This is a genomic window from Kitasatospora sp. GP30 (assembly GCF_029892145.1).
Taxonomy (GTDB): domain Bacteria; phylum Actinomycetota; class Actinomycetes; order Streptomycetales; family Streptomycetaceae; genus Kitasatospora; species Kitasatospora acidiphila.
This window is the reverse complement of the sequence record NZ_JARZAH010000052.1, coordinates 1-51,712: the sequence shown is the minus strand read 5'-3', so window position 1 is coordinate 51,712 and position 51,712 is coordinate 1. Positions and strand designations below refer to the sequence as shown.

Below are 51,712 nucleotides of genomic sequence, written 5' to 3'. Positions count from 1 at the left end.
AAAACCCCCGCCCCCCCGCTCCCCCCCCCCCGGGCACCCACAACCCCGCCGGCCCCGCCTCCCCCCGCGCGGCGCGCCCCGGGCCGGGGCCCCCGCGGCGCAGTTCAGGACGGCCGAACAGCCAAGGACCAACCGTATTCGGGCCTGGTGACCCGTTCGTCAACGGCGCCCCCACTCGGCCGTCGTGGTCACCTCCGTGAAGCGCGGGAACAGCCGCTCCACGAGCACCCGGTGCACCTCGGGGTCCGGGTCCATGCAGCCGTCGGCCGGCACGGTCAGGCGGAAGTCCAAGTCGGCCGCCTGCTGCAGGGTCGCGCCCACCGCCCCGCCGGTGGCGATACCGGTCAGCACCAGGTGGTCGATCCCACCGGACCGGAGCACCACGTCGAGGTCGCTGCCCATGAAGGCGCTCGCCCGCTTCTTGTTGACCACGATGTCGTCCGGCCGTGCCCCGAGCGCGGGATGGAGCCGCGTGCTCGGATGGCCCTCGGTGAACGCACCCGTGCGCGGCATCACGGCGAGTACCTTGTTCTGCCGGCTCACCTCCGGATAGTCGGCGCGGAACGCGGTCATCACGAAGATCACCGCGACCCCGGCGGCCCGGGCCGCGCCGATCACCTCGCGCAGCCGCGGCACATAGGCGGGGTCCTTGACGAAGTAGTCCACGATCCCTTGCTGAACATCCATCACGAGCAGCGCGGAGCGCGACATCCAGGTCTCCTCTGCCTCAGGTGTCCGATCGAGCCCGACTCTGATGATCCGTCAGTCCGGCGGCCGGGGCAGCTGACGCGGCCGAGGCGGTCAGGGCGGTCAAGGTCGCGCCGAGTGGCAGCGAGAGCTTGACGGCGGCCAGCTCGTCACCGCGGGTGGCCCCCTGGTTCACGATCGCGACGGGCTTGCCGGCGCGCGCCGCCCGCCGGACGAAGCGCAGACCCGACATAACCGTCAGCGAGGAGCCGAGCACCAGCAGCGACCGCGCCGCGTCCACGAGTCGATAGCACAGCTCGACCCTCGCCTTGGGCACGCTCTCGCCGAAGAAGACCACATCGGGCTTGAGCACCCCGCCGCACTTGCGGCAGGACGCGACCCGGAAGTCCGCCACCAGCTCCGGCAGCAACTCGGCGTCGCCGTCCGGGTTGACGGCGGCATCCGCGGCCCGGAAACCCGCGTTCAGGGCGTCCAGCCGCCGGTCGAGTTCCGCCCGGGTACTGGTGTGCCGGCAGTCGAGGCAGACCACCCGGTCGAGCCCGCCGTGCAACTCGACGGCATCGCGGGTGCCGGCCGCGTGGTGCAGGCCGTCCACGTTCTGCGTGATCACCGCCGCCACCCGCCCCGACCGCCGCAGCTCCTCGACGGCCCGGTGCCCGGCATTCGGCTCGGCGCGGGCGATCGCCTGCCAGCCCGCGTGGCTGCGCGCCCAGTACCGGCGCCGCGCCTCCGCGCTCCCCGTGAACTCCTGGTAGGTCATCGGAGTGCCCCGGCGCCGACTGCCGGTGACACCCCGGTAGTCGGGGATCCCCGACTCGGTGGACAGCCCCGCACCGCTCAGCACCACCACACCCCGCCCGGCCAGCAGGCGGGCGATCGCCGCCACACCGGCGTCCTGCGGCACCTGCGCGTGGCGCGCGTGGTCGTCGTACGCGTGGTCGTCGTACGCGTGATCGTCGAGCGTCCCTGGCACAGCCATACTCGCCAGGGTACGGCTCGGGCCGGATGGCCGGACCGCCGCCGATCCGCCGGCGCCGACTCACCCGTCCCGTTGTGGGACCGGGAGCGGGATGGTGCGCTGGAGGCGATCCATGTGCGTCGATCACGTGAGCCGTGGGAACGGCGCCGAACGGGAGAGCCCGCCGATGTCACCCGAGCAGTCCAGTCACCCCCGCCTCGCGGGGGTGGCCCAGGTGGCACAGGCAGCAGGCCGCAAGGAGGGCGGGGTGCCGCCACCGACGACCGCCACCGCCCGCAAGGGCGGGCCCGGGCGCACCGTCCTGGTCACCGTGCTGGTCGCGATCCCGCTGGTCAAGATCGCCTGGACGGTGGGGAGCGGCGATGCGACCCGCGAGGTGGTCAGCGCCACCGGCCTGCCTGCTCCCGCGTTCGGTTGAACCGGCCTACCGTGCCCTGCCGTTCGGCTGAACCGAACCTCCCGGCCGCGCCGCGCTATTCCTCGCCGTCGTCCACCAGCCCGAACGCCTCGGGGAACGCCGCAAGGTAGCGCCGGCGCTCGCCGGGATCGGCCTCGGTCGCGATCCGGGAGACCACACCGGCCAGCCGCTCGCGCTGGTCCGGCGTCAAGTGGTCGAAGACGAACGCGATCCAGTCCAGTGTCTTGGCCGCGGCCCGAGGTTCGCCGTCCGCGTCGATGGAGCACTCCAGCAGCCAGGCGAGCTCGATGACGATCTCCGTCAGCGGCTTCACCAGCGGGTCGGTAGCAGTCACGGCAGAAGAATGTAGCCGACACCGGTCCGTCCCACTACTGGGCAGTAGGACGGACCGGCGTGCTGTCGGATATCGGCCGCATCAACCGTGCAGATAGACGATGCCGGTCTCGTTCAACCGCCACAGTTGGTTGGCGGCACCCGTGTTGGGCTGCAACTCGATCACGGGATTGCCCGCGCTGTCGGTCGAGCTGCCGATGGTGGCGACCAGGCCGGAGTTCTGCGCGGAGGCCACCGTGTACCAGCCGTTGCCCGTGGGCTGGAAGAGCCAGCGCTGGTTGGCGCCGCCGTTGCAGGACCACTGCTCCAGCTCGACGCCGGCGGCGGCCGTGCCACCCTTGGCGTCCAGGCACATGCCGCGGTTGCCGGAGAAGTCGACCTCATAGGCGCCGCCGGAGCGGGCCTCGGTGACGAAGGCCTGGTTGAGGCCGCCGTCGGCCGGATAGGTGACCAGCGGTCGGCCGTTGGTGGAGTCGCCGTCGGTACCGCCGCCCGAGAAGTCCATGACCTTGCCGTCGACGGCGCTGGTCAGCTGGAACTGGCCGCCGTCGTCCACGCTGTCGGTCCAGGCGGCACCGGGAGTGAGCGGCCGGATCGAGGTGGAGTCCTGCTGGTTGAGCGTGCAGTACGCCTCGGGCTGCGCCGGCTGGTCGTAGAACTGGGTCAGGCAGGCGGCCTCGCCCTGGTAGCCGGCGACCCGCAGGTGGTAGGACTGCCGGATCTCGTCCATGCAGATCAGCCCGCCGAGCAGCACCTTCATGTCGCAGCCGTTGCGGGTCAGCTCGCTGACGTCGATCACATCGCCGTTGGTGTACTCGTACGGCGAGGTGGTCCACTCCGCGCACACCTCGTGGCCGTAGGAGACCCGCCGCTGGTCGAGATAGCGCACTCCCGGCACCCGCTCGGCCGCCGAACGCAGTGCGTCGGAGAAGAGCGGCACCACCAGGTTGTGCCCCCAGGAGAGGTCCTCGGTGTACCCCGGGCAGCCGTTGGCGATCTTGCCGAGGTAGTTGTCGGCCGCCGACCGGATGTCGCCGGTGATCGGCGTGAAGTACGACTGGTAGACCAACTGGTAGTCGCCGTCGGCGTATCCGGCCGCGCGCATGGTGTCGCGCACGTCCTGCAGGGCCGCCACGATCTTGGGCTGTACGGCGGCGGCCCGGCGCTGGATCTCCGCGGTGCCGATGGTGTCGCGGCAGCCCTGGGGCTGGTTGACCGGGAAGTACTGGTTGAGGCAGGACTCCATGATGCCGGTGAAGTCGAAGTCGTCGTTGGCGCCGATGGTGACCACCACCATCTTCACGTCGTTCGACTTCGCGATCTGCGCCAACTGGGAGTCCTGCTTGGGCTCCCCGTAGTCGCCGCTGCCGCCGCCGGTGACGGCCGCATACGCCGGCAGGGAGACCAGGTCACCGGTCTGCGCCCCCGAGCAGGCGATGTCGAAGGCGGTCGCCCCGGCGATGGCGGTATCGAAGATCTCCGCCTTGGGGTTGCGGTGGCAGTAGTCGGTCGGCCCGTCGGTGCCGGCGAAGTAGCCGTCGTTGGTGTCGGTGCCGGCTCCCTCCCCGGAGATGGCGCTGTCGCCGAGCGAGACGATCGCGGCCGGGCCGCTGTGCGGCGCGGCGGCGGCCGCAGGTCGGGCGGTGCCCGCCTGCGCCGCCGGCGCGGCGGCCAGGCCCGCGGTCGCCAGCGCCACCGCCCCGGCGAGTGCGAGGAACGGTTTGTACCTGCTCCGGTTGGTCATTGAGCCTCCCAACGCTCCTGGACCGAAAGAACCGTGCGGAGCCACGCAAAATGTGACGCATACTCACGTTTGCTGGCTCATCCCATGGTTCCGGACCGGCAGGTAACCGACAAGGAGCATGCACGGGCTTTCCGTCGCCGCCGTGCACGCTCCACGCCACCGCGCATGCTCCAATGTCGGCGGCGCCTCAGGCGCCGGCCGCGTCCGACCGGCTCGGATCCGCCTGGCGCAGCGTGCCGGTGGCGTAGGCGTACGACAGCTGGACGAGCTGCCAGATGAGCTCCAACTCGGCGCGGTCGCGCGGGCCGTAGATCAGGATGGAGTTCTGCTCGGGGTGGCGGACACCCCAAGCGGCCTTTTCCACCTCGTCCTTGAACGACTCGGGGAGGGTGAGGTGGAGGCTGCCGTCGTGGTGCGGGTGGATGTGGGCCCACTCACGGCCGCGCTGGAAGGCCTCGTTGGGGCCGGTGCCGATGCCGTCCGGGATGAACAGGGAACGGGCATGCGGGACGGAGGTCAGGGTGGGCGCCATGAAGACGAACGGCAGGGCGCGCATCCGCTGCCACAGCTCCTCCTGCAGCATCACCGGGGCGATCTGCGAGCGCTGGCTGTGCGGAGCCGGGCCGAAGACCTCCGGAACCGATCCAGGGCGGGTGGGCAGGTCGAGCATGGGGGGAGTCCTTTACTGAGTTCACCGAGTCTGCTGAGTTCACTGAGCCAAGAGAGAGAGCTGATGGAGCGTCAAACAATCGAGTTCCGAACATGGTTCTGGGGCGGCCGGTGCGGCCGCCCCAGAACCATAGCGCGGGGGTGTTACCGGTCGAGCCGGTGGCGAATGGCGTTCACCAGTTCGGCGATACCGGCCTCACGGAGCACGCTGTAGTGGTCACCGTTCAGCGTGACGATGGTCGGCGCGGTGGCCGAGAAGCCCGAACTGCCCTCGATGAACGAGTAGTCGTCACCGGAGGCCTTGAAGATGGTCACCGGTGCGTCGAGTTGGCGCTCCGCCAACTCGCGGAAGCTGTACTCGAACTCGTAGGTCTCCTGCACGATCCGGGTGATCCGGCGGATCATCGGCTCGCCCAGCGCGGGCAGCAGGCCGTGGATGAACGCCACGAAGCTGTCCTCGTCGTGCGCCACCTCCAGGCAGCGCTGCAGGTCCGGTCCGCTGATGGAGCCGCCGAACACGGAGTAGAGGATCGTGACGTACGCCGGGTTGCGGTAGGAGGACTCGCGGCCCCACTTCTCGCCCTCGGCCTGACGGACCTTCGGGTTCCCGGGGCAGATCAGCAGCAGGTTGTCGATCCGCTCGCCGAGCTGCTCGAGCTGCCAGGCCGCCTCGAACGCCACCCGGGCGCCGAAGGAGTAGCCCCACAGCATGTACGGGCCCTCCGGCTGGATCCGCCGGATCTCCGCGATGTCGGCGGCCGCCATCTCGCGGATCGTCGAGTAGGGCACCTCGCCGGCGTTGATGCCGTGCGCCTGGACGCCGTAGAACGGCCGACCGAGGTCGATCTCACGGCCGAGCATGCGCAGGTTCATCGGGTAGCCGCCCAGGCCCGGCCAGGTGAAGACCGGGCTCTCGGTGCCGCCGTTGTGCAGCAGCACCAGGCGGGAGGCCGGCACATCGGCGTCGTTGCTCTCGATCCGGGCGGCGAGGTCGGCCAACTTCGGTGCCTCGAACACCACCTGGAGCGGCAGCTTGATGCCGAGCTCGCGGTTGATCCGGTTGATCAGCGACACGGCGATCAGCGAGTTGCCGCCGGAGGCGAAGAACTCGTCCTCCACCGAGACGCTCTCGTACTTCAGCGCCTTGCCCCAGGCCTCCGCCAGCCAGCGCTCGGTCGGGGTGGACGGGGCGACGTAGTCGGTGCCGGTGTTCGCCGACCGCACCTGCTCGGAGGCGGCCAGCGCCTTGCCGTCGACCTTGCCGTTGGCGGTCAGCGGCAGCGAGTCGAGGATCAGCACCCGGTTGGGCAGCATGTAGTCCGGCAGCAGCTGCGCGAGCTCGTCCCGGATCATCTCCGCCGGACCCCGCATGTGCACCGAGTCCTCGTACATGCCCTCGCTGCTGATCTGCTCCTCGCTGACCTTGCCGCCGAGGAAGAAGTACGACGCCCCGGTGGCGATCCCGCGGGAGACCAGGATGTCGTCGATCCGGCGCGCGGCCGGCAGCGGGTGACCGGACTTCGAGCTGTAGCCGGAGGACATGAAGCCGAAGCCCAGGCCGTTGCGCTGCAGTTGGTGCAGCTTCTTGCCGAGCAGGATGTACTCCAGCCACTCCTGCTCGGCCCGGCTGACCGCGCTGATGCCGAAGCTGGAGCGGTCGTAGACGCCCTGGTTGATGGCGATCACGTGCTTGGGCTGGACCACGTCGGGTGAGATGGGCTCCAACTCGCCGTCCTTGTACCGGTACTGTCCGGCCGACAGGCCCTCGACGCGTCCCGGGTGGGCCTGCAGGTAGAGCTCGGTCGAGTCCAGCCTCGGCAGCCCGTCGTTGGCGTAGATCTCGAAGGTGCCGAGGTAGTAGTCCTCCTCGTGCACGTGCAGGCTGCTCTTGACCGCCGGGTGGAACGAGGACGGCCGGATGTTGAGGCCGTACTCGGGCAGGATCTCCTCGAAGACGCCCAGCATGTGGCCGGTCTCGAACTCCAGGACCTCCTGGATGTTGTTCTTGTAGACCGGCTCGATCGCCCGCTTCTTGCCGACGAAGTGGGCCTCCAGGTAGACACCGGCACCGGCCGTGGCCGGGCCGATCCGCACCAGGGTGTGGTCGATCGGGTGGTAGTAGTACACCCCGCCCTCAAGACCCGCGATGCCGCCGGTCTCCAGGTACATCTGGGTGGCGTACAGCGCACCCGGCGAGGCGTACGAGTACTTCGGCAGCAGCCGCTCGTCGCTCTGGAAGCTGCCGAACCAGCGGAGGATCTCGCCGAGCTGGTCGTTGGTCAGCTCGTCCAGGCCGCGCGACAGGGCGGGCACCGGCTTGGGCGCCAGGAGCGCCAGCAGGTCGTCCCGGGTGACCTGGCCGCCGTCGTAGAAGCGGTAGGTCTTGCGGGCGAAGGTCTCGCGCCGCTGCCGCTCGCTCTCCTGCTTGCCCGGCAGCTCGACCACCGGCAGGTCGGCGAGCTCCGCGTCGTCCCGCACACCCGCGTTGGACAGCTGGGCCTTCACCTGGAGCTTGCTGGACTTGGACTGGTGGTGGCTGTTGGCGGAGTTCCCCTGGTCCATCAGAGCTGCTTCCTTGGGATTCAGCTCGATGCAGGCCACCAGGTTCTGGAAGCCGGTGCGCGGGTCGTCGGTGACGATGGCCGCGGCCCGCTTCACCCAGGTGTGCTCCTCGATCGCCAGGGAGATCTCGTCCAGCTCCACGCGGTAGCCGCGCAGCTTGATCTGGTTGTCCACCCGGCCGAAGAACTGGATGGTGCCGTCCGGGTTCCACTGGGCGAGGTCGCCGGTGCGGTACAGCCGCTCGGTCGGCACGAACGGCGAGGGCACGAAGCGTTCCTTGGTCTGGTCCTCGCGGTGCAGGTACCCGCGCGCCAGCTGGACACCGCCGATGTACAGCTCGCCGGTCTCCTCGATGCCCACCGGAGCCCGGTTCTCGTCGAGGATGTAGCACTGGGTGTTGTCGACCGGGACACCGATCGAAATGGTGCCCGGCCCCTGCTCGATCGTGTCCGGGTCGACCAGGTAGGCGGTCGCGTTGATGGTGCACTCGGTCGGCCCGTACAGGTTGACCAGCGACACCCACGGCAGCTCGTCCGCGAGGGAGCGAGCCAGGGCGCGGGAGAGCGCCTCACCGCCGGAGAACACCCGGCGCAGCGTGACGCAGAGGTGGAACTCCTCGGTGTCCAGCAGCGCCTGGAGCAGGGTCGGCACGCACTGCAGCGTGGTGACCTCGTGCTTGACGATCGTGGAGATCAGCGCCTCGGGATCGCGGAAGATACCGGGCGCACCCATCACGACCCGGCCGCCCATCGCGGGGGCCAGGATCTCCCACTGCGCCGCGTCGAAGCTCATCGGCGTCTTCTGCAGGATCGTGGTGCCCTGCCCCAGGTGTCCGCAGTCCTGCAGCCAGCGCATCTGGGACATGATGCTGCGGTGCTCGATCATCACGCCCTTGGGCCGGCCGGTGCTGCCCGAGGTGTAGATGACGTAGGCCAGCGACTCCGGCCGCACCGGCTCCTGGCTGACCTCGGCGCAACCGCCGTCGGCGCAGGTGTGCGAGTCGGCCAGGGTCACCACGCGGGTGCCCTGCGGAGCGAGTTCGGTCAGCTTGTCGACCAGGTGGTCCTGGGTGACGACGACCCGGGTGCGGCTGTCCTCCAGCATGTAGCGCAGCCGGTCGTCCGGATACTCCGGGGAGAGCGGCAGATAGGCGGCGCCCGCGAGCATGATGCCCCAGGCGCCGACCATCAGGTCCAGGGACGGTTCGACATACAGACCCACGCAGTCGTCCGCGCCGACACCCTGCCGGTGAAGGTGGCAGGCCAGCCGGTTGCCGGCCTGCTTGAGCTCCTGGAAGGTCAGGCCCTGGTCGTCGAAGCTGACCGCGATGGCGTCGGGCTGTATATCCGCCTGCTCCATGAGCAGGTCGGGCAGACATCTGCCCAGCTTGGTGTCCTGAATCCGCGCGCTGAACTGAGCGGTGTTCAAGGTGTCTCCTCCCCTAACTGAGACATGATCATGAAAAATGGGCGACGGGACGGTTGGCTGGCGCCGAGGCGTTCCGCCTCCTTGGCAGAGCCGGGCGGGGCTGCACCGGCGAGGTGGTTCCTGAGCGGGCTGGCGGACGGCCGCGCGCCTGACGGGACCTGGCGGGCTGCCAGGGTGATCAGGACCGGTACGGCCGGCTGCCGCATCCTGCGGGCCGTCCGGACCGCGCGTCCTACAACACGGCGACGAGTTATCCGAACTGGAGGAATTCGACGCATGGCCGAGGCACGTACTGAGCCAGGTACTAAGGCAAGTTACTGCGGACTGGCCGGCGCACACCGATTATGCATCCCTGACGAATTGTCAACTAATCAGCAACTCGGCGGCAGTTCCCGACGCCGCCCCATCGCGGGAATTCCCCGCCATGCGGCACGGTCGCCCGACGGCCGCCCCCAGCGACCCCTCAGAGTGCCCACTGCCCGTACGCGTCAAGGAACTTGGCGCACGTCTCCGGAGTGATCGCACTGCTGACATCATCCCCCGTCCCAGATTTTTGCGGGCCGCATCAGGGCGAAGCGCATTGTCTTCACCCCGTGATGTTGCCGGTACCAGCCCCATGGGCAGCGGCTCCGCCCACCCGTTGATACACCTCGTTTGACTGCCCATCTTTTAGACTGTCAATGGCCGTGTCAATCAGTTCGGAAAGGTCGCGCCCCAGAGGGGTAAGTCGGCTCAGGGTGCGTCAAGTTCCGGCCCGCGCTGCGCGACGAGGCCGGCTCCTGGCGGCGGCTCGCCCAGGGCGCGCGATGCCGCCTCAGCGTCTCTGAAGGATCACGGCGATGCGCTGACAAGCCCCCTGAACGCGCTGCCGCCCGCGTCCGCCCACCACCGGTTCCGGCCGGACGACCTGAAAGGCTGTCACCACGGTGGTTGCGGCGGGCGGTGAGTCGCGCACCCACTGCGACAGTGTCCGAACCCACCGGAGAACCACGTGCAACTGATCGACATGCTGGCCGGCCTGCCCCACACGGTCCTGCAGGGGGACCTCGGAGCCGACATCACCGAGGGCATCACCACCGACTCGCGCCAGGTACGCCCTGGCCAACTGTTCATCGCGCTACCCGGCCGTCGGGTCGACGGCCACCGCTTCGTCGGCCAGGCCACCGCGAACGGAGCGGCCGCCGTGCTGGTCGACCGCACGGACGCGACCCCGCCACCCGGGGTCTGCGTCGTGCACGTCCCCGACAGCTGGGAGGCCGCCGCGGCCGTGGCCGCCCGCTACTTCGGCGACCCGGGCAGCGAGCTCGACGTCGTCGCGGTCACCGGAACCAACGGCAAGACCTCCGTTGCGTTCACCACCGAGGCCCTGCTGCGGCGTGCCACGGGGGCTTCCGTCGGGGTGATCGGCACCGGTGGGCACCGGATCGGTGACGAGCCGGTCGGCATCGCCACCACCACCCCCACCACCCCGCAGGCCGTCGACCTCCAGCACCTGCTGCGGGAGATGCGCGGGCGCGGGGCCGGCACGGTCGTCATGGAGGCCTCCTCCATGGCCCTGGCCCAGCACCGGGTGGCCCACACGCACATCGACGTCGGAGTGTTCACCAACCTCACCCCCGACCACCTCGACGACCACGGAAGCATGGCGCGCTACAAGGACGCCAAGCTCCGGCTCTTCCGCGGCATGGCCCGCCGCGCGGTGGTCAACACGGACGACCCCGTGGGGCGCGAGATCGCCGTCATGATGTCCGGCGCCGTCACCACCTACGCGCTCGACGACCCGTCTGCGGACTTCCGTGCCACGGACGTGGCCGTCACCGCCGAGGGAACCGCGTTCACCCTCCACCACGCGGACCTCGTCCGCCGAGTGACGCTGCCCGTCCCCGGCCGGTTCGTCGTCGCCAACGCCCTGGCGGCCATGGCGACCTGCGTCGCGCTCGGGTACGACGGCGCGACCCTCGCCCGCGCCCTGGACGGCCTGCCGGCGGCACCCGGACGATTCCAGGCGCTGCGGCTCCGCAACGGCGCCACCGCCGTCGTCGACTACGCACACTCTCCCGACGCCCTGGAGAACGTCCTGTCGACGATCCGAGGCTTCACGACCGGCCGGGTGATCACCGTCTTCGGCTGCGGCGGGGATCGTGACCCCGGCAAACGCGCGCCGATGGGGGAGACCGCCGGACGCCACTCGGACCTGTGCGTCCTCACCTCGGACAACCCGCGCAGCGAGGACCCCGAGCGGATCCTCGACCAGATCACCCCCGGCGTCGCCGCCACCGGGACGCCCTTCGAGCGGATCACCGACCGCAGGGACGCCATCGCCTTCGCCCTGGGCATGGCCGGGCCCGGAGACGTCGTCCTCATCGCCGGCAAGGGAGCAGAGGGCTACCAGATCATCGGAGAGCGGACCATCCCCTTCGACGATCTCGCGACCGTGCTCGAGCTTCAGGAACTGGACGGCTAGGACTTCGTTGACCCGCCATCAGAGAAGTTATAGCCTCTAACTAGCGCTTGTGCATCTCACTCGGTGAGGGCTGATGCGTGCTCAACCGCTGCCGCCCGCTGCCCAATCGCCCGCTGCCACCCGTCGCCAAGTCGCCCAGTCGCCAAGGGGACCGCCATCTCCGGAATCCGCACCGCCCTACTCGCCCTCCCACTCGCCGCCGCCCTGCTCGGCGCCGCCGCACCCTCCGGCGCGGCCACCACCGCCCACCCCGGCACCTCGCTCACCTGCCGGGGTCAGGGCGTGGACCCCGACGCCAAGGTCCGCTACCGCGCCTCGACCGTGATCCACGCGCCGCTGCGCACCATCTGGGACCTGCAGACGGACGTGGCGGGCTGGCCGTCCTGGCAGCGACCGGTCACCAGCGCGGTGCGCCTGGACCACGGCCCGCTGCGCGTGGGTTCGGCGTTCCGCTGGACCACCCCCGTCCCACCCTCGACCGGCCTGCCCGCCACCACGCTGGTGATCACCTCGACCGTCCGGCAGATCGCACACGGCTCCTGCATCCGCTGGACCGGCCCCGCGGACGGCACCGGGCTGCACATCGACGGCGTGCACGTCTGGAACTTCACCAAGGTCCCCGGAGGCGTCCTGGTGAGCACCGAGGAGACCCACACCGGTCCTCAGGTGGACGCCGACGTCCCCACCGCGACCAAGATCCTCCGGCAGGGGCTGGACGCTTGGCTGGGTGCCCTGAAGACCACCGCCGAGCAGCGGGCCCGCGATGCGTCAGGGCAGAACTGACCCAGCCCCGATGGCGCAACGTCGGCCCGGCCGACGTTGCGCGCCCGGGTCCGACGGCACTGCGGTCACGGACCCGGGCCTGTTGTCAGTGCCGGGCGCGAGAATGGCACACATGATCGAGAACGCCGTTCTGCTGTCGCCCGCCGACTACCGTGATGCCGTTGCGACTGCCGTCAAGGCGGCGGCCGCCTACTACACGGACGGCTCCACCACACTCGGGGACGACGAGTACGACGCCCTGGTCAGGGCGATCGAGGCATACGAGGAGGCGCGTCCCGGCGAGGCGCTGCCGGACTCGCCCACCGGCAAGGTCGCCGGCGGCGCCGCCACCGGAGACGTGCCGCACACCGTGCCGATGCTCTCCCTCGACAACGTCTTCTCCGGGGAGGAACTCGCAGACTGGGCCGCCGGTTTGGAGCGCCGACTGGGCCGGCCCGCCGCCGGCTTCTGCGTCGAGCCGAAGCTGGACGGGCTGGCGGTCGCCGCCCGCTACACCGCGGGCCGGCTGCGCCGGCTGCTCACCCGCGGCAACGGACAGGCGGGCGAGGACATCACCCACGCCGCCGACGCCATCCTCGGCCTGCCCCAACTCCTCACCGAGCCCCTCGACATCGAGATCCGCGGCGAAGTCCTGTTCACCCACGACCAGTTCGACCAGGCCAACCAGGCCCGCACCGCCCACGGCGCAGCCCCCTTCGCCAACCCGCGCAACGCGGTCGCCGGCACCCTGCGGGCCAAGGACCGCCCCTACCGGGTCGAGTCGACCTTCTTCGGCTACGACGCCATCGGCCTGCCCGCCGACCTCGACCACACCGTGCTGCTGCGGCGCCTGGACGAGCTCGGCGCCCACACCGCCCACGCGACCGCGGCCCACCCGCAACGCTGCGCCACCGTCAAGGAAGCCCAGCAGCGGGTCCAGGAGATCGCCGACCTGCGCCCGGCCCTGCCGTTCGGCATCGACGGCGTCGTGATCAAGGCCGATGCCGCCGCCGACCAGGAGCAGGCCGGATCCGGCTCCCGAACGCCACGCTGGGCGGTGGCCCGCAAGCTGCCGGCCGTGCACAAGGTCACCCGGCTCCTCGGCGTCGAGTGGAACGTCGGCCGCACCGGCATCATCGCCCCGCGCGCCGTCCTGGAACCCGTCGTCATCGACGGGGTGACCGTCACCTACGCCACCCTGCACAACCCCGCCGACATCACCCGGCGCGGCCTGATGATCGGGGACCAGGTGTTCGTCCACCGGGCCGGCGACGTGATCCCCCGCGTCGAGGCACCGCTCGCCGACCAGCGGACCGGCACCGAGCAGCCCATTGCCTTCCCCGAGACCTGCCCCCGCTGCGGGGACGCGATCGACACGAGCGAGCAGCGCTGGCGCTGCGTGCGCGGCCGCAACTGCCAGGCGGTGGCCAGCATCCGCTACGCCGCCGGGCGCGACCAGCTCGACATCGAAGGACTCGGCGGCACCCGCGCCGTCCAACTCGTCGAAGCCGGCCTGGTCGCCGATATCGCCGACCTGTTCACCCTCACCCGCGAGCAACTCCTCGCCCTGGAGCGGATGGGGGACACCAGCACCGACAACCTCCTGACGGCGATCGAGACCGCCCGTGCCCGGCCCCTGAACCGGGTCTTCTGCGCACTCGGGGTGCGCGGCACGGGCCGGACCATGTCGCGGCGCATCGCCGCGCACTTCGGCTCCATGGCCGCGATCCGCGCAGCCGACGCCGACACGCTCGCGGCGGTCGACGGCATCGGTGCGGAGAAGGCGCGCGTCATCGTCGCCGAACTCGCCGAACTCGGCCCGCTGCTCGACAGGTTGATCGCACAGAACGTCGGCACCGCCGAGACCGCCCCGGCCGCCGTCGCCACCACCGGCACCACCGAAGACACGGATGAGGCCGGGCCCGCCGCGTCCGGCCCGCTGGCCGGCGAGGCCGTCGTCGTCACCGGCACCATGACCGGTGCACTCGCCGCGCTGTCCCGCAACGAGATGAACGAACTCATCGAACGCGCCGGCGGCAAGGCCTCGGGCTCGGTCTCGAAGAAGACCACCCTCCTGGTGGCCGGCGAGAAGGCCGGCTCCAAGCGGGCCAAGGCCGAAGAACTCGGCATCCGCATACTCACCCCCGAGCAGTTCGCCACCCTCGTCGCCGACTTGCTCCCCTGAGCCCGGTAGCTCGGCGGGCGCGGCAGCCCACCTGACGCTCCCTCGGGCGAGGGGAGTGGCGCGCCCGGCGCGCGTACCTCGTGGACGTCCGCCGCGCAGCCGCCGGAGCCGGAGCAGCGGGCCCGCAGCCCGCGTCTCCCACCCGCCGAGCACGCGCCCCCGGCCCCGACGGACTGCCGCTGTCCTGGTAGTGGCCGCTCCGGCAAGCGGTTCGGCCCGGCCGTCAGGCGGTGACCGGGCCGAACCGTGCGGGCCGCGGGCCTGGTGACCGTCGGATCGGACAGCGAGGGAAGGCCCTTCACCCTGCTGACCTTGAGCATGCCCGAGGTGTAGAAGTCCATCGACCGATCCTGCACCCAAGTACCAGGCAACGGAGGGTGATTGGCGAATCCTGCGGGGGATGGCCCCCACTGGCGGGCCAGCCGGCCGGCCGGACCCGTGTCCGGCACCGCCCCGCGCACCTCGTACGCGGGGCGGCGGCGGTTCGCTACGTGCGTCAGGGTGCGACCGGTCCGAACGGTGCGGAGCCGTCGGAGACTTCGGGTGCTGCGGTGTCTCCGCCGCCGTGGGGGGCGGCTTCGGCGGTGTGGCTGCCGGCGCCGCCGTTGAGGTCGCGGTGCACCACCGAGGCGAGCGCCTGGATCGTGTCGATCCCGTACTCCTCGGTGGCGTTGTCCTGGCTCAGGACCGCCATCCGGTAGTCCTTGTCCGTGCTGGTGAAGATGCCCAGGCTGTGCACCCGCCAGCCGTGGGTCGCCCGCGGCAGCCAGCCGTTCTTCACGTGCACTTGGACCGTGGCCGGCGCGCCGAAGGGGGCGCCCCAACGCTGGTCGGCCTCCACCTGGCTCATCAGGTTCAGGGCGTACGCCCTCCCATTAGGCGTGAGCACGTTCGTGTTGTCGGTGAAGACGTCCAGCATTTTCAGTTCGTCGGCCGCGGTGATCTGCGTAAGACCCCAGTAGCCATCGGCGCCCAGCTGGGTGTCCTTCATTCCAGCCAGCTGCAGGAAAGCCTGGAGCCGGGGCATTCCCAGGCTGTTCCACAGATTGGTGGCGGCGGTGTTGTCGGACGCCGTGATCATCTGCTGGAGGTTCTGGTCCTCCCAGTCGGTCAGGTACCGCATGTTCTCGTCCTCGGCGCGGCGCAGTACGGCGCCCATGATGGTCGCCTTGATGACGCTCGCCGAGTCGAAGTGGACGGTGGCGTGGTCAGTGCAGGACACGCCGGTCTTGGTGTCCGATATCGCGAAGGCCACGGTATCGGTGCGGCCTGCCAAGGCGCTTGAGAGGTCATTGGACAGGCGGGCCGCCAGCTGGGGGTTGTGCGCGGAGGTGCAGTAGGTCGGGGTGTTCTGCGGGGCGAGGGGTGCCGCCTGCGCGCCGGTGGGTACGAGGGACACCAGCAGCGCCGCTGCGCCGCTCGCGGTCAGGCTGGTGAGCGGGCGGCGTATGCGCAGGTGGTGGAAGGTTGTCATCGGGAAGGGATCCTTTCGGGGACGGGCGCAGCCGTCCCGGGTGCGGGGTCGGGCGGTCCGGTACCAGGACCCAGCGCGTACTGTCGCGGGTCGTGGTCTTCCGGCCGGTGGTGCGTTTCGGCTTCGGGTGGCCTGTGGTTCGACCGTCCGCGATGGCGTGGGCCGACCAGACGTGCCTTCGCCGTGACGGCGCCAGGTCGGCGTGAGTCGGCGCAAAGAGGCCTTCAGGCTCTCCTAGTTGGAGGTGCGTGGCGGCATGGGCCGCCTGGGGTATGGCACCCCAGTGCCCTGCCCGTCACCGGCCCCAGGGGTCTAATCCAGCGTCTGTGACAGCCGATTGAGAGACAGGCCAACTGCCACCGAAACGGTAGAAGTTGATTCCGCCAAGAACATGCGTCGGTCCACGTCGGCCCCCCAGGTCTGCAACGGCCTCCACCGTAGCGGTAGCGAATCTGCTGCACGCAGGCGGCCTGCCGGGTCCGATGCGATAGGGGAGGGCGTGGGTGAGGGCAGATCAACCCGGGCCGCTGTCAGCTCGGTTACGGGGCCCGCTGAAATTGGGGGACGAACCTTGGCCATTGTTCTGGCCCGCGGCGCTTACGGCCTGCGGCCGTCGACATCACCGACAGGCGTGCCTGCCAGCCGCGTTGGCCCGCGGTGGCGGTGCCTGGTCGTGGGTGCGGCGCCACGTTCGGGTGATGTTTGGGCTGCTTGGTTCGTGTTCGGGGTGTTGCGGCTGAATGGGGGGAGCGGGCCGTTACGTTGGGGTTTCCGGGTCCTGCGCTGGTGCCGTTGACGGGTGGGCCCGTGAGGGGTCGGCCTGGTATGCCGTGCGTCGGCCTTCATATCAAATGCATTGAAGGAGAGTCTGTGTTCTCGAAAGCCAAGAGGGCTGCCTTTTCCGTGGCTGTGGCGTTCGCTGCGGCCGCCGCGTTCACCGTCAGCGTGCCGAGCAGTAATGCTTACGCTATCGATCACGTCCAGTGCGTCGGGGGTGAGAACTTCTTGAAGATCTGGTCGCATCTCGACGACCGTCAGAGTGTCGACTGCTATGCGAACGCGGGGAAGACCGACTTCGGCGGGTGGTGGGTCGACGAGATCTCCACGGGCAACAACGATCTGATCTACTACGACGCCAACGGTGACTCGGTGAAGATCGAGCGCTGGCACGACATCAAGTTCCCGAACCGCCCGCCGAAGGTCGTGGCGATCCAGATCCTGTGACGGCTTGGCGCCCAGCCGGCCGGGAAGGATGATCCCGGCCTGCCGGGCGTTCTGCGCCAAGGCCAACTCCCACACCCACCGCGAGACTCGGGTTCGTTCCTACGCCACATCCGGCACGTCACCTCGGCCTGCCGCAAAATCAATCATCAGGCATGCTCCGGCCGGTCGCTATGCTGACATCACATCAGGTGGGCTGGGGTTTCATGGTCGTGCGGGTGTCGAGCCGGAGGTTTGGCGCGGGCGGGCGGGGGAGGGCGCTGACTGAGCCTGATGCACGAATGACGGACCACTCCGGGGGAGACCTGCCGCTCATGCGCCACCGCGCGATTCCATGCATGCTCGCCACCGCCATGGCGCTGTCCCTGGTCGCCGCCTGCGGGAGCGCCGGATCGAGACCCGGCAGCGACACCCGGGGCAGCGCACGGCAGTCGGCGCTAGCCGCACCGGCACGCCGGGCGTACGACCCACCCGCAGCCTTCGACGGCACCAGGGGAATCGCCCTACCGAGCGCGGCCCTGGGCAAGGTGACGATTACCGGCAATGTCCGAAGGCCGATACCCGTCGCACTGGACAGTACGACTGCCTATGTAGCGGCCACAGACTCCTTGCAGGCCGTCGACCTGACAACCGGCAAGGTCACGGGAACCCTGGGTCCGCGGAATCCGGCCGCCCGGCCGAGCAGCACGCTGTACGACGGCAACCCCGCCGACGCTCCGCTGATCGCCACTGTCGATGGGAAGACCGACGCCGTCGCCGCCTTCCTCGAGAAGGTTCCCGGCCAGGGAACCACGGCCGGCCACCTGTCCGTCGAACTGGCCGCCATGGACACCGGCACCCGGCAGGCCGCCTGGTCGCTGCTCCTGGACGTCCCAGACGGGGCACTCGACCCGTACTCGACCAGCCCTTCCGCCACGCTGCTGGGAGTGCACGGCGGTACCGCCGTCGTCGAGATCACCGACGGCTCCCACGGCACAGCGGTGGCCGTCGACCTCCGTACCCAGAAACCGCTGTGGCAGAAGGAGGCCTTCCTCCCCATGGCCCTGACCGGCTCCCAAGTGGTCGGCGTCGCTCTCAAGGACGCCAGCGGCATCGAGCAGAACGTGTCCGCGCTCGACATCGCCGACGGTCACCAAGTGTGGAGCCTGCCAAAAGACACCTACGGAACGACCATTGACGCTGCCGGCCCCACCATGATCATGGTCTCCGCCCGGGACTACGAGAGCGGCGCGAGCTCCGCGCAGCTGCTCGACGCTGCCACCGGCCACTCCGCACTCGACCTCGGTGGCGGCCTGGCAGGCTCCAGGTGCTGGTACGACGACCGTTCGGTCATCGTGTGTGCCACCGACAGCGCGACCGTCGCAGTCAACGCCACCGACGGGCATCCGCTCTGGAGTCTCCCGGACGACACCCACCATCGCGTCGCGCCCAAGGTGTCCGCGGCGTGGCACGGCCAGGTCTACGGCACCACCGAGAACGGTCCGGTGATTCTTGACGCCCGAACAGGAGCCGACCGCCCGGGCAGTCCCACGATCGCTCCGCTGCTGGTCAACGGGTACGTCGGACTGGCGCTGGGCGACAAGCAGTTCGAGCTGCTCGCCTACCCGACGACCGGCTGACCACCGGGCGCGCGTCTTCTGGTCAACGCTGCTGACATGCGCTGGGGCCGGGCCGCCCCGGCGCCGACCTCAGCGGCCTTGACCTCAACTGCGCTTGAGCTTCCAGGGTCGCCCGCATGATCTTCACTGAGAGGGAGCGCGAGTACCTCGTCGCCCAGCAACTGGCCCGATTGGCCACGGGCTGCCCCGACGGCCGTCCGCAGGTTCCCCCGGTGGGCTCCAGGCTCAACGACGACGGCACCATCGACATCGGCGGGCCCGCCATGGCCCGCAGTCAGACGTATCGCAACGCGCAGGCCCGCCCCGAGGTTTCGGTGCCGGTCGACGACCTGGCTACGGCCGATGACCCGGTCGCGGGCGGGTGGGGGCGCGGGTCGAGATCAGAGGCCAGGCCGGGGTGCTGACCGTCGACCTGCCACCCGTGGCACCCGACCACTTCAGCCGGGACATCATCCGCGTGCACCCCCGGAGGGTCATCACCTGGAACCTGGAGGAGCGGGGGGCTGCCGCCCGCGACATCGGGTGACGTGCCTCGCGGGCGGTCGCCGGGGCCTGTTCGAGGCGCTGCTCGGCTCGCCTGGCCCATTTCAACAGCTGATGGCGGATCTGACGATCCATCAAGGAACCTGTAAGGATGATCGATTGGCACTGGTTTTGCCCGGGCCGACCCCGGCGGCGGGTCTGCGGATCGCCGCCGCCGGGGTCGGTGCAAGGGGGGTGTCGGACCCTGCGTCAGCAGCTGCCGACCATGCCGCCGTGGGTCGACCAGACGGGGGTCCAGGCACCCGAGCCGTGCGGACGGTAGACGACGAGGTTGGCGTCGTCCTGCAGCCGGAGCCAGTTGGCGCTGGGGTTGCAGTTGAAGTTGGTGCTGCTGGACCAAACGGCGTTCTGGAAGGTGTCGTACACCACGAAGTTGCCGTCGTTCTGCATGATCGCCTTGCCCGGCGCGTGGCCCTGGGTGCTGGTCGACCAGAGGGCGCTGCCCCACTGGTCGTACTCGACCAGGTTGCCGTCGCTCTGGTAGACCAGCCGGTAGGCGCCGTCGGCGGAGACCATCTGGTCGCCGGGCAGCAGGCAGTTGCCCCAGTTCATGTGGTCCCAGTTGCTCGGGTTCTCCGAGCAGGCCCAGTTGTTGCCGGCGTCCGCCGAGGCGCTGGCCGCGGTGGTGAGGCCGACCCCGCCGGCCAGTGCCACTGCGGCGCCCGCTAGGGCGATACCGCGCTTGAGGTTTGCGAACCTGGACATCCCGGTGTCTCCTTTGTACTTGCGGCCGGCCCGTCCGGCCGTGACAACAGGTTCACAGGCTGCGATCTACGTGCGATGGACACCGGATCGACGCGGGAGCTGATGGTGCGTCAATTCACCGATCACCCGCTCATCCTGGTCGGCTGCGTGGGAGGCATGGTGGCCGGGTCCTGCACGCCGCCGCGGCATGCCGCAGTTGTCGACTGCGGCCCGGCAATGCCGTGCGGGTCCCCCACCCCGTTGATCCAGTCAGCTCGCCTGCAGTCCAGCGCAGATGGTCGACTGACCGTCAACTCCCGTGCCGACCGCCGCGGCAAGGAGCAGTTCCGCGTCCGCCTCCTCGCCCCGCAGGGCGGCCACCTGGTGACGGACCGCATCTCCCCGGCAACCACCGTGACCGTCCGATAACCACTGCCGGCCGGCCCCGAACGACAGCGGCCCGTCCCTCGCAACATCAAGGGCAGGGCCGCCGTTGTTCGGGCGAGACTCTGCTCTGGGCTGGGGGTTGGAGTGATGGCGGAGCTGGGAGTTCGCGGGTTGGGTGAGAGCGTTCGGGTTGGGGCGGGTCGGATGGGTCAGCCGTGGAGTAACCCGCCGTCAGCGTCCCGCCCCACCCACGTCGGCGTCGAAGGACAGCGCCACGAAGCCCTACCACTGCGAGCCAGCCCAGTTCCGAGCCGCTGAGCAGTGGTGGTTTGCCGAGGCATCGCGTTCGCCCGATCTCGTTGTCGTCTTCACGTACAGTGCAGCCAAAGGGGGTTCGGGTCTGTGTTCGCAAAGCGGATCCTGGATGCCCGCTGCACGTGCCAAGTGTCGAACCGCAGGGCTGTGCGTCGCGCGCAGGTGCTCGGCGGGGGCACCCAGGTGCCTCAGAGAGGTTGTTGCCCACGTGGAGGCAGTCGTCGAGAGCGTTGACATGTCGCGCGATGCGCGGCTGGCGGCTTACAGTGCCGTCTCCACGGCGCTGGCCCTGTGCAGTGATCGTGAACTGCGCGACCTCGTGGCTGCGGCTGAGCCGATGGGATCCGGTATCGGCGGGACATCGGCGCTGTTGGACATCGGCGGGACCCCGGTCTTCGTCAAGCGGGTGCCGCTGAGCGATCTGGAAAGGCAGCCGGAGAACGTCCGGTCCACGGCGAACCTCTTCGGGCTGCCTTCCTTCTCCCATTTCGGTGTCGGGGTCATCGGGGGGCCGGGCTTTGGGGCCTGGAGGGAACTGGCCGTGCACACCATGACGACGAACTGGGTGCTCGCACAGGACTATGAGGGCTTCCCGTTGATGTACCACTGGCGGGTCCTGCCGCACCCCGGGCAGTCGCTTCCCGAGGAACTGGCCGACGTGGAGAAGGCTGTCACCTACTGGGGAGGCGGATCGCAGGTGCGCCGCCGGATCGAGGCTGTGCGAGATTCCTCGGCGAGCATCGCACTGTTCCTGGAGTACATCCCGCAGAACCTGCACCACTGGCTGGGTACTCAGGTCAAAGCCGGGGACGAGGCGGCCGAGAGGGCCTGCGCCATGGTCGTGAGGCAACTGCAGGCTGGGACCTCGTTCATGAACGCCCGCGGTCTCCTGCACTTCGATGCCCACTTCCAGAACATCCTGACCGACGGTGAGCGTCTGTTCTTCGCGGACTACGGCCTCGCGATCTCCTCCCGGTTCGACCTGTCCAAGGAAGAGGCCGACTTTTTCACCGAACACCGGACCTATGACCGTTGCTACTCCGTCACACATCTGGTGATCTGGCTGGTCACCGCCCTGTACGGGTACAGGGGGGAGGAGCGCAGTGCGTTCGTGCGCGCATGCGCCCAAGGGGAGCGCCCGAAGGGGATTCCGCCGCAGGTCGCGGCGATCCTCACCCACCACGCCCCGCTCGCCGCGGTGATGACGGACTTCTACCGCAAGTTCCAACTGGAGAGCAGGCAGACCCCGTATCCGATGGAGGAGATCGGCCGGATCGGCGGGTTGGGCAGCTCGTCCATCGTCTGATGGACGGGTGGCCATCAGACGTCAGCGCCTGCGGCAGGCTGTGGCTGCCCTGATCTACTTCTGCCGATCGGCCTGCCTGCCTTGCCTGTTGCCACCGCGCGCCCGATAGTCCTGACCGCCGCAGAGCGGCACCGGCTGAGGAAGGCCGCCCACGGTCACAGGACCGAGTACCGGGACCGGGTGCGGGCGCGGATCGTGCTCCTGGCGGCACGAAGGCCGCCGACCGGCAGGCCGCGGCATTCCCGAACGCGGTCCTGGTACACACCCCGGTCCACGCCTCATGGCTGAACCAAGTGGAGATCTACTTCTCCGTGGTGCAGCACAAGGTCGTCTCACCCAACGACTTCACCAACCGACCCAGGTCAGTGACCGGCTCCGAGACTTCGAAGACCGCTACAACGCCACGGCACAGCCATTCCAGTGGAGGTTCACCACCTCCGACCTGGACGATCTGCCGGCCAGACTCGACCGGCACACCACCGATCACCAGGAAGAATCCTCCGCCGCCCAGCCAGACTGATCAACCCCCGAAGGACTTCCCGAGCCGACCACTTAGTCAGAGAAGTCTTGGGTCATCCACACCGTGCCTGAGGAGTCGTGCAGCAGCTCGATTCCGATGTGTTGGAAGGCGGGGTTGAGGATGTTGCGACGGTGGCCGTCGTTGGGTGGTTGCTCGGCGAGCATGTCTTTGGTGAGGCCGACCGCCATGTTGGCTATCGCGTCCGTGGTGTCGGCGGTTGGGCCGCCGTCGCCGATGTTCTCGCCCGCTGTGCCCCACTGCACGCCGCCGGCATGTTCGCGGTCGCCGAAGGCGGGTTCGCCCGGGCACTGGTGTTGCAGGCCGCAGCCGGCGGCCATGGTGCGGTTGTGCGCGTTCGCGCTGGTCTGCAGGCCGGAGAGTATCTGGAGCGGGGCGACGCCTTGGGCGGCACGTGCCTGGTTGATCAGCGTGAGTACCTGGTTCGCCGCCGTGTCCAGGCCGCCGGCCGGGCCGGAGTCGGAGGTGGCCGTCGGGGTGGCCTGTGGCGGCGATGGAACCGCGGGCGGGCTGCTTGGAGCCGCGGTGGCCGTGGCGGAGCGCTGTAGCGGAATGGTGCCGGCGGACGCGCTGGGCAGCCGGCTCGGTCCGGTGGTCTGCGGTGCGGGCGCCGTCACCGGCGCGGCCGACTGGCTCGGCGTCACCGGCGCGGTGCTGGTCGGCGTGGCGCTGGTGGGCGTGGTGTTGGTGGGCGTATCGCTTGCGGGTAGCGGCGCCTGCGGTGCGGCCGCTGTCCTGTCGTCCTGCGGGCCATAGGAGAACAGCACCTTGCTCCCGATCACCGCGGTGGTCGCCGTCGCGGCTACCGCGACCAGCGCGAGCAGGGGTTTCGCGGCGGACCCGGACCTTGCCCGGTGCCGGCCGTTGTCGGCCCGCCGGTGCGACCCGCTGCTTGCCCGGTGTGCGGACGGGCTCGGCGCATGCCGGTCTGTCAGTTCCTCGGTCGTGTGCTGCGTCATCTGTTCTCCTCCGCTGGACGGTCCTTCGAGACAGGAGACGTTCGCTCGAGCGGCGGATAACGAAAATCGCGCGAATGTTTTGGGGACTGCCGGCGGTAGCGGTGCGGCAGCCGGGCCGCGTCCGGCGCGTCGGCCATGTGGCCACCTGGGTCTCTCACCCGCCAGGCAGTGGCCGACCGCCTCGAGCCGCGACCGCGGCAGCCGCTCGACCGCATCCGCCCGGCCCCGGCCCTTCCCCGGCCCAGCGCCGGCCCCGGCCCGCTCACCGGCGCGAGCAGAAGCAGCGGTTCCTCGCCACCGTGCTCGCACACCTGCCCCCAGGTCAGAACCGGGCGCCCGGTTGCGGTGTGTGCGGCGGACAGCAGGCGGTACAGCCTTGCCCGGTCGGCCGCATGCGCTGCGAGCAGTGTGATGCGCAGCGGGTGCTCGGCGACGTGGGCGCTGCGGCGCACCGGTGTGTGCGCGCCCGTATTGAACACGCTGCGGTTCGGCGCGGACCGGATCGACGGCGGTTGCCTGGGGCGGACGGCATCAGGCTCGGGTGCACCGTCACCTCCCGGGTACGGGCAGTCCGCTCGAAGGTGTTGGCATCAAGTCCACTGGGAGCTCGCGCCCGGGCCGGCGAGTACACATCCGGCGGCGAGCTTGATTCCCGCGACGGCCCCGCTCGATCGTGCGGCGGGCCGCCGGGGTCTGCGGGTGGAAGAAGGCGGAGCCGTGGTCGCCTTCGATCACGGTGATCGTCCCGCCCGGCCGCAGCACCCGCCGCAGCGCCGCCAGGCCGGCTTCCGGATCGGGCAGGTGCTCCAGCACGAAGCACAGGAAGACGTGGTCGAACGCGCCGTCGGGCAAGGGCAGCCGGTGGAGGTCTCCTTGGTGCCAGGTGACGTCGGCGGCGGGCGCCTTGGCCGCGACCCGGGCCCGGGCCGCGGCCAGCGACTGTGCCGAGAGGTCGGCCGCCGTCAGCAGCACGCCAGCGCTGGCGGCCGGCAAGTGCACCGTCTGCGCGCCGACGCCGCAGCCCGCCTCCAGGACCCGGCTGCCCGCCGGGTAGGCGGTGCCTGCGTGCAGCAGTTCGGCGAGGGTGTCCGCCTGGTCGCCGAGGCGCTGGGTCTCGGTCTGCGAGTAGCCGCGGACGTTCCAGTCAGGCCGCCGAACCGCCGGCGCCGACCGCCCCCTGCCGTCAGTCTTCGCCCGTGACCTGGCCGCCGACGCCGACGCCGACGCCAACGCCGGCGCCGACTCAGGACGCCGGTTGTGTGGCCGAACAGCAGGCCACCGCAGCGGCCTCGGGCAACCTGCCGTCGGTTGGCAGCGGCACCACCATCACTGTCCCCGTCATCGCGCGAACGCTGCATCAGTATGCGGCCGACCTCCAGCACGGCGCCGGCGTGGCACTCGACACCCAGGTGAAGAACGCTCTCAACTCCATGGCCACCGACGCCCGTGTCATGGCCGCCGATGCGGATGCACACGACGGTGACTCCGTGCATCGCGAGAGCCATCAACTCTTCGACATCGACGCCCAGACGCTGGCGAAGGTCTGCGGCTCCGCCGCCAGCGCCTAAACGGCCTGACCCTGGCCCGGGCGGGGGCCGGCATCGGCGGGCTCAGGGCCGTCGGCTGAACAATGCCCTCGTCCGTGGCCTGCTCGTCGCGGCACTGCGGACCGGCGCCTGCTACCAGTGGTGTTGAGGCGCCCGCGGGCGTGCCGGGGGCGGCTGTGTGCGACTGCCACAACTGCGGTCCCTCCTGTGGTGGTTGTGGCGCCTGAGCACTACGCACCGATCCCGACCCGGCCCCGGCCGCCGTCGACGGTGGGGTAGCGCCTATCGGGCGAGACGGTCAGTACAGGACTTCGCCCATGGGGGAGTCGTCGCCGGTGACGTACGCGCGGATCGCCGCCAGGTACTCGCCGCGGCTGACCCGGCCGTCGCCGTTGGTGTCCAGCGCGTCGAAGGCCGCGTCGGCGTTGTCGGCCGGATTGCCCAGTGCCTGGCGCAGCATCGTGAACTCGGACCGCTGGAGGGCGCCGTCCTGGTCGGCGTCGGCGAGGTCGAACAGGGCTGCGAGGGCGTACCGGCAGACGTTGTCGAACTTGTCCGCGTCCACCCAGGCCGCGTACTCCTCGTAGGTCAGCACGCCGTCGCCGTTGGCGTCCATCGCGGCCCAGGCCCGTTCGCCCGTGGTGCGTGCGGCGATGACCAGGGGGTCGTCCTGCGCACGCCCGGTGGCCTGCCGGGCCCGTTCGATCCGGACGAAGTAGTCGTGCCTGGAGGCGGTTCCATCTCCGTCGGTGTCCAGCATCGCGTAGATGCGGCCCTTCGGGGTCGTGGGGTCCGCCGGGGTTGCCCGCGGTTCGGGCGGGGAGAGCGACATGTCCTGTCTTCCTTCACGTGCGGTGTGTACCCGGTCGGCGGCACTGTTTCAGTGGGTGAGGCGGAGCACGAGGGTCGAGTCGAGGGCGGTCTCGCCTGCCGGGGTGCCGCAGCCGGTGCCGGAGCTGGTGCCCACGGCGTTGATGGTGTCGTTGGCGAAGCGCGTGCTGTCTGCGGTGACAAGGCCGCTGACGACCAGTGAGGCGGTGCCGTTCACCTTCACGACATCGGTCTTGTCGAACCTGAAGGTGGAGGCGGTTCCGTCGGTCCAGTGGATGGTCGTGGTGGACGTGTCGCCGTGTTCGTCGCCGGTGCATTCCGTGGTCGGCATGGTGACGGTGCGCTCGAATGTCCCGGCGGCCACGGGCGCGCCGGCAGTGTCCACACATGTCACGGTTCCGGTCATGGCCAGCGTGTCGCCCAGAGGGAGGTTGATACCTCCTGGATCGACTGCGGTGGCGAAGACGCCGTGGGCGTTGAGCACGCATGTGGCATCGGTCGTAGGAGCGGCGGAGTTGGCGTGGGCCGAGGCGCCGGCGAGCAGCGGCGCGGCGGCGAGCAGAGGGGCGCAGGCCAGCAGGGCACCGCGGGCAGCGATCTTCATGGTGTCGGGTTCTCCCGGTATCTCTGGTTGGCGCGTTGATGGACCTCACCGGGACAACGACTCTCGAAGGCACCGGTTGCGGGCTACCCCGTTGCACGGAGTTGACCCGCGCCCGATGGTTCGAGCGGGCGCGGGCGGGCGACCGGCATGTTGGACGACCGCGCCGGGCCGTTGGCCGACGGCTGGCCCGCCTGGGCGCCGGACGCGTCCTGGCCGCTGCCGAGTTGCCAGCCGGCGCCGACGACCCGGCCACCCGATGGTGACGGGCTGGTCCGGGATCGCGTGTGCGCGGTCCCGGACCACGGCGGCGGTGTGCGTGATCCGGCGTGGACGGCCGGGCGAGGACGAGCCGTTCCGCCCCCGGCGCCTGGTCTTCACCGCTCACCTGTCGCCTGGCCTCCACCGCATCATCGTCCGCGCCGAGCAGGACGACCCGGACCAGGTGCCGGTGGTGTGGCTGCCGCTGTCCGACGCGGCCGCCCTCTACCTCTACCTGGCCATCGGTGCAGTCCTCGACCAGCCGGCCCGGCCCGACACCACCAGCGTCGGCCCGCTGCTGCTCCCGGCGATGACCGGCGCCTCCTACCGGTGGTGCTGAGCCGACGTCCCTGTGACTGTGCCTCGTAGCTGGCCAAGGGCACCGAGTGGTGCGGCCTCCTCGTCGCAGTGGCCTCTGTTCTCCCAGGTCAGGGGCCGTGGCCCAAGCCAGCCCGCGTCGGCGACACCTCTTCTGCAGCTCTTCTGCGCGATAGCCGTGAAGAGGAACCGGTTTAGTCCGGGCGAGGCCGGGCGAAGCGGGGCCAGGCCCCGCTGGCCGGTCTTCCGGCTGGACGCGCCTGCTGTTGACCGACGGTTGGGTCACCCGAGCCGAGCGCCTGGTCCATCGCCTCGCATTGGGCGGACACGTCGCTGGTCAGTTCGGGCAGAACGGTGGTCGGTGTGGGGTGGGGATCGAGGGCGGGCGGTGCGCTCAGCTCGACGCTGGTGAGGTCGGCACCGACTGCGGCACGATGCCGAAGCAGGGGAAGGTCTGGATCACCGAGGCCCGCATCGAGTGGACCCACCGAAAGGGCGGCCGTTGCTACCCCTGCCACGCCAAGCGCCAGGCCGACACCGCCTGCCGCCAGGACCGGGAAGGGCGAGGCCGGCGGCCGCCAGGCCGATTCGCAGGTGTGCCTCGCGGGTGCACGGTTCCTCGACCCAGCCGAGCCGGCAGTGGTTGCAGACCCTGTAGTCGACTTCGATGCGGGCTTCGCCGTTGGGGTAGGCGTTGCGGCAGCGCCACGCGGAGCGCAGGGGTGAGGGCGTGTCCTGCCAGGGGGCCTGACTCGGGGGTGGTGTAGGGGTCGTGGCGCCGCCCGAGACGGCCGCGGGTGCGCCCGCGCGGGGCTGCCCGCAACGGTTCGTGTCCGGAGGTCGCGGCCGATCTCGTGCGCCTGGGAGTGGAGGCGCGCTTCACCGCCCGCAGATCCTCTGCTGTTGTCGTGTGCTGCAGCCTGCCCGGCCGGCCGGTCCGACGAGCTTCCCGCTGTTCATGCTCTGCCCGCGGGACGAACGCCCGGGGGCTCTGCTGCAGCTGTGGGCCGACGAGGCAATCGATCTGATGCGCTTTCGGGAATGCGTGGGGGCACGAGGATGGCATTCCGCGACGCTTCAGCGAGTCATTGACTGCGGAGAGTAGTGACCGGGCTACCGTGGGTCCTGCCAGTGTGATCGTCAGACCGCTCCGTGCCGTCGTCCCGGTGTCGGGGCGGGCCACTGTGGCCGAAAGGGAGTACCCATGCCATTCGTTTCCAGCCGCTCTCGCCTGCGCAGGGTCCTTGTGGCGATGTGCGGGACATCCGTGCTGATCGTTCCGTCTGCACTGGCCGGCTCCAGTGCCGCTGCCGCGCAGACGCCTTCACCCAGTAGCGCCTTCGGTGAGGGTGCGGTCATCACGGTGACGACCGCTACGGTCGGCTCGCCGGGGAATCCCGCGGTGGGTGTCGTCCCGTTCACCGACGCCGTCTACCGGTCCTGCGCCGACGCCCCCAAGACACCGAGTGACTGTCTGATGGTCGGAGGTGTCAGCTATCCCTATGAGATCGGGCAGCTCGAGGTCACCGTCGAACAGTGGGTGGCGTTCCTGAACACGGCCGATCCGGGCGGACGCGACCCGCATGGCCTCTACGACGAGACCGAGAGCTCGACACTGTGGCCGAAGTACGGCCAGATCAACTTCTCTGCCGGGGCCGGCCGGGGCCGGCACTATTCGGTGGCGTACCCGGAATGGGCGGATAAGCCGTACGGATTCGCGAACTTCCTGAGGGCGGCGCGCTTCGTCAACTCGCTCTACAACGGTCGGCTGGTCTCCAAGACCTCCAGCAGCAGCGGTAGTTTCCACTACGTCAGCTACCAGGTCCACCTGTCACCGCGTACCGAGGGCGGGATGTACGACCTCGCTCGCCCGGAGGCGACGCGAGCCCACGGTACCGGCTTCGTCATTCCGAGCCAGGATGAGTGGATCAAGGCGGCCTACTTCGACCCGAGCGGTGGTGGTACCTACTCGTACTGGAAGTACCCGACCAACCCGGGAGTCTTCGGCGACGGCGACGCGACCGCTCCGCACCCCACCGTTCTCAACCCCGGCACCGGTGATGTCACCAACGCGGCGACCCAGCCGCTGGCCTCCTACCACGCAACGGGCCAGCCCGCACCGAGTTGGTGCCCGGCGCAGGTGCAGCCGCAGGAGTGCTCCAGCGTCAACCCGATCGGGCTCGACCCGCGCGCCTACGCCGACCTCTACCAGGGCAGCCTCAGTACGGTCGGCCAGGCGAGGAGCACATCGCCGTGGGGCACCCTGGACCAGGGCGGCAACGCGGTCGAATGGACCGACACGATCACCGCGCCTCCGTCCGGACGGAACTCCGTGCGGGTCTGGCGGCGGTTGCACGGTGGAATCTCCAACGCGTCGGCCTACCAGATGTGGCCTTCGGCAGTCGGGATGCAACCGCAGGACAACGTGTTCTTCAACCACACCTATCCGTGGCTGGGCATCCGGCTCGGAGTCGTCGGCGACCTGACGCCCCGCCAGCAGAACTGAGCAGGGGGGTCTGACGGCGGGGCCGGGGCCGGGCGACTGGCTCTGCGGGTGTCGGCGGCGACGCTGCACGCCGCTCCCGCCCAGCACACCCCGCCGATCACGCCAGGCCGACGACGAAGGCGAGGATGGTGAGGGCGGGTTCGACGGCCCCGAGCACCAGCTGCTCGGCGACGTCCGCAGCAGGTCCGCCGCCGGGCGGCCGGGATGACCCTGGAGGCCACCGAGCAGGCCCGGAGCGGGTCCGGGACGACGAGCGCCATGCCGACCGGTACGCTGATACGGGCGACGAGTCGGCCGTCGCCACTGCGGCCGCCGCCCGCACCGAGTGGCAGCGTGTTCGCGATCAGAACGCCAGCACCCTGACGAAGCGCTACGACCCGGACCACGACCTCGCCGTCCAGCGGGCGCTGTGCGTCGAGCGCCACCGCCGCGACACAGCCGACCGCGCCACTGAGGCCGCCTCGCGCACCGCCGCCTGGCCGGCCTCGCGGCCAGACCGCTATACACAGCCCTCGACCGCACCGGCCGCTACGCGCTGACCCGACGCCGACCACCAGGCCGTCCGCCGAACTCACCCAGCATCTCGACCCGGCTATGCTGCGCCAGGCCATGGGCCGGCTGGGAGCGCGAGGGAGTGTGCTCCGTCGGCGCTTGCCTAGTTGGGCCAAGCGGGGTCGCGTGGCGCGAGGCGGAGGTGGGCTCGCGCGCCTCGGCAGAATCGCCGGCGATCGACCTGGAGTTGGCCAAGGCGGAGCTCAGACAGCCGTCCTGGAGGGATTCGGGACGTCTCCGGTCCGAACGCGATCAGCCGCTACGCCTCGGGCACCTCGAGCTCGCCTTCGAGGCGCCGCCCATAGAAGTGACACGAAACTCGGAACGGTCAAGGCGCCCTTACCCACGGTGGACTTGAAACGCGGCTGTGTGCTGCGGGGCGTCCGGCCACACGTGCCGCAGGGTCCGTTCTGCCCAGTCATCGGGTATGTCGGAGGTGGCGATATACCGTGCGTAGAACGAACCGATCAGCATGCTGGCGAGGACGTCGGGGTCTGCCGAGTCCGGCAGTTGCCCGGAGCTGATGCCCTCGGCCAGGGCCTGGTGCAGCGCTTCTCGGCGCGGTTCGACCAAGCGGTGTCGGAAGGCGGCGAGCAGTTCCGGATGACGGTGCTCCTCGGCCAGCAGCGTGCCGACCACCGCCATGGAGTTGCTGCGCAGCAGGTTGGCACGGAAGTTCCGCAGGACCGCGAGGGCGCGGCCGCGGGGCGGCCCTGACTCGGCGGGCATGCTCTCGACCCGCAGCGAGTCGATGACCGCGACGGCCATACTGGCCTTGCCAGGGAATCTGCGGCGCACGGCAGGGACTGTCGTGCCGGCGGCGGCTGCTACCGACTCCAGGGACATCCCGGCGTAGCCGGCCTCGCGGAGCTGCTGCTCGGCCGCTGCCAGGATCGCCCGGTCCAGCGCGGGGTCTCTCGGCCGTCCCGCAGGCCGGGCTGTGACAGGGCTCACTGGACATCCTCCTGGCGAACATTATATTCTGATGCCCTATCATAACGTAAATATCCCAGGGGGCTTCCTGTGACCACCGATCCGATCCCTCCGACCGCGGTCGTCCGCGTCTCGCGCGGCAACTTCGATCCCGCCCGGTTCCCGGAAGTCCAGGAGGCGACCGCGACGATCAGCAGCTTCCTGATTCCGGCCATCAAGGAACTGCCCGGCCTGATCAGCTACCACTGGGCTAGCTCGCCCGACGGCTCGTTGGTCAACGTCAGCATCTGGGAGTCCGACGAGCACGCGGAGCAGATGAGCCGACTCAAGGAGATGATCGTGGATGCCCGGGCGATAACCGAGAAGGCCGGCGTCACTTTCATCCCCATCGTCAACTACCCGATCGACTGGACCATCTGACCGCTCACTCGGAGTAGTTGGCGGTCCATGGCCCACAGGCGGCCGGGGGTGAACACATCACAGGCAGCGGGGTCACGCTGATCGTGGGATTTGACGTGCTTGCGTGGATTGAAGACGACGGACAGGTCCCGCGGATTCGCGAAAACCACAGGTCACGGGATCGCGATATGACACCCGATCACGGATCCGACAGCGGGGGAGCTGACTGGCCAGTTCAAGCCGGGAGACTCCGGGCATCTGCCGCCGAAGATGGCGCTTTCGAGCACCGATGCGCTGGTTTTTCTCGGGTTGCCGACGCCGGTCAGGTCGTCCCGCAGGAGCGGTTAGCGATCTTGCACCGTGAGGAGCTGCGTCACGTCGTATCCCTGGCGTGGAAACCCGGTGGCCTGGGGCCACGTCCTCGACCAAGAGCACATGGATCCTGCGATCGTGGTGGGACTGAGTGCGGGCGATGCGGTCACGGTCGCGGGGCGTGGAACGGGAGTAGCTGAAGCTTCGCCAGGGGGAGTGGCTGCTCGGCATCCAGGGCCTCCTCGTCGAGCTCGTACTCTTGTCTCGTCGGCCTCGTACAGGGCGTCGAGGTATTCCCAGAGATCTTCTCCGGCTGCCTCGCGGCGGTTCCTCCTCTTGCCGGTGATGGAAACGCGAGTTCGGATGCTCCGAAGAGCTGCGAGCCTTCCAGGGCGGATCCTGCCGGTCGCCCTCACCATCGCGCTCGGCTCCCTCGGCGGCGTCGCGCTCGCGACCCGGCGCGGCACCCGGGCCGTGGTGTCCACTGGACTCCTGCTGCTGGGCAGCTCGTTCGTGTGGATCGCCACATCACCGGCGTTCATGGCCTACCCGCAGATCGTCGGCCAGATGGTGCTGCTCGGCCTCGGCCTCACCACCGCCCCGGCCACCGAGTCGATCCTCAGCGTGCTTCCCCCGGCCAAGGCCGGCGTCGGTTCGGCGGTCAACGACGCCACGCGGGAGGCCGGAGGCACCCTCGGCGTGGCGGTCCTGGGCTCCGTCTTCACCTCGCTCTACGCCGCCCGGCTGACCGACACCTCCTTCGCGGGCCTCCCCCAACAGGCCGTGTCCGCCGGCAAGCAGTCGGTGGCCGCAGCCCTGGGCAGCGCCGCGACCCTCGCCCCAGCGGGTGAGTCCAGGCTCCTCTCCGATGTGCAGAACTCCTTCATGTACGGCTTCCACCTCGCCTGCGTCGTGGCCGCCGCCGTCTGCCTCCTCGGCGCGATCGGAGCCAGGCTGGCCCTGCCTGGCCGAGCCGCGATCGGCCCCGCCCCGCACCATCCCGCAGACGTGGATCAAGCAGACAAAGCCGGGCGGCCTGATCCTGGCGCCGTTCGGCACCCACTACTCCAACGCCGGCGCCCTGGTCCGCCTCACCGTCCACGCCGACGGCACCGCCACTGGGCCGTTCCTGCAGCCGGTGGAGTTCATGAAGATGCGCTCCCTACGCCTCGTCTGGCCGCAGAACCCCGCCGACGGCGGCACCGTCGCCGAGCACACCATCACCGCCACCCTGCCCCCGCACGGCAAGACGGCGGCCACACCTGGTACGCCATCTCCGGCCACCACAGCGGACTGCCCGGTGACAACGGCACGGGCTACTACTACGACGGCCAGAACACGTCGGGCGGGCCGAACTACATGGCCCGCGTGACGATCGACGCCACGAACGGTCTCGGCAACTGGACCAACATCGTCCACACCGCGGCCGTCTGACCCACCGACTGCGGCAGACGACCGGACGCATCGGCCCGACGGGCCGACGGGCCGATGCACCGCCGCCAGGGGCGCGTGGTGGGCCGGGCGGTGGGCCGGGGGCTGGTGTGGTGGCCACGGCCGCGGGCGCGCCGGCGAGCGCCAGGGTGGCTCCAGTGGCCGTGACCGCCGCAGTCGTAACGATCGGCGACAGGCTTGCGGCGGCCTCGTTGAGGATGGCTTCCGCCTCGGCGAGGACCGCGAGTTCGGCGCTGCCTTCGATCTCGGTGGCCATGGCGGCGGCCGCGGTCCCGGCTTCGGCCACGATGGCCGCCTCGCCGCCGGCCGCTGGCCGCGTCCGAGGCACCGAGCGTGAAGATCGTCAGGCCGATCCCGACGCCGGCGACGATGCCGGCGACGGCGCCGGCGTCCTCCAGCGTCGAGCGCAAGTCGTCGAGGCTTGCGCATACGCTTCGCAGGCCGTGCCGAGCTTGAAGGCGGCGTTGGTGATGCTGTTCAGAAGCGGGCCCTGTGTGGCGCAACCGTCGTGCATCTTCGCCCAGGACGCGGCGAAGCCGTCGACGGCCGTTGAGGTACTGGACGCGGTGACGGTCTGGACCCGCTTGTCGCCTTCGAGACCGAGGGTGCTGACGAGCTCGGCCAGCTTCTTCCAGTCCGAGCCGGCCTGGCGGAGTTTGCCGGGGTCTCCTTCAGGCCAGAACTGCGCGACGATTTCGTCGACGACGGAGTTGTTGTGGCCGACCGCCGAGGGGATCTGCACGTTGAGCGGCTCCTCATCGCACCCCGGGCTGCTGGACGCCGGCAGCTCGTAGGGCCGCATCAGGTTCGCCGCGACATCGGCGTCCGTCTCGATGTAGTTCATGGCCATCGAGTAGAGGCCGTTGGCGGTGCCACCCAGCTGCGCGACGGCTCGTCCGACCGCGGTCACCACGGCCTGCGCGGCGGGCTCGTACTTGGCGGCGAAGGAGTGGCCGGCATCGTCGTCGTCGGCCATGCCGGCAGCGTCGTCCATCGAGCCGATCAGAGCGCGATGGACCTGAAGGGACGCCCAGTTCTGAAGATCGGTGAAACCCGCCGAGGCGACGAGCATGTCCGTCGGTACGACGTGAAATCCCCCTGCCACGAGCACAACCCCCAAAGTGCGTGTGCGCATCCAACCCCAGAGAGTAATACCGTTCCCTGACATAGGCCCGCCAAGTCCAACGACACGCCGCCCGTGAACCACGGGTCCAGCCCGTGCCAGCGCTGTGCTCGAGGATCCGCGGCGGGCCTGGCTCAGGGCTGGGAAGCGTGGAGCGTGAAGTCCCCTACTTGCCCGCGATGGTTCGACATCGATCGAAAGGTGCTGTGATGGCGAGGGAGTACGGCTGGTTGCCCCCACTGCGAGCGGGTCGGCAGCCAGCCGGCTTGGCGCTGCTGCGCCGGCTCGACGATGGTCGGGCACCCCGGCTGTGCCGCGTCTCGGGAGCGCCAGGCAGCGGCAAGTCCCACCTCGTCACCTGGCTGGACACGGTTTGCCGTTCCCCTGACAGTCCGACGCTTCCCGCTGCCGCCTTGTCGATGGCCGGCCTCAGTGTGGAGGGCGCGGTCTGGCTGATGGGACGCCAGTTGGGCTGCTGCGCGCAGACCACGGACCAACTGCTGAATGAGCTCGGTACGTCGCCGGTGCAGCGCCTGCTGCTGGTGTGGGATGTGGGTCGAGCGGTGGATCCGGCGGGGATCGCCGCAGGGCTGCTCGTCCCCCTGCTGTCGCTGCCAGGGGTGCGCATCGTGGTGGAGGCAGCCACCGGCAGCGCCGAGGAGAGGACGCTTGCCGCCGGCGACGCGGCGGTACTGGATCTGGACGATCCCGGTTGGACCGACCCGGGGCGCTTCGATCGCTGGTACGGGCGCCTGGCCGGGAGTTCGCCGTTCACCGCCCAGCAGGTGTATCCGAGTCCGGGCTTGGCGAAGCTGGCCGCCGCCGTGCCGACGGGTTCACCGTCGGACCGTGGTGTCGTCGAGGCCTGGTGGTCGGCAGTGCCCCAGGAGGTGAGACCTACGGTGCGGGCACTGGCGCTGGCTGACAGGCCGGTCACACCTGCGCAGTGGGCCATGCTGCCTGGGGCGGATCGAGTGCAGCAGGCGGAGCGGTGGCTTGCGTTCAATGCGCTGGGGGACGGCCGCTGGTTCATACCCGGCGGCCCCCTGCGGGATGCGGTGCTGGACGGAGTGGATGTCGACGATGCGGGGCTGGCCCGCCGGTTGGCCGTCGGGCTGGCGCAGCCGATCGGCCGCAGCCAGATGTTTCTCGGGGCGGACGAGGGCGTGCTCGGTGTGCTGCTCGGGCATGCGGTGCGCGGTGGTGTGGCTCAGCCGTTGCTGGACGACCCGTTGTTCCTGGTGAGTGCCGAGCCGCGCGCGGTGGCCGCGGCCTTCGCAGCGCAGCCTGACGCGCCTTTGGCTGCTGCTTGGATGCGAGCCGGGCCGGCGCTGATCGACGAGCACCAGGTCGCCGTGCGGGCGAGCGTGCTGGATGCCCATCTCCTCGGCACCGCCGGTGTCGGCAGGCTGCCGAACCTTCCCAAGGCTCCGTGGCGGGGTAACTGGGCACACTGGCGGGAGCGTTCGGCACCGCCGCTGGCAGCGATCGCGGTCGGCCAGGGCGCCTTGGCCGGCCGGGTGTTGGTGGCTGACGTCGACGGCACCCTGGTGCTGCTGGACCAGGACTCGGGTGAGCTGGTCGGAGCTCCGTGGCCTTCCGCGCCGGCCGGGCTTCGCTCGCTCGTCTGCCTGGCTGATGGAACGATCGCGGCTCTGGATGGCGGTCAGGCCGGGGTCGAGGCGGCGGTGCGGGTGCTGTCCGGCCCCGACGGGCCGGCTCTTGCCGGTCTCAAGGCCACTGCGCTGGCCGCCGTGCCGGCTATGGGGGACAGTTCTGGGGCGGTGCACTGGCTCGGCGAGTCGAGTGCGCAGGCGCAGATGCTGCACACGGGCGCGGTCACCGCCCTTGGCGGGGTTCATCTGTCTCAGGGGGCCGGGGTGTTGCTGGTCAGTGGTGGTGCTGACGGCACTGTGCGGGCGTGGAAGCCCGGCCAGTTGCCGATGCCGAGTCCGGTCGTGCCCGGTCGTGCCCGGTCGTGGCGGTCGGGGTCGGTAGCGGCCCGCGGGGTCTGGTTGTTGCCAGTGCTTGGCGCGACGGGCTCGTGCGGGTGCGCCGTCTTGGGTCACCGGGCAGCACGGTTGACGTGCGTCTGGGGCCTGCGGTCCACTCCGTGACCGTAGCGGGAGATGGCAGTGTGCTTGTCGGGTTGTCTGGCGGTGTGGTGAGTGTGCGTCTGACGCTGTGACAGGCACGGTCGGTGGTCGGTGGCTCGCGCTGCCCCGGGAATGCCGGGGCAGCGAGCGGTTGGTTGCCGGGCTGCAGCTGTCAGCCCCAGCCGTCTTCCACCAGGGTGCAGCCGGCCGCCGTGATGTGGTGGGTCTGGCCGGAGCCACCGGCCACGCGGCTGGAGCCGGAAACCTCCAACCGCACCGTGTCCGGATCGTCGGCGTGTTCCAGCTCGATGATGAAGTTGCCGTACATGCCCGGCACCGTCACCGCCAGGAGCGGGTCGGGCAGTTCGGTCAGTACCCCGACCTGAGGCATCAGCAAGTCTTGGTGGCCGGCGAGCTCCTGGGCCCGGGCGCGCAGCAGTACATGCAGCTGCGGCTCCATGGCCCGGAGTACCTCGTCGGGTACCAGGTGTTTCGGGGCCGGCTGCAGCAGCGGGACCAGGTGGTGGTGGCCCAGGCGGCTGGCGATGTCCACGGGGCGTTCGCCGTGGGCGTCCCGCAGGGTGCGCCAGGCACCGGCCGCGACGAGCTGGTCGATGACGGCGGGCGGGGCGGCGAGCCGGGCAGCGTGGTGCAGGGGCGCGGAGTCGCTGGGGTCGCCGACGCGGCGGGTGTTGGCCAGCGTGGTGGCGCTGATCTGTGCGCCGGCCTGCCCGGGCTGGGGGAGCAGGCCGAGGAGGGTGGGCCAGTCTCCGTGTTGGGCGGCGTCGGCGGCCTGGTCCAGGGTGGCCAGGTAGTCGGGCCGGTACTCGTCGCGGCGGGTGGAGCCGAGCCAGCGGGTGTAGGTGCGTTCGGTCTTGGTCATCGGTTCGCCGGCTCCGGGCCGGTGTCGCCGGTGGCGGACAGGTCGCCGAGGGGCAGGGTGACGCTGACGGTGGTTCCGGGGTTGATGCGCAGCAGGTGCCCGGGTGCGGCGGCGGCGAGTTGGCGGCCGGTCACGGTGAGCCAGCCGGGCCAGGCGCTGGGCACGTGGCGGGTGGAGGTGCAGGCGGTGATGGTGCCCGGGCCGTCGGTGCCGGGTTCGATGTACAGGCCGGGGTGCTCGGGGTGGGCGAAGACCAGCAGTTCGGCGTCCCGCAGCGCGTCGAGCAGCTCGTGCTCGCTGCCGTGGCCGGTGGCGGCGCGCTGCAGGGCGGCCTCGGCTGGGTTCTCGGGCGCGGGGACACCCATGGCCGTTGCCGAGGGCTGGTACTTCGGGTTGTGCCAGTACTGGACGAGCTCGCCGCGCTGGTCGATCTGCCAGCCGCCGATGATCCCCCACACCGGGACTTCACCGGCGGGGTCGAAGGCGGGGTCGATGTTGTACATCCAGGTGCCGGGCTGCTGCCGGGCGCGGGCGCGGAGTTCGTCGGTGATGGGCGGGGCGGGGCGTTCGGACGGCTCGGTGGCGGATGGTGGCGTTGTCATCGGGGGTGGGTTCCTTGGGTCAGCGGTTCAGGTAGGGATGTTTGCCGGTGCCGGCGCCTAGGGGTGGCCTGTAGTAGGGGTTGGCGGTGTAGCCCTTCCACTGCTGGGCGAGGGGGTCCCACGTTTCCCAGCCCTTGATGTGCTCCAGCTTGATTCCGCCGGGGAAGGCGATCTCGTGCTCCCGCCAGTGGACGTTGTCCGCGATGCTGGCGTTGACGTCGATCCCGCCGGGGGCGTCCAGCGTGTACCGGTACTTGCGGACCAGGTTGTATCCGGGGTCACGGGTAGTTCCGACGAACGCGGACTGGACCCGGTTGTCCGCGACGTACTCGTTCAGGTTCGTGTTGGTGGGGTCCCAAGGCGTCATCCCACCGTCCTGCATGATCTTTTGGGGCGAGCGGTCGGTGAAGCGCCACAGCGTCTCGTTGCTGTCGCGCCATGTGACGCCGTCCAGACCCGACAGGTCGACGTTGGGGTCGGCGGCGGCCGCGAGCCGGTCCGGCTGCTGGGCGGCCGCGTTCTTACCGGCATCCTCTGCAGTGTCCTTGGCGGCGTTCTCCGCGGTGTCCTTCGCGGCGTTGGCGGCGATGTCGCTGCCCGCGACGGCGGCATCGCCACCCACCGCCGGTGAGCATGCCGAACAGGATGTTGGTGACGAGTGAGCCACCGGCCTCAGCCGGGTCGGATCCCCAGCCGGAGCCGACCAGGGCCGACACCACCTTGGTGGGGTGGTTGCCGGCAATCACCAGGCCGGCGGCGACCTGGTTGACGTGGTCGATGTAGGTGGCGGGGTGGGTGATGTTGTAGATGTCCGTCGGGTTCATGCCGCGGATGAAGTCCCCGATCCCCGCCGCGCCCTTGATGAGACCGCCGCCGAAGTGATCGTTGGCGACATCGCCACCCGCGGCCAGATCGGACGCGTCCAGCTTCAACCGCTCGGCCATGCTCGGCTCCGGCGGGGCCGCGTCCATGGCGGTCTTCAGCGCCGCAGCCGCGGTCGCGGCCGCCGCGTCCCGGGCCGAGCGGGCACCGTTCAGCAGATCCTGCGCGTGGGTGAACTGATCGGTGGTCGGATCCTTGAACGGGCCCGGATCGGTCGGCTTGGGCCCCGGGCTGGGGTTGTTGCTCTTGGTGGCGTCGTTATAGGTCTTGAGGGCCTTGTTGTAGGTGTCGACACTGGAGTTGTACGCGTCCTGCGCCTGCTTCTGCGCCTTCTTCGCCGCGTTGTAGGCGTCGATGGCCTGCTTCGCCTGGTCCTGCGCCCAACTGACGGTCTGCGACTGGTCCAGCGCCTTGGCCGCCGCATCACACGCGTCCGCCGCCGCGAGCCACTGCGCCGGGTGCGGGGTGAACTTGGCGCGGAACGCCTCCGCCGCATGCCCCTGCCAATGGTCGCTGTCCATCGCCCGCAGCCCGCTGCCGGTCGACTCGAACGCATCGTGGAACACCTGCAGGTGCTTGACCGACTCGCCGATGGCCTTGGCATCGCCGTGCACCAGCTGCTTCGGGTCATCGGTCTGCCCCAGCTGCAACTCCGCGATCTGCGCGCCCAGCTTGTCGGCGATCTTGTCGCCGTAGTTGTCCACCGTGTGCGCTGCGTCGTGCAGGCCCACGAAGTCCAGCATGCCGCCCACCGCGTGGGCGTTGCTTTCGACCTGCGAGCCGATCGCCTTCTTGCCGTCCTTGTACCAGTCGTTCAGGTCGTTACCGACCGAGTCGAGCAGCCCCATCAGCGGTGATCCCCCATCTGCTGGGCGAGCGCGCGATTCTTCTCGGCCTCGGCCTCAAGACGCTTCGCCTCGTCGCCGGTCACGGCGGCGCCGTTCCCCGGCAACTCGTTCAGCGCCTTCAACTCCGGATTACTGTTCAACATGTCGGCACCCGTCGACTCCCAGGCCGCCTTGCTGTCCAACATCGCCTGGTTGAGCGACTGCTGCGAATAGTCCGCACCACGGATCTGCGTGTACGGATTGTTCCCGAGCACCGTGTCCCAGGACTCCCCCTCCACCTGCTTGTCCGTCAGATCCGGGTTCCCGATCGCCGCGTTCGCGAGGTCCTTCAAGGCGCCCGAGGTGTACTGCTCCTGGTCGTAGTACCTCCCCGCCGACAAGTGGAGCTTCTGCGCGATGTCGTTGCCGTCGTGCACCAGGCGTCGCACCTGCCAGCTCCACCGATCACAGAAGTTCTGCAACGCGCCCTGCAGATCGCCGTTGCCGACCTGCATCCCCGTCAGAGCGATGTTGGAGAAGCCACGGCCGACCTCGGCGCCCTCGGCGATCCCCAGCTTCTTCAACTCACCGATAGCGTCCCCGATCCCTTTCGCCGTCTCGTTCAGCGCGGTCGGGTCCACCTGGTAGGAGTCAGCCACGATCCACCGTCACCGCGGCCGGCACGATGCCTGCCACCGGAGGTAGCAGGAATGGGGCGGGGCCCGCGACATCCACGGCCACCCCCGCCGGAACACCCATCGCCGGCACCGCCACATCCAGCAGCCGCGCACCGTAGACCGTCCAGTAGTCGACTACGGCAGCCATCTTCCGGCTCACGGCGAACGACCTCAGCGAGGCCTCGCCCGTGAACGCGTACAACCAACGAACCCCACCCGAGTCCGCCGCCATCGGCTCCCCATCATTCAACGGCACCAGCAGCACACTCCTGCGGAAATCGGCGACCACTGTCGCGCCGTCAGTCCGCCCGTCGTGGAATCCCACCAGCCGCTCGACCAACTCCCCCACCGCCACCGCCCCTCCCGCTACGCTTGGCGATCAATCGCACACGCGCCAGGCTACACAACGCACGTTCTGGCTGATCCGCAGCCCATTGACTCCTGGGGGAGTGGGCACTGCAGCTCGACCTGGTTGAGCCAGGAGGTCTCCCCGATGCCATTGGACGGGCGGCGCAGGCCGGTCCGGCCCTCCCAATCCCCCGACTATCGCCCCGAGGTCAGGCCCCGGAGTCCGGAAGCCGCCAACCGAATGGCATCAGATCCCGCTCCCAGCCGGGCGATCCGGCCAGTGCGTCCGCGGCCTCGGGCGCGCGCAGGAGGCAGCGGTGGCACAACAGCTCTCGCCGGTCGCCGGGCGACAGGAGCCTCTCCTCGGGGCTGAGATTCTTTGGGTGGTCGGGGTGCAGGTCGGCACTGCCGTCGATCGGGCGGTCCCCCGCCACGTTGAGTCGATCGCCCGCCGGGGACCGGTAGTCGAGGCGGAAGTCGGTACGCCACTGGGAATTGCCGCCCCAGCCCTGAGACAGGTCGACCGCTGGCCGGTGACGGCGCCGGAAGGTCCAGTACAGCGGCGAGCGGTCCGGGACACCGCGCTGCGCTTGCTCGACGCCGGCGCGGATCCGCACGCCCGCCCGCTCGGTTGAACAGCAACTGGCCCAGCATCAGACCGGGCCAGAAGACCTCGGTGATCTCGATCGGCGTGTGCGGGTCATCTGCCTGCTCGACCTCGACGATCTCGTGGAGGAACGGGTCGAACGGGTCGAACGCGTCGCCGTCCTCGAACGGCGTCATGCCGAGAACGGTGAACACCTCGAGGTACTCGCGCTCTGAGAGCAAGGGCCGCGGGTCCGGGGAACCGGGCTCGTCGGAGCGAGGCTGGAAGGTGAGCAGCAGCTGATCGCTGACCCCGTGCAGGGCGTAGAGCTCCCACACGAGTTCCTGGCCGTCCGGCTCCGCTTCCTTCTCGGTCCACCATGGGCCGTCTTCGGCTGCCGTGGCCAGCCAGGCGCGGTAGCCGTCCTGAACCCGGTAAAGCCACGGCACCAAGATCTTCTCGTACGGCTCCACTCCGTCGTACCACGCCAGGGCCTCGTACAGTTCCCGCGCATCCACCCCGTAAGACATGCCAGGAGCCTAGAGGGGAGGTGTTGTTCACGCGTGGGGCAGAGCGAGCCCGCGCGCGGATAGTGCTTCGGCCAAGTTGATCAAGGCAACGACATCGCCACCGACTGCCTGCCGGCTGCCTGATCGGCCTCTGCACCTGCCGAGCTGGAACCGGACAAGCAGGCGTCGAGCCGCGCTGGCAGCCGGTCCGCCGCTCTCACCCGCCGCCGGCAGGGCGGCGGGTGAGAGCGGGCGTCACCCGTCAGTGCGGCAGGGTCCACTGCTGGGCGACGGAACCGTTGCAGTCGTAGATCTGGACCGGCGTGCCGTTGCCGGTCCCGGCGTTGCGCACGTCCAGGCAGCGGCCGGACTGAGGGTTCACGACGGAGCCGTTCGGCTGCGGCTTCCACTGCTGGGCGCCGGAACCGTTGCAGTCGTAGATCTGGACCTGCGTGCCGTTGCCGGTCCCGCCGTTGTGGACGTCCAGGCACTTGCCGAGGGCGTGCAACGTACCGTCGGAGGCCACCGTCCACTGCTGGGCGCCCGACCCGTTGCAGCCGTAGATCTGGACCGGGGTGGCGTTGGTGGTGTTCGCGCCCTGGACATCGAGGCACATGCCGGCGATGCCCTTGATCGGGCCCGTGGGACCCGAGACCGGCGGCCCGCTCAGGACGACCTCCGAGATGTTCTTCGTCGCGTAGGTGCTGTATCCGCAGAACCCCGTCGACGTGCCGTTCCCGGTCACCTGGTTCCCGACCACCTGGAAACTCTCCGGTACGCCGGCGCTGTCGATGAAGAAGCAGCCGACCTGGGCCTCCCAGACCTCGCCCGCGGGCACTCCGGAGCACGTGGCGCTGCCCACGTAGCCGCTGTACTGCGTGTTGCACAGGCCGGGGTCGGCCTGTGCGGTGGTGACCGAGGTGAAGACCCCGAGGAACGCGAGGACTGCCGTCAGCAAGACGGCAGCGGAACTCCTCAGCCTGCTGCGCATGGTTGTACGCCTTCCGTTCGGTATCGGCTTGATGAGCCTGAGCACGTGGATTGATCCTCGATCAGGCGTCGTGGCGGCTGTCACTGCCGCGAGCACGGCCTCTCGCGGAAAGCCCCTCCGAGCGGCCGCGCCGGACGAACCGGGTGCCGCCCGGCCAACTGATCGACCATCAGAGTGAGGGCTGCTCCGCCGCGGACCAACGCTGACCAGTCCCGGACAATCAACCGCGGAAAACCACATCACCAAGGCCGCAGCGGATACGGAGGCGGACAATCAACTCCGTAGATCCGCTACCAGGGGAACAGACAGCATCGGCCGCAAACAACGCACTCTCGATCCGGCCGCGGGCCCGGTGGCAGAGTTCGGACTGCCCGCCCGACCAACATCAAGCCGACGACCCGGCAGCTCGGACCGAACAACACCCAGCCGGCGCGGAACCCGGGCCGGGGCGAGGACGCTGAACGAGCCGGCTGCTGCAGGGGCAGGGGCTTCCGTTTCTACTCGGCCGGCGGCGCGCGCCCGGGCGAAGGCGTCGGCGGCCGGGGTCCAGTGCTGGCCACCGATCGGCGCGGCCAGGGAGGCCATGGCCTGTTCGTCGGTGCGCGGGGCCAGGCGGTGGCGGTAGGTGGCGATGACCTCGGCGACGGGGGCGAGGTCGCCGATCGGGGAGGCGTCGAGGGCGGCGGGCAGGCCGTCCGAGCGTGGTGCGCAGCAAGGTGGTCGGCCTGGCCAGGGCCGGGCCTGGTGGTCGGGCTAGACGGTCGCCTGACCGCTCCGGCAGATCACGCCAGTGAACCCCGGTTCGCACCCGGTGCAGAATCCCGTCGATCACCTGCCGGTGCTCACGCCACCGCCCGCACCGACCGTTGCGCACGGCCGCAGCCGCTCCCACTCGGCATCTGTCAGGTCACCCCGCCCCTTGCCCGCACTAACGAACCGCGAGTGGAGCAGTCACCTGAGCGGCACGGCATCGGAATGTCGGGAGTCCTCCGACCTGGAAAGAAACACCCTTCGCTGCGGCCGCTCAACGTCCGTGACGACGACTGACATCTCTGCACCGAACACCTGGGACGAGATCCCCGCGGACACGTAGTCGCCCTTGCTGCCCGTGATGCAGGTGTATGCGCACGACGTGCCGTGGTGCGACGGTTTTCCGCAGGGCATGGACATCCTCCAGGTCCCGTGGTGTCCGTTCCAGCACGTCTACGACGGTCCGGCAGTGCCCTCCAACGGAATCGCTGGCCCGTGGGTCTAGATCCGCTACCGCCATGCCAGTGACCTGGGAGACCGCTTCCTGACGCCGCCGGAGCCGGTGGCCGTCGGTGGGCCCGGCTATCTGCCCACCCCATGCCTGCTCCGGCCGGAACCGATGGCCTGCTCTTGGCGGCGATGGCCAGGTCGGTGACGGTGTGCCGGATCTCGGCGAGCACGCGGTGGTAGCCGGCGCTCGCGTCGGCGCGGGTGCGGCCCGCGTGGTCCTGGACCCCGCCGAGATGGCAGAGAGACCACCCGGGACCTTCACCCAATCAGCCATGCCGAACTCACCCTTCGTCGACCGGTGTTGGCAGCCATCATGGGCGACGAAATGGGCCGTCAGAACGGAATCCTTCGCTTCCAGACCATCCAACAAGGCGAAGAATCGATGTTTCGCCTTCGGCCACCTCTTAGGAGGTGGGGGCGGCCAGCAGCATGGCGAGGACCAGAGCGCTCGTGGCCGCGTTGACGCCGGGGCGCCTGTCGTGTTCGAGAGGAGTGTGCGGCGCCGCTCTACGGGCGCGGGGTAAGGGCTGTGGGCATGGTGGGGCACGCCTCCAGTCGGGGGCCGCGTGCCCGCGGCCCCCTGTTCGACGGGTGATCAGATGGTGACGGTCTTGTATTCGAGGTAGGTGTTCAGGCCGGCGAAGCCGTACTCGCGGCCCAGGCCGCTGGCCTTGAAGCCGCCGAACGGGCCGTCGAAGCCGACGGGGGCGCCGTTGATCGTGACGGTGCCGGTACGAATGCGGCGGGCGATGGCCAGGGCGTGCTGCTCGTCGGCGGACCACACGCCGCCGGACAGGCCATACTCGGAGTCGTTGGCGATGCGCACGGCGTCGTCCTCGTCCTCGTAGGCAATGACGACCAACACCGGGCCGAAGATCTCCTCCTGGGCGATCCGCATCGCGTTGTCAACGTCCGCGAAGACGGTCGGGGTGACGTAGTAGCCCTGTTCCAGGCCGACCGGCACCTGCGGGCCGCCGGTGACCAGGCGTGCGCCTTCCTTGATGCCGATCTCGATGTAGTCGCGCACCCGCTGTTGCTGGTCGCGGCGGATCATCGGGCCGATGAAGGTGTCCGGGTCCTGCGGGTCGCCGACCTTCAGCGACTCGACGACCTGCTTGACGGCGGCGACGACCTCCTCATAGCGCCTGCGCGGGGCGAGGATGCGGGTCTGGGCGATGCACGCCTCGCCGTTGTTGAGCAGGCAGGAGAAGGCCAGGCCGGCTGTGAACTTCGCCAGGTCGGCGTCGGGCAGGACGATGGCGGCGGACTTGCCGCCGAGCTCCAGACTGACGCGCTTGAGCTGCTGACCAGCGATGGAGGCGATCCGGCGCCCGGCGCCGGTCGAACCGGTGAACGCGATCTTGTCGACGTCGGGGTGGGACACCAGGTGCTCGCTGGTTTCGCGGTCAGCCGGCAGCACGCTGATCGTGCCCGTGGGCAGCCCGCACTCGGCCAGCAGGTCGGCGAGCAGGCCCATGCTCAGGGAGTTCTCCGGTGAGACCTTCAGGATGACCGTGTTGCCGGCCAGCAACGCCGGAATGATCTTCGCCAGGGAGGCGGAGAACGGTGAGTTCCACGGGATGACGGCGGCCACGACGCCGATCGCCTCGCGGCGCACCACGCTGCGCACGGTGGCCGCGGGGTCAGTGGGAGTCAGGTTCTCCTCCCACGCCAGGTCCTCGGCCGCCTCCAGGTAGGCGTTGGCCTGCCGGGTCAGGCTCGGCTGCCCGGCGCGGGTGAACCAGCCGGCGGAGCCGTTCTCCGCGGTGATCACGGCCGCGATCTGCTCGGCGCGGGCCTCGCGTAGGGCGTTCAGGCGGCGCAGCACCGCGATCCGTTCGGCCGGCGGAGTGTTCGGCCAGGTCCCCTCGTCGAAGGCCGCGCGGGCGACGGCCACCGCACGGTCCATATCGGCCGGCCAGGCTTGGGCGGCGCGCCCGACGAGCGACTCGTCGTGCGGGGACAGGATGTCGAGCAGGTTCGGGCTACTCGGCTCGGTCCACGTGCCGCCGATGAACAGCTTGTCATAGGTGATCATGATCGTCCTCTCGGTCCCGGGGTGAAGGGCTTCGCCAACTGCCTCATTACTGTAGCACTTGGGTATGAACATGGCGCAAGAATGCGGCATTGATTGGCCTATCTGCCTCGTAAATGCGTACAATCATGACCATGAGAGCCGACGCAGCGCGCAACCTCGAACTTCTCCTGAGCACCGGGGCTCGGATGCTCGCCAACGATGCCTCGGCGAGCATCGCCGCCATCGCAGCGGAGGCGGGCGTGGACCGGCGCACCGTCTACCGGCGCTTCGCCTCCCGCGAAGAACTCCTGGCCGCCGTCTACCAGGCCCGATACGACGCGGTCGAGCAGGCCGTTGACGCCGCCAGACTCGATCAGGCCCCGGTCGCGGTGGCGCTGCACCGCTACGTCGAGGGGATCATCGCGGCCAACCGGAAATGGCCAGTGGAAACCAGCCGTCTGCACACCGAGAAGACGATCCGCGAGCGCCGCCAACGCCTGATCGACCAGGTCGACGCCTTCCTGCGGCGTGCGACCGACGAGGGACTGCTGCGCTCCGACCTGCCGCCCGGCTGGGTGGCCGCGCTCCTTCCGCCGCTGATGCGGCACGCCGCCGAGAACCTACCCGACCTCAGTCCCGCACAGGCCGCCGACGTGGTGGTCGACACGCTGCTGCACGGGCTCGGCGCCCCCCTGCTCGCGGCGAGGTGAGTCACCGGGATGGGCACTCAAGGCCCTGTGGCGGCGGAAAATCGGCTCCCGGCCGGCCGCATCGCACCCAGGACCACTCGTGAGCACCGGCGTCAGTCCCGGCGAGGGCGGCTCCGCCTGGCCGGTGGGGGACGCTACTGCAGTCCGGGCCTGCTCGGACAGTGGTCGGCCCACCTGCTGCCAGTAGTCGATCCAGCCTGCCATCCCCAGCACGAGCATCCCGGAGGGCGCGGTGACGGTGCCAAGCTCGACATCGCTCTCTCAGTCATCTGCTGATTGAACAGGCCCGACGCCGAAAGGATCAAGGTGCTGCCGCGTCGGGCGCCGCCCCGACACCTGCGGGCTCCTGGTGATCGCCGGAGCGCACCGGCCCAGGGCGGAGCCCTCCAGCACGGCGCGACGAGCCCGGCTCATTCGGCACCTGGACCGGTCAGGACGGCGTCCTGGCCGGGACTCATTCGGCGGTCGGATATCCGATCTCGGCGATGTCCTCAGCCAGATCACGGAGTGTCACCTCTTGGTTCAGCGCCGAGACGATCTCCTGGGTCAGCGGCCTGAGATCGTAAACAGCCTGGATCGCAGCAAGGTTCAGAGTGACCTCGTAGTACTCCTCGGCGAAGGTCTGGTACGCCTCCGCGCTGCCCGCGACAAGGACGTCGAACAGCCACTCCGCGCCATCGGCGTCGGCCATGTCCTCGTCCGGCACGTGGACGTTGCCGCACTTCCACTGGGCATCGGACCGCTCGCGCCGGAAGCAGACGGTCGCTCGCGGCAGTCCGTGGTGATCGGCGAAAGCCGGCTCCTCCACGCAGGGACGGAAGACCTCTGGAACCGAGTCGAAGAGCCCAGGCCAGGGTGCCGGGGGCGAGACGTGATAGGGCGTCATCGGTGACTCGTGATCGCACGCCTGGGCATACGCCCGGCGGCGGAGAGCACGATGGCGTAGTCGTTCCCGCAGCCGTCCCTCATCGAGGCCATCTCTTGGCCCGGAGACCAGCGGGAGTCGAAGGAGTAGTACCTGCAGTCCCACTGGGTGCTCAGGGCGGCGTCCAGCATCGCCAGGGCTGTGGATCGATCGCGGACAGTAGCGATGTCAGGCAGCTGCTTGATCACGTCATAGACCGGCACGCTGCCCATCCAAGCGCGTCCCACCGACACAATGTTGGAGTGGCGGATGCTCACGTCTCCGCAGGTCCTGGGGCGTCAGTCGCATCTGCGGCTTCGGTCGGCTCTCCGAGGCCCTCCCCGGTGTCCGGCAGAGCGTCGTCCTCGTCGGCCTCAGCAGGCTCGCCTCCGTCCTGTCAATGATCGTCTGGGCCTCCCAACTCGCCCAGCGCGAAGTCGCTCAATGCACCGATTGCTCCCAGTCCTACCTGTCACGCATCCTCAGCGGTGACCGCGCGGTACATCGCAGTAGGTCTGTCAGCTGGGAGGAGGCTGCCCAGGTTCACCGTGGGGAACGGGCTTGCCGGTGACGGCGTCGACCAGGGATCGGGTGCCGAGCGGGTGGTGCAGGACGGTCCTGAGCCGGGCAACGCCGCCATCCTCGCAGCCAATCCCGGGGCCGGAGGCGTCCCGGCGCTTCAGGACGAGCGTCACCCGCTCCGCCGTCTCCTGCGCGACCAGGTCGGGCTTGTAGTCGCAGCCGGCCCAGCTCACGTCGAGCGTGATCGTGCAATCGTCCGCATCCACGATCACCCCGCTGGCGGACGGGTCGTCCAACGCGATCCGGTTCACCACCGAGGCGTCCCGCGTCCTGTAGGGCAACGGGTAGTCGTCGCCCCACACGTAGCACGCCGCCACCCCGAGCCCGATCACGCCCACCGCTGCCAGCCAGCGCCGCTCACGTACCGTCAATTCCACCCTTGGACTCCCCCCGCGATCCTTACTACCATCGTCGGATTATCGACGGGGCAACGGCATGCGGCATCGAAAGGCCAGCCCCTGTCCAGCCCGGAGGCGGAGCAGCATGGTGACAGCTACGGTGCGGGTGCGTTGGGCAGGGGCATCGCCGCTGGCGCGGGCGGCCCGGCGGGCGGCGCGGGCGAGGTCGACGCAGGTGGGGGTGGTGCCCGTACCGGTCTACCGGCCCGGGAACACGAGCAGCTTGCCGTCGGCACCGATGGTGATGCGCACCGACCCGCTCGGGTAGGCCTCGACCCTCTTCCTCAGGTCCACCCAGTCGATCGGTGGGCGCGGCCCGGGCGCGGTCTGCTCGGATCCGCCTCCCCATGACGAGTCCGCGAGGAACGCCGCTGCGATCGATCGGGCCATCGAGGTTCTCCCCTTTCCTGGACATGATCGTCACGCTAGGCCTCATTGCCTGCCGTTTGGAAGGGGCAGTCGGCCCGCATCAGCCAGCATGTGGGGTGCGGGGGATGTAGCTGACGGCGGTATCCCCCGCTCGCTGGCAGGCCAGGTACCGGGACCGGAGGATCAGGACCGGCAGGCGAGGAAGCGGCCGATCGCAAACGGCAGCCCGTTCGCGTAGGACAGCAGCGGGCGGAGCAGGTGAATCCACGGCGGGTCGAAGCCGGGCTGGGCGGCGGCCGCCAGGCGGGCTTCGGCGGCCGCCGCGCGGTTCAGCGGCTTGTCGAGCATGTCATCCGCCAGTGCCTCGTAGGCGACGTCCACTCCGGAGAGCAGCCGCTCCTGCAGCTGGCGGGCTCGCTCCCGCTCGTCCTCCGGCCGGCCCGCCAGCAGCTCGTCGACCGGCACTCGCAGCGCCGCCTCCAGGACGCTGAGGGTCGGCTCCGCGCTCAGCTCCGCCACAGTGGCGGTGGACAGCGGGCCCCGGCCTTCGACCAGGCGCTCCTGCAACCGGGTGCCCAGCACCGCGTAGGCGCTGGCGTGCGACCACAGTGCCGCCTCCACCGCGTCCGCGTAGCTGTTCGCCGCAGAAAGGACGGCGCCGGCCGCGTGGTACGGATGGGCGTAGCGCTCTTCCTCCGCGCGCCACTGGGCCGCCTCGCGCACCGCACGGACCCGATCCTCCACAGCGTGAGCTGCCCCGAGCTCGTGCTGCAGGAACACGACCGACTCGAACAACGGCCTCAGCGCTGCGGCCTCCGCCGCACCGAGCTGCTCCAGTACCTTCCTGCCCGGGAACTCCAGCACCGGCCCCTCCTGATCACCCATCAGTTCCGTGCGGCCACGCTATCGGCGTGCGCGCTGACACCGCAGGCGAACTGCGCTCTTGCCGACGCTGCTGGCCCGCGGTGCCGTTCGTGCGTATCAACGGCGCCCATGGGATCTGGTGGGGAGTGAGGTGGATCTGCTGAGGAGCGGGTTCGCAACGCTCTTCGCCACGCGCTTCGTTCCGGAGTTCACGGTGGCGTCCCTGGACGGCCGGATGATGATGAACAACACCGTCTGGGGCAATGGCACCGTCAGCACTATCGTCATCCGCCCGTGGCTCTCACCGGGCGAAAGTCCGCCACAAGATCAACTATCAGGGGCAGTCTCGACATGGTCGGACGCCGGATTCATGACGAACACGCTCAGCCGGATGGACGAGGAGGCCCGCTGGGCCGCCGCCTGCTGCACGACGACACCATCCGGGCCGAAGACCGTCTGGCCGGCTTGCTGTTGCTCCTCTATGCACAGTGGCCGGCAGCGATCTCCCGGCTGACCACCGACCACATCGAGGAGACCGACCAGATGTTCCGCATCCGCCTCGGCGACGTCGCAGTCACCCTGCCTGGACCCATCGCGGAGCTGGCCGTGGAACAGGTCGCCGCCCGTCGCAGCCACGCGGTCATCGCCCATACCGACTCCCCCTGGCTTCTTTCCCGGCGGCCAGGCCGGCCGCCCGATCAGTGCGTGGGCCATGGCAAACGGCTTCGAAAACTCGGCATCCGGCTTGCGGCAACCCGCTCCGCAGCGCTGTTCCAGCTCGCCACCGAGGTGCCCGCCGCGATCCTCGCCCGCACCCTCGGCATCCACATCACCGTCGCCGTCAAGTGGCAACGGGCCGCCGCCGGGGACTGGGGCGCCTACGCTGCTGAGGTCAGCCGCCGGGCCACCCATCCCGTCCCGAACCCATCAACGTGATGCAGCACCACGTCGATCTTGCTGCGATTTCCACCCGAACGAGAGGTGCAATCCATGACCGACCATCTGTCTGCCGTCTTCGCGATGCTAGGGCCCGGAGGTCGACGCTTCGCCGACTCAGAGAGCTGGGCCCACCTCGAAGCGGAGTTCGGCACAGAACTCCCAACCGAATACAAGGAGTTCATCGACGAGTACGCGCCGGTCACGGTCAACAGTCACCTTTACTTCAACCACCCGGCAACCACGCGATGGAACCTCTTGGAGGACATCCGGCAGACCGAGCAAGCCTTCCGAGACGCCGACTGGGACGGTCTTCCACGCCCGGACACCGGCGCTGACGGAGTCCTGATCCCTGCGCTGTCGACCGACTTCGGTTTCCACGTCTTCCTCAGCCGCAGCCCACGGACACCCGCTTGGAGCGTGGTGGTGCACGACCGGGACGAAGGCGGCTACTGGGAACACGCCATGGGCTTCGCCGAGTGGCTCTACCGCCACCTCATCGGCGAGGAGGTCATCCATCCCAATGGGACGTATTTCTACCCCGGACCGGTCAAGCTCCAGCACTTGCCCATGAGCCCGGAGGACCGCCCAGTTCCCTGGCACGGCCCTGACCGCGGAATGTGACCTTGGTCGAGGCATTCGGGGAGTTCCAATATCCGACTCCACCATCAGCCGTCTATCCCGAGGAGACCCTCAAGACCTACCTGGCATACGTCCAAGGCCGACGCCCGGGCCGGCTCGGGGAAGAGTACCGCGAGCCCACCGAGGCCGAACGGAGCGACTTCGAACGGCACTTCACCCTGCGGGAGGTCGCCTACGGCAACTGCGACCGCCCTTACGGCACCCCCTGTATTCGCTTGTGTCAGATGCTCACTCCTCCGACCCGACCCGGACCAGCGAGGGCGGCTGATCGACATCCGCAACAACCCCATCGCCCGTATCGCCGAATCCGAGTGCGAAGGCTGGCTCGGCGAGGTCGAAGGACTACGCGTCAGTCTCGCCGGCGCCGACGAGAAGCTCGCCAACTCGATACCCAGCTCTCCTGTCGGCGGCGGCTGAACCGTGACCCACTTTGGACGGTTGAGTTCTGACCCTCGCGTCGTCGTTGGCCTTGTTCAGTCGTTGTCGGTGGTGCGGG

48 protein-coding genes and 1 pseudogene are annotated in these 51,712 nt (G+C 69.7%); 20 read left to right on the top strand and 29 right to left on the bottom strand.

All coding sequences use genetic code 11. The annotated features are described in order from the left end of the window. Positions 1-159: 159 nt before the first annotated feature. Entirely contained in the window at positions 160-711 is a 552-nt protein-coding gene (locus tag P3T35_RS37275) for a cysteine hydrolase (protein WP_101378319.1), read from the bottom strand. 16 nt (positions 712-727) lie between these two features. After that, entirely contained in the window at positions 728-1,687 is a 960-nt protein-coding gene (locus tag P3T35_RS37270; protein WP_101378318.1) for an NAD-dependent protein deacetylase, read from the bottom strand. Positions 1,688-1,799: 112 nt separating this feature from the next. Here P3T35_RS37270 and P3T35_RS37265 point away from each other — a divergent pair, with 112 nt between their 5' ends. Then, positions 1,800-2,105: a hypothetical protein gene (locus P3T35_RS37265; protein WP_143676680.1), complete on the top strand. Its 306-nt coding sequence runs from the start codon at positions 1,800-1,802 to the stop codon at positions 2,103-2,105. A 55-nt stretch (positions 2,106-2,160) separates the two neighbouring features. Here the strand turns inward: P3T35_RS37265 and P3T35_RS37260 are convergent, their stop codons facing one another. The 4 genes from P3T35_RS37260 to P3T35_RS37245 all read right to left on the bottom strand — a co-directional run bounded on the left by P3T35_RS37260 (position 2,161) and on the right by P3T35_RS37245 (position 8,841). Beyond that, positions 2,161-2,439 (bottom strand): hypothetical protein, encoded by a 279-nt coding sequence (locus tag P3T35_RS37260; RefSeq protein ID WP_101378316.1) that lies wholly within the window; start codon positions 2,437-2,439, stop codon positions 2,161-2,163. Between the two features lie 81 nt (positions 2,440-2,520). Beyond that, positions 2,521-4,182: an RICIN domain-containing protein gene (locus P3T35_RS37255; protein ID WP_101378315.1), complete on the bottom strand. Its 1,662-nt coding sequence runs from the start codon at positions 4,180-4,182 to the stop codon at positions 2,521-2,523. 187 nt (positions 4,183-4,369) lie between these two features. After that, the gene (locus P3T35_RS37250; protein ID WP_101378314.1) at positions 4,370-4,852 is read right to left on the bottom strand and encodes a luciferase family protein; all 483 of its coding nucleotides are present in this window, start codon (positions 4,850-4,852) and stop codon (positions 4,370-4,372) included. A gap of 143 nt (positions 4,853-4,995) precedes the next feature. After that, complete coding sequence (locus tag P3T35_RS37245) at positions 4,996-8,841, bottom strand: amino acid adenylation domain-containing protein (RefSeq protein WP_280709393.1); 3,846 nt, start codon at positions 8,839-8,841, stop codon at positions 4,996-4,998. Between the two features lie 991 nt (positions 8,842-9,832). Between P3T35_RS37245 and P3T35_RS37240 the strand changes: the two genes are divergently transcribed. The 3 genes from P3T35_RS37240 to ligA all read left to right on the top strand — a co-directional run bounded on the left by P3T35_RS37240 (position 9,833) and on the right by ligA (position 14,252). Beyond that, positions 9,833-11,305: a UDP-N-acetylmuramoyl-L-alanyl-D-glutamate--2,6-diaminopimelate ligase gene (locus tag P3T35_RS37240; RefSeq protein WP_101378313.1), complete on the top strand. Its 1,473-nt coding sequence runs from the start codon at positions 9,833-9,835 to the stop codon at positions 11,303-11,305. A gap of 156 nt (positions 11,306-11,461) precedes the next feature. Beyond that, positions 11,462-12,088 carry an SRPBCC family protein gene (locus P3T35_RS37235; RefSeq protein ID WP_101384723.1) on the top strand — a complete coding sequence of 209 codons (627 nt, stop codon included), beginning with the start codon at positions 11,462-11,464 and terminating at the stop codon, positions 12,086-12,088. A 103-nt stretch (positions 12,089-12,191) separates the two neighbouring features. Further along, positions 12,192-14,252, top strand: coding sequence for an NAD-dependent DNA ligase LigA (gene ligA / locus P3T35_RS37230; protein WP_101378312.1), 2,061 nt, complete (start codon positions 12,192-12,194; stop codon positions 14,250-14,252). Positions 14,253-14,748: 496 nt separating this feature from the next. Here the strand turns inward: ligA and P3T35_RS37225 are convergent, their stop codons facing one another. Then, positions 14,749-15,726: a serine hydrolase gene (locus P3T35_RS37225; RefSeq protein WP_280709389.1), complete on the bottom strand. Its 978-nt coding sequence runs from the start codon at positions 15,724-15,726 to the stop codon at positions 14,749-14,751. A gap of 870 nt (positions 15,727-16,596) precedes the next feature. On the opposite strand from P3T35_RS37225, the gene P3T35_RS37220 reads away from it, so the two are divergent. The 3 genes from P3T35_RS37220 (at position 16,597) to P3T35_RS37210 (ending at position 18,970) form a co-directional block, all read left to right on the top strand. Then, positions 16,597-16,950, top strand: coding sequence for a beta/gamma crystallin domain-containing protein (locus tag P3T35_RS37220; RefSeq protein WP_101378311.1), 354 nt, complete (start codon positions 16,597-16,599; stop codon positions 16,948-16,950). 335 nt (positions 16,951-17,285) lie between these two features. Beyond that, positions 17,286-18,566, top strand: coding sequence for a PQQ-binding-like beta-propeller repeat protein (locus tag P3T35_RS37215; protein WP_101378310.1), 1,281 nt, complete (start codon positions 17,286-17,288; stop codon positions 18,564-18,566). A gap of 116 nt (positions 18,567-18,682) precedes the next feature. Beyond that, on the top strand, positions 18,683-18,970 hold the full coding sequence (locus P3T35_RS37210) for a pyridoxamine 5'-phosphate oxidase family protein (RefSeq protein ID WP_280709387.1): 288 nt from the start codon (positions 18,683-18,685) through the stop codon (positions 18,968-18,970). A 328-nt stretch (positions 18,971-19,298) separates the two neighbouring features. Here the strand turns inward: P3T35_RS37210 and P3T35_RS37205 are convergent, their stop codons facing one another. Continuing rightward, positions 19,299-19,814 (bottom strand): hypothetical protein, encoded by a 516-nt coding sequence (locus P3T35_RS37205; RefSeq protein WP_101378309.1) that lies wholly within the window; start codon positions 19,812-19,814, stop codon positions 19,299-19,301. Positions 19,815-20,054: 240 nt separating this feature from the next. On the opposite strand from P3T35_RS37205, the gene P3T35_RS37200 reads away from it, so the two are divergent. Both P3T35_RS37200 and P3T35_RS37195 read left to right on the top strand, forming a co-directional pair. Then, a complete protein-coding gene (locus P3T35_RS37200) occupies positions 20,055-20,222 on the top strand; it encodes a hypothetical protein (protein ID WP_180356239.1) in 168 nt (55 codons plus the stop codon). 508 nt (positions 20,223-20,730) lie between these two features. Beyond that, positions 20,731-21,801: a hypothetical protein gene (locus P3T35_RS37195; protein ID WP_101384721.1), complete on the top strand. Its 1,071-nt coding sequence runs from the start codon at positions 20,731-20,733 to the stop codon at positions 21,799-21,801. A 552-nt stretch (positions 21,802-22,353) separates the two neighbouring features. Here the strand turns inward: P3T35_RS37195 and P3T35_RS37190 are convergent. Then, entirely contained in the window at positions 22,354-23,298 is a 945-nt protein-coding gene (locus tag P3T35_RS37190; protein ID WP_101378307.1) for a CAP domain-containing protein, read from the bottom strand. A 549-nt stretch (positions 23,299-23,847) separates the two neighbouring features. After that, the gene (locus tag P3T35_RS37185; protein WP_101378306.1) at positions 23,848-24,528 is read right to left on the bottom strand and encodes a class I SAM-dependent methyltransferase; all 681 of its coding nucleotides are present in this window, start codon (positions 24,526-24,528) and stop codon (positions 23,848-23,850) included. 29 nt (positions 24,529-24,557) lie between these two features. On the opposite strand from P3T35_RS37185, the gene P3T35_RS37180 reads away from it, so the two are divergent. Further along, entirely contained in the window at positions 24,558-24,866 is a 309-nt protein-coding gene (locus P3T35_RS37180) for a hypothetical protein (protein ID WP_101378305.1), read from the top strand. A 277-nt stretch (positions 24,867-25,143) separates the two neighbouring features. Here the strand turns inward: P3T35_RS37180 and P3T35_RS37175 are convergent, their stop codons facing one another. Then, positions 25,144-25,677, bottom strand: a complete 534-nt coding sequence (locus tag P3T35_RS37175) for an EF-hand domain-containing protein (RefSeq protein ID WP_101378304.1) — start codon at positions 25,675-25,677, stop codon at positions 25,144-25,146. A gap of 48 nt (positions 25,678-25,725) precedes the next feature. Then, entirely contained in the window at positions 25,726-26,280 is a 555-nt protein-coding gene (locus P3T35_RS37170; RefSeq protein ID WP_101378303.1) for a hypothetical protein, read from the bottom strand. Positions 26,281-26,596: 316 nt separating this feature from the next. On the opposite strand from P3T35_RS37170, the gene P3T35_RS37165 reads away from it, so the two are divergent. The 3 genes from P3T35_RS37165 (at position 26,597) to P3T35_RS37155 (ending at position 29,901) form a co-directional block, all read left to right on the top strand. After that, positions 26,597-26,878, top strand: a complete 282-nt coding sequence (locus P3T35_RS37165) for a hypothetical protein (protein ID WP_143676679.1) — start codon at positions 26,597-26,599, stop codon at positions 26,876-26,878. A 1,341-nt stretch (positions 26,879-28,219) separates the two neighbouring features. Further along, the gene (locus tag P3T35_RS37160) at positions 28,220-29,362 is read left to right on the top strand and encodes a hypothetical protein (protein WP_280709384.1); all 1,143 of its coding nucleotides are present in this window, start codon (positions 28,220-28,222) and stop codon (positions 29,360-29,362) included. A 125-nt stretch (positions 29,363-29,487) separates the two neighbouring features. Further along, positions 29,488-29,901 (top strand): hypothetical protein, encoded by a 414-nt coding sequence (locus P3T35_RS37155; protein WP_101378301.1) that lies wholly within the window; start codon positions 29,488-29,490, stop codon positions 29,899-29,901. Positions 29,902-30,253: 352 nt separating this feature from the next. Here P3T35_RS37155 and P3T35_RS37150 read toward each other — a convergent pair whose 3' ends face one another. After that, the gene (locus tag P3T35_RS37150) at positions 30,254-30,868 is read right to left on the bottom strand and encodes a TetR/AcrR family transcriptional regulator (protein WP_101378300.1); all 615 of its coding nucleotides are present in this window, start codon (positions 30,866-30,868) and stop codon (positions 30,254-30,256) included. A 69-nt stretch (positions 30,869-30,937) separates the two neighbouring features. Here P3T35_RS37150 and P3T35_RS37145 point away from each other — a divergent pair, with 69 nt between their 5' ends. Beyond that, positions 30,938-31,267 carry a hypothetical protein gene (locus P3T35_RS37145; RefSeq protein WP_101378299.1) on the top strand — a complete coding sequence of 110 codons (330 nt, stop codon included), beginning with the start codon at positions 30,938-30,940 and terminating at the stop codon, positions 31,265-31,267. 654 nt (positions 31,268-31,921) lie between these two features. Then, entirely contained in the window at positions 31,922-32,992 is a 1,071-nt protein-coding gene (locus P3T35_RS37140) for a hypothetical protein (protein WP_180356237.1), read from the top strand. A gap of 361 nt (positions 32,993-33,353) precedes the next feature. Here P3T35_RS37140 and P3T35_RS37135 read toward each other — a convergent pair whose 3' ends face one another. Continuing rightward, a complete protein-coding gene (locus tag P3T35_RS37135) occupies positions 33,354-34,145 on the bottom strand; it encodes a hypothetical protein (protein WP_143676678.1) in 792 nt (263 codons plus the stop codon). A gap of 254 nt (positions 34,146-34,399) precedes the next feature. Between P3T35_RS37135 and P3T35_RS37130 the strand changes: the two genes are divergently transcribed. Further along, positions 34,400-36,250 carry a hypothetical protein gene (locus P3T35_RS37130; protein WP_143676677.1) on the top strand — a complete coding sequence of 617 codons (1,851 nt, stop codon included), beginning with the start codon at positions 34,400-34,402 and terminating at the stop codon, positions 36,248-36,250. Positions 36,251-36,401: 151 nt separating this feature from the next. Here P3T35_RS37130 and P3T35_RS37125 read toward each other — a convergent pair whose 3' ends face one another. From P3T35_RS37125 to P3T35_RS37095, 7 genes are all read right to left on the bottom strand, one after another. Next, complete coding sequence (locus tag P3T35_RS37125) at positions 36,402-37,112, bottom strand: hypothetical protein (RefSeq protein ID WP_101378295.1); 711 nt, start codon at positions 37,110-37,112, stop codon at positions 36,402-36,404. Beyond that, the gene (locus P3T35_RS37120; RefSeq protein ID WP_101378294.1) at positions 37,109-37,714 is read right to left on the bottom strand and encodes a type VII secretion system-associated protein; all 606 of its coding nucleotides are present in this window, start codon (positions 37,712-37,714) and stop codon (positions 37,109-37,111) included. Before P3T35_RS37120 ends, P3T35_RS37125 begins: the two co-directional genes overlap by 4 nt. 19 nt (positions 37,715-37,733) lie before the next feature. Next, on the bottom strand, positions 37,734-38,336 hold the full coding sequence (locus P3T35_RS37115; protein WP_101378293.1) for a hypothetical protein: 603 nt from the start codon (positions 38,334-38,336) through the stop codon (positions 37,734-37,736). After that, positions 38,236-39,444 carry a putative T7SS-secreted protein gene (locus tag P3T35_RS37110; protein ID WP_101378292.1) on the bottom strand — a complete coding sequence of 403 codons (1,209 nt, stop codon included), beginning with the start codon at positions 39,442-39,444 and terminating at the stop codon, positions 38,236-38,238. The genes P3T35_RS37115 and P3T35_RS37110 overlap by 101 nt, the downstream gene beginning before the upstream one ends. Beyond that, positions 39,444-40,082, bottom strand: a complete 639-nt coding sequence (locus P3T35_RS37105) for a hypothetical protein (RefSeq protein WP_101378291.1) — start codon at positions 40,080-40,082, stop codon at positions 39,444-39,446. Before P3T35_RS37105 ends, P3T35_RS37110 begins: the two co-directional genes overlap by 1 nt. Continuing rightward, a complete protein-coding gene (locus P3T35_RS37100) occupies positions 40,075-40,455 on the bottom strand; it encodes an SseB family protein (RefSeq protein ID WP_280709379.1) in 381 nt (126 codons plus the stop codon). The genes P3T35_RS37105 and P3T35_RS37100 overlap by 8 nt, the downstream gene beginning before the upstream one ends. A 202-nt stretch (positions 40,456-40,657) precedes the next feature. After that, positions 40,658-41,065: a hypothetical protein gene (locus tag P3T35_RS37095; protein ID WP_101378290.1), complete on the bottom strand. Its 408-nt coding sequence runs from the start codon at positions 41,063-41,065 to the stop codon at positions 40,658-40,660. A 76-nt stretch (positions 41,066-41,141) separates the two neighbouring features. Between P3T35_RS37095 and P3T35_RS37090 the strand changes: the two genes are divergently transcribed. Next, complete coding sequence (locus tag P3T35_RS37090) at positions 41,142-41,270, top strand: hypothetical protein (RefSeq protein WP_280709377.1); 129 nt, start codon at positions 41,142-41,144, stop codon at positions 41,268-41,270. A gap of 535 nt (positions 41,271-41,805) precedes the next feature. Here P3T35_RS37090 and P3T35_RS37085 read toward each other — a convergent pair. The 3 genes and pseudogenes from P3T35_RS37085 to P3T35_RS37075 form a co-directional block, all read right to left on the bottom strand. Next, positions 41,806-42,501: a ricin-type beta-trefoil lectin domain protein gene (locus P3T35_RS37085; RefSeq protein WP_280709375.1), complete on the bottom strand. Its 696-nt coding sequence runs from the start codon at positions 42,499-42,501 to the stop codon at positions 41,806-41,808. Between the two features lie 796 nt (positions 42,502-43,297). After that, positions 43,298-43,440: pseudogene (locus P3T35_RS37080) on the bottom strand (transposase); the annotation flags it as partial. A 949-nt stretch (positions 43,441-44,389) separates the two neighbouring features. Then, the gene (locus P3T35_RS37075) at positions 44,390-45,832 is read right to left on the bottom strand and encodes an aldehyde dehydrogenase (RefSeq protein WP_101378288.1); all 1,443 of its coding nucleotides are present in this window, start codon (positions 45,830-45,832) and stop codon (positions 44,390-44,392) included. A gap of 131 nt (positions 45,833-45,963) precedes the next feature. Here P3T35_RS37075 and P3T35_RS37070 point away from each other — a divergent pair, with 131 nt between their 5' ends. Further along, on the top strand, positions 45,964-46,521 hold the full coding sequence (locus tag P3T35_RS37070) for a TetR family transcriptional regulator (protein ID WP_101384718.1): 558 nt from the start codon (positions 45,964-45,966) through the stop codon (positions 46,519-46,521). Between the two features lie 454 nt (positions 46,522-46,975). On the opposite strand, the gene P3T35_RS40510 is transcribed toward P3T35_RS37070, so the two are convergent. The 5 genes from P3T35_RS40510 to P3T35_RS37050 form a co-directional block, all read right to left on the bottom strand. Next, entirely contained in the window at positions 46,976-47,329 is a 354-nt protein-coding gene (locus P3T35_RS40510) for a hypothetical protein (RefSeq protein WP_348533455.1), read from the bottom strand. Positions 47,330-47,403: 74 nt separating this feature from the next. Next, complete coding sequence (locus tag P3T35_RS40505) at positions 47,404-47,703, bottom strand: hypothetical protein (RefSeq protein ID WP_348533454.1); 300 nt, start codon at positions 47,701-47,703, stop codon at positions 47,404-47,406. Positions 47,704-47,943: 240 nt separating this feature from the next. Further along, complete coding sequence (locus P3T35_RS37060) at positions 47,944-48,384, bottom strand: hypothetical protein (RefSeq protein ID WP_143676676.1); 441 nt, start codon at positions 48,382-48,384, stop codon at positions 47,944-47,946. A 219-nt stretch (positions 48,385-48,603) separates the two neighbouring features. Then, the gene (locus P3T35_RS37055; RefSeq protein WP_101378285.1) at positions 48,604-48,795 is read right to left on the bottom strand and encodes a hypothetical protein; all 192 of its coding nucleotides are present in this window, start codon (positions 48,793-48,795) and stop codon (positions 48,604-48,606) included. A 162-nt stretch (positions 48,796-48,957) separates the two neighbouring features. Continuing rightward, positions 48,958-49,659: a hypothetical protein gene (locus P3T35_RS37050; RefSeq protein WP_180356236.1), complete on the bottom strand. Its 702-nt coding sequence runs from the start codon at positions 49,657-49,659 to the stop codon at positions 48,958-48,960. A gap of 330 nt (positions 49,660-49,989) precedes the next feature. On the opposite strand from P3T35_RS37050, the gene P3T35_RS37045 reads away from it, so the two are divergent. Continuing rightward, positions 49,990-50,574 (top strand): hypothetical protein, encoded by a 585-nt coding sequence (locus P3T35_RS37045; RefSeq protein ID WP_180356235.1) that lies wholly within the window; start codon positions 49,990-49,992, stop codon positions 50,572-50,574. A gap of 54 nt (positions 50,575-50,628) precedes the next feature. Then, complete coding sequence (locus P3T35_RS37040) at positions 50,629-51,198, top strand: SMI1/KNR4 family protein (protein WP_101378281.1); 570 nt, start codon at positions 50,629-50,631, stop codon at positions 51,196-51,198. The last annotated feature ends 514 nt before the right edge of the window (positions 51,199-51,712 follow it).

Coding starts and splice junctions, on each gene's coding strand:
- P3T35_RS37275 (WP_101378319.1), bottom strand. CDS start 711: ATGTCGCGCTCCGCGCTGCTCGTGATGGATGTTCAGCAAGGGATCGTG.
- P3T35_RS37270 (WP_101378318.1), bottom strand. CDS start 1,687: ATGGCTGTGCCAGGGACGCTCGACGATCACGCGTACGACGACCACGCG.
- P3T35_RS37265 (WP_143676680.1), top strand. CDS start 1,800: ATGTGCGTCGATCACGTGAGCCGTGGGAACGGCGCCGAACGGGAGAGC.
- P3T35_RS37255 (WP_101378315.1), bottom strand. CDS start 4,182: ATGACCAACCGGAGCAGGTACAAACCGTTCCTCGCACTCGCCGGGGCG.
- P3T35_RS37250 (WP_101378314.1), bottom strand. CDS start 4,852: ATGCTCGACCTGCCCACCCGCCCTGGATCGGTTCCGGAGGTCTTCGGC.
- ligA (WP_101378312.1), top strand. CDS start 12,192: ATGGCACACATGATCGAGAACGCCGTTCTGCTGTCGCCCGCCGACTAC.
- P3T35_RS37225 (WP_280709389.1), bottom strand. CDS start 15,726: ATGACAACCTTCCACCACCTGCGCATACGCCGCCCGCTCACCAGCCTG.
- P3T35_RS37215 (WP_101378310.1), top strand. CDS start 17,286: ATGCTCGCCACCGCCATGGCGCTGTCCCTGGTCGCCGCCTGCGGGAGC.
- P3T35_RS37210 (WP_280709387.1), top strand. CDS start 18,683: ATGATCTTCACTGAGAGGGAGCGCGAGTACCTCGTCGCCCAGCAACTG.
- P3T35_RS37205 (WP_101378309.1), bottom strand. CDS start 19,814: ATGTCCAGGTTCGCAAACCTCAAGCGCGGTATCGCCCTAGCGGGCGCC.
- P3T35_RS37195 (WP_101384721.1), top strand. CDS start 20,731: ATGTCGCGCGATGCGCGGCTGGCGGCTTACAGTGCCGTCTCCACGGCG.
- P3T35_RS37190 (WP_101378307.1), bottom strand. CDS start 23,298: ATGACGCAGCACACGACCGAGGAACTGACAGACCGGCATGCGCCGAGC.
- P3T35_RS37175 (WP_101378304.1), bottom strand. CDS start 25,677: ATGTCGCTCTCCCCGCCCGAACCGCGGGCAACCCCGGCGGACCCCACG.
- P3T35_RS37170 (WP_101378303.1), bottom strand. CDS start 26,280: ATGAAGATCGCTGCCCGCGGTGCCCTGCTGGCCTGCGCCCCTCTGCTC.
- P3T35_RS37155 (WP_101378301.1), top strand. CDS start 29,488: ATGGTGAGGGCGGGTTCGACGGCCCCGAGCACCAGCTGCTCGGCGACG.
- P3T35_RS37140 (WP_180356237.1), top strand. CDS start 31,922: ATGCTCCGAAGAGCTGCGAGCCTTCCAGGGCGGATCCTGCCGGTCGCC.
- P3T35_RS37135 (WP_143676678.1), bottom strand. CDS start 34,145: ATGCGCACACGCACTTTGGGGGTTGTGCTCGTGGCAGGGGGATTTCAC.
- P3T35_RS37125 (WP_101378295.1), bottom strand. CDS start 37,112: ATGACCAAGACCGAACGCACCTACACCCGCTGGCTCGGCTCCACCCGC.
- P3T35_RS37120 (WP_101378294.1), bottom strand. CDS start 37,714: ATGACAACGCCACCATCCGCCACCGAGCCGTCCGAACGCCCCGCCCCG.
- P3T35_RS37110 (WP_101378292.1), bottom strand. CDS start 39,444: ATGGGGCTGCTCGACTCGGTCGGTAACGACCTGAACGACTGGTACAAG.
- P3T35_RS37075 (WP_101378288.1), bottom strand. CDS start 45,832: ATGATCACCTATGACAAGCTGTTCATCGGCGGCACGTGGACCGAGCCG.
- P3T35_RS37070 (WP_101384718.1), top strand. CDS start 45,964: ATGAGAGCCGACGCAGCGCGCAACCTCGAACTTCTCCTGAGCACCGGG.
- P3T35_RS37055 (WP_101378285.1), bottom strand. CDS start 48,795: ATGGCCCGATCGATCGCAGCGGCGTTCCTCGCGGACTCGTCATGGGGA.
- P3T35_RS37050 (WP_180356236.1), bottom strand. CDS start 49,659: ATGGGTGATCAGGAGGGGCCGGTGCTGGAGTTCCCGGGCAGGAAGGTA.
- P3T35_RS37045 (WP_180356235.1), top strand. CDS start 49,990: ATGGTCGGACGCCGGATTCATGACGAACACGCTCAGCCGGATGGACGA.
- P3T35_RS37040 (WP_101378281.1), top strand. CDS start 50,629: ATGACCGACCATCTGTCTGCCGTCTTCGCGATGCTAGGGCCCGGAGGT.